37 protein-coding genes and 1 tRNA gene are annotated in these 42910 nt (G+C 66.9%); 21 read left to right on the top strand and 17 right to left on the bottom strand.

The features are described from left to right. Positions 1 to 126 precede the first annotated feature (126 nt). From argH to Q1K70_RS03765, 5 genes are all read left to right on the top strand, one after another. Positions 127 to 1509 carry an argininosuccinate lyase gene (argH, locus tag Q1K70_RS03785; protein WP_300155967.1) on the top strand — a complete coding sequence of 461 codons (1383 nt, stop codon included), beginning with the start codon at positions 127 to 129 and terminating at the stop codon, positions 1507 to 1509. After that, entirely contained in the window at positions 1491 to 3047 is a 1557-nt protein-coding gene (locus Q1K70_RS03780) for a sigma 54-interacting transcriptional regulator (RefSeq protein ID WP_300155965.1), read from the top strand. The genes argH and Q1K70_RS03780 overlap by 19 nt, the downstream gene beginning before the upstream one ends. Before the next feature lie 190 nt (positions 3048 to 3237). After that, a complete protein-coding gene (gene carB / locus Q1K70_RS03775; protein ID WP_300155963.1) occupies positions 3238 to 6474 on the top strand; it encodes a carbamoyl-phosphate synthase large subunit in 3237 nt (1078 codons plus the stop codon). A 116-nt stretch (positions 6475 to 6590) separates the two neighbouring features. Continuing rightward, positions 6591 to 8006, top strand: coding sequence for an amidophosphoribosyltransferase (gene purF / locus Q1K70_RS03770; protein WP_300155959.1), 1416 nt, complete (start codon positions 6591 to 6593; stop codon positions 8004 to 8006). 9 nt (positions 8007 to 8015) lie between these two features. After that, the gene (locus Q1K70_RS03765; protein WP_300155956.1) at positions 8016 to 8375 is read left to right on the top strand and encodes a hypothetical protein; all 360 of its coding nucleotides are present in this window, start codon (positions 8016 to 8018) and stop codon (positions 8373 to 8375) included. Positions 8376 to 8434: 59 nt separating this feature from the next. Here Q1K70_RS03765 and Q1K70_RS03760 read toward each other — a convergent pair whose 3' ends face one another. After that, positions 8435 to 8695, bottom strand: coding sequence for a hypothetical protein (locus tag Q1K70_RS03760; RefSeq protein WP_300155953.1), 261 nt, complete (start codon positions 8693 to 8695; stop codon positions 8435 to 8437). 76 nt (positions 8696 to 8771) lie between these two features. Between Q1K70_RS03760 and Q1K70_RS03755 the strand changes: the two genes are divergently transcribed. From Q1K70_RS03755 to Q1K70_RS03735, 5 genes are all read left to right on the top strand, one after another. Then, on the top strand, positions 8772 to 9113 hold the full coding sequence (locus Q1K70_RS03755; protein ID WP_300155950.1) for a metalloregulator ArsR/SmtB family transcription factor: 342 nt from the start codon (positions 8772 to 8774) through the stop codon (positions 9111 to 9113). Positions 9114 to 9305: 192 nt separating this feature from the next. Then, positions 9306 to 10427: a putative sulfate/molybdate transporter gene (locus Q1K70_RS03750; RefSeq protein ID WP_300155947.1), complete on the top strand. Its 1122-nt coding sequence runs from the start codon at positions 9306 to 9308 to the stop codon at positions 10425 to 10427. Positions 10428 to 10611: 184 nt separating this feature from the next. Continuing rightward, positions 10612 to 11697 carry a permease gene (locus tag Q1K70_RS03745; RefSeq protein ID WP_300155945.1) on the top strand — a complete coding sequence of 362 codons (1086 nt, stop codon included), beginning with the start codon at positions 10612 to 10614 and terminating at the stop codon, positions 11695 to 11697. A gap of 11 nt (positions 11698 to 11708) precedes the next feature. Beyond that, positions 11709 to 12032 carry a carboxymuconolactone decarboxylase family protein gene (locus Q1K70_RS03740; protein ID WP_300155942.1) on the top strand — a complete coding sequence of 108 codons (324 nt, stop codon included), beginning with the start codon at positions 11709 to 11711 and terminating at the stop codon, positions 12030 to 12032. 12 nt (positions 12033 to 12044) lie between these two features. After that, positions 12045 to 12275, top strand: coding sequence for a thioredoxin family protein (locus Q1K70_RS03735; protein WP_300155940.1), 231 nt, complete (start codon positions 12045 to 12047; stop codon positions 12273 to 12275). 88 nt (positions 12276 to 12363) lie between these two features. On the opposite strand, the gene ftsY is transcribed toward Q1K70_RS03735, so the two are convergent. After that, a complete protein-coding gene (gene ftsY / locus Q1K70_RS03730; RefSeq protein ID WP_300155937.1) occupies positions 12364 to 14025 on the bottom strand; it encodes a signal recognition particle-docking protein FtsY in 1662 nt (553 codons plus the stop codon). A 208-nt stretch (positions 14026 to 14233) separates the two neighbouring features. Here ftsY and Q1K70_RS03725 point away from each other — a divergent pair, with 208 nt between their 5' ends. After that, entirely contained in the window at positions 14234 to 14695 is a 462-nt protein-coding gene (locus Q1K70_RS03725; protein WP_300155934.1) for an L-2-amino-thiazoline-4-carboxylic acid hydrolase, read from the top strand. Beyond that, a complete protein-coding gene (gene asnS / locus Q1K70_RS03720; protein WP_300155932.1) occupies positions 14692 to 16077 on the top strand; it encodes an asparagine--tRNA ligase in 1386 nt (461 codons plus the stop codon). The genes Q1K70_RS03725 and asnS overlap by 4 nt, the downstream gene beginning before the upstream one ends. A 73-nt stretch (positions 16078 to 16150) precedes the next feature. On the opposite strand, the gene Q1K70_RS03715 is transcribed toward asnS, so the two are convergent. The 6 genes from Q1K70_RS03715 to Q1K70_RS03690 all read right to left on the bottom strand — a co-directional run bounded on the left by Q1K70_RS03715 (position 16151) and on the right by Q1K70_RS03690 (position 25198). After that, positions 16151 to 18088 (bottom strand): PocR ligand-binding domain-containing protein, encoded by a 1938-nt coding sequence (locus tag Q1K70_RS03715; RefSeq protein ID WP_300155929.1) that lies wholly within the window; start codon positions 18086 to 18088, stop codon positions 16151 to 16153. A 191-nt stretch (positions 18089 to 18279) separates the two neighbouring features. Beyond that, on the bottom strand, positions 18280 to 21057 hold the full coding sequence (gene mgtA / locus Q1K70_RS03710; protein ID WP_300155925.1) for a magnesium-translocating P-type ATPase: 2778 nt from the start codon (positions 21055 to 21057) through the stop codon (positions 18280 to 18282). A gap of 168 nt (positions 21058 to 21225) precedes the next feature. Further along, the gene (locus tag Q1K70_RS03705) at positions 21226 to 22311 is read right to left on the bottom strand and encodes an HprK-related kinase B (RefSeq protein WP_300155922.1); all 1086 of its coding nucleotides are present in this window, start codon (positions 22309 to 22311) and stop codon (positions 21226 to 21228) included. Next, positions 22311 to 23192: a GAK system ATP-grasp enzyme gene (locus Q1K70_RS03700; RefSeq protein WP_300155920.1), complete on the bottom strand. Its 882-nt coding sequence runs from the start codon at positions 23190 to 23192 to the stop codon at positions 22311 to 22313. Before Q1K70_RS03700 ends, Q1K70_RS03705 begins: the two co-directional genes overlap by 1 nt. 100 nt (positions 23193 to 23292) lie before the next feature. Continuing rightward, positions 23293 to 24924 (bottom strand): PhoU domain-containing protein, encoded by a 1632-nt coding sequence (locus tag Q1K70_RS03695; protein WP_300155917.1) that lies wholly within the window; start codon positions 24922 to 24924, stop codon positions 23293 to 23295. After that, positions 24917 to 25198 carry an amphi-Trp domain-containing protein gene (locus tag Q1K70_RS03690; RefSeq protein WP_300155914.1) on the bottom strand — a complete coding sequence of 94 codons (282 nt, stop codon included), beginning with the start codon at positions 25196 to 25198 and terminating at the stop codon, positions 24917 to 24919. Before Q1K70_RS03690 ends, Q1K70_RS03695 begins: the two co-directional genes overlap by 8 nt. A gap of 223 nt (positions 25199 to 25421) precedes the next feature. On the opposite strand from Q1K70_RS03690, the gene Q1K70_RS03685 reads away from it, so the two are divergent. Both Q1K70_RS03685 and Q1K70_RS03680 read left to right on the top strand, forming a co-directional pair. Then, entirely contained in the window at positions 25422 to 25604 is a 183-nt protein-coding gene (locus Q1K70_RS03685) for a Nif11-like leader peptide family natural product precursor (protein ID WP_300155912.1), read from the top strand. A 142-nt stretch (positions 25605 to 25746) separates the two neighbouring features. Continuing rightward, complete coding sequence (locus Q1K70_RS03680; RefSeq protein WP_300155909.1) at positions 25747 to 27195, top strand: inorganic phosphate transporter; 1449 nt, start codon at positions 25747 to 25749, stop codon at positions 27193 to 27195. 55 nt (positions 27196 to 27250) lie between these two features. On the opposite strand, the gene Q1K70_RS03675 is transcribed toward Q1K70_RS03680, so the two are convergent. Beyond that, positions 27251 to 30637 carry a PAS domain S-box protein gene (locus Q1K70_RS03675; protein ID WP_300155906.1) on the bottom strand — a complete coding sequence of 1129 codons (3387 nt, stop codon included), beginning with the start codon at positions 30635 to 30637 and terminating at the stop codon, positions 27251 to 27253. Between the two features lie 107 nt (positions 30638 to 30744). Next, positions 30745 to 31758, bottom strand: a complete 1014-nt coding sequence (locus Q1K70_RS03670; protein WP_300155903.1) for a glycosyltransferase — start codon at positions 31756 to 31758, stop codon at positions 30745 to 30747. A gap of 138 nt (positions 31759 to 31896) precedes the next feature. Between Q1K70_RS03670 and Q1K70_RS03665 the strand changes: the two genes are divergently transcribed. Continuing rightward, positions 31897 to 33381, top strand: coding sequence for a hybrid sensor histidine kinase/response regulator (locus Q1K70_RS03665; protein WP_300155970.1), 1485 nt, complete (start codon positions 31897 to 31899; stop codon positions 33379 to 33381). Here the strand turns inward: Q1K70_RS03665 and rfbD are convergent. Further along, positions 33354 to 34238: a dTDP-4-dehydrorhamnose reductase gene (gene rfbD / locus Q1K70_RS03660; protein ID WP_300155900.1), complete on the bottom strand. Its 885-nt coding sequence runs from the start codon at positions 34236 to 34238 to the stop codon at positions 33354 to 33356. The two genes, Q1K70_RS03665 and rfbD, sit on opposite strands and share 28 nt — an antisense overlap. Beyond that, the gene (rfbB, locus tag Q1K70_RS03655; RefSeq protein ID WP_300155898.1) at positions 34235 to 35254 is read right to left on the bottom strand and encodes a dTDP-glucose 4,6-dehydratase; all 1020 of its coding nucleotides are present in this window, start codon (positions 35252 to 35254) and stop codon (positions 34235 to 34237) included. Before rfbB ends, rfbD begins: the two co-directional genes overlap by 4 nt. Positions 35255 to 35376: 122 nt before the next feature. Between rfbB and Q1K70_RS03650 the strand changes: the two genes are divergently transcribed. Further along, positions 35377 to 35452, top strand: a tRNA-Val gene (locus Q1K70_RS03650). A gap of 59 nt (positions 35453 to 35511) precedes the next feature. Here Q1K70_RS03650 and Q1K70_RS03645 read toward each other — a convergent pair. Beyond that, on the bottom strand, positions 35512 to 35838 hold the full coding sequence (locus Q1K70_RS03645) for a hypothetical protein (RefSeq protein ID WP_300155895.1): 327 nt from the start codon (positions 35836 to 35838) through the stop codon (positions 35512 to 35514). Between the two features lie 120 nt (positions 35839 to 35958). Between Q1K70_RS03645 and Q1K70_RS03640 the strand changes: the two genes are divergently transcribed. Next, on the top strand, positions 35959 to 36363 hold the full coding sequence (locus Q1K70_RS03640) for a hotdog fold thioesterase (RefSeq protein WP_300155893.1): 405 nt from the start codon (positions 35959 to 35961) through the stop codon (positions 36361 to 36363). Next, positions 36360 to 36830 carry a tRNA (cytidine(34)-2'-O)-methyltransferase gene (locus tag Q1K70_RS03635; protein WP_300155890.1) on the top strand — a complete coding sequence of 157 codons (471 nt, stop codon included), beginning with the start codon at positions 36360 to 36362 and terminating at the stop codon, positions 36828 to 36830. Before Q1K70_RS03640 ends, Q1K70_RS03635 begins: the two co-directional genes overlap by 4 nt. A 168-nt stretch (positions 36831 to 36998) precedes the next feature. On the opposite strand, the gene Q1K70_RS03630 is transcribed toward Q1K70_RS03635, so the two are convergent. The 4 genes from Q1K70_RS03630 to Q1K70_RS03615 all read right to left on the bottom strand — a co-directional run bounded on the left by Q1K70_RS03630 (position 36999) and on the right by Q1K70_RS03615 (position 40616). Further along, positions 36999 to 37739, bottom strand: a complete 741-nt coding sequence (locus Q1K70_RS03630; RefSeq protein ID WP_300155887.1) for an amino acid ABC transporter ATP-binding protein — start codon at positions 37737 to 37739, stop codon at positions 36999 to 37001. Continuing rightward, entirely contained in the window at positions 37726 to 38535 is an 810-nt protein-coding gene (locus tag Q1K70_RS03625; RefSeq protein WP_300155885.1) for an amino acid ABC transporter permease, read from the bottom strand. The genes Q1K70_RS03630 and Q1K70_RS03625 overlap by 14 nt, the downstream gene beginning before the upstream one ends. Before the next feature lie 72 nt (positions 38536 to 38607). Beyond that, positions 38608 to 39348: a basic amino acid ABC transporter substrate-binding protein gene (locus Q1K70_RS03620; RefSeq protein WP_300155882.1), complete on the bottom strand. Its 741-nt coding sequence runs from the start codon at positions 39346 to 39348 to the stop codon at positions 38608 to 38610. A 140-nt stretch (positions 39349 to 39488) separates the two neighbouring features. Then, a complete protein-coding gene (locus tag Q1K70_RS03615) occupies positions 39489 to 40616 on the bottom strand; it encodes a pyridoxal phosphate-dependent aminotransferase (RefSeq protein WP_300155879.1) in 1128 nt (375 codons plus the stop codon). A 60-nt stretch (positions 40617 to 40676) separates the two neighbouring features. Here Q1K70_RS03615 and Q1K70_RS03610 point away from each other — a divergent pair, with 60 nt between their 5' ends. The 3 genes from Q1K70_RS03610 (at position 40677) to Q1K70_RS03600 (ending at position 42724) form a co-directional block, all read left to right on the top strand. Beyond that, positions 40677 to 40919 (top strand): DUF2905 domain-containing protein, encoded by a 243-nt coding sequence (locus Q1K70_RS03610; RefSeq protein ID WP_300155876.1) that lies wholly within the window; start codon positions 40677 to 40679, stop codon positions 40917 to 40919. 65 nt (positions 40920 to 40984) lie between these two features. Beyond that, positions 40985 to 42100 carry an AI-2E family transporter gene (locus Q1K70_RS03605; RefSeq protein ID WP_300155874.1) on the top strand — a complete coding sequence of 372 codons (1116 nt, stop codon included), beginning with the start codon at positions 40985 to 40987 and terminating at the stop codon, positions 42098 to 42100. A gap of 3 nt (positions 42101 to 42103) precedes the next feature. Then, positions 42104 to 42724: a tetratricopeptide repeat protein gene (locus tag Q1K70_RS03600; protein ID WP_300155871.1), complete on the top strand. Its 621-nt coding sequence runs from the start codon at positions 42104 to 42106 to the stop codon at positions 42722 to 42724. The last annotated feature ends 186 nt before the right edge of the window (positions 42725 to 42910 follow it).

Below are 42910 nucleotides of genomic sequence, written 5' to 3'. Positions count from 1 at the left end.
ACATTTTACTGGACATGTCTGTTCCCTCCGGGAAGGCAGGAGGAAGACCGGGGGAGGGAACCCCTTTTTTGCAAAAAAGGGGTTCCCTCCCCCGGTCTTCCTCCTGCCTTCCCGGAGGGAACAGACATGTCCAGTAAAATGTGGGGCGGGCGGTTTGGCGAGGGGACCGGGGCCTTGATGGAGGCCTACAGCGAGTCCGTGTCCTACGACCGCCGCATGTACCGCCAGGATATCGCCGGCTCCAAGGCCCACGCCCGGATGCTGGCCAAGCGCGGCGTGTTGGCCGGCGACGAGGCCGATCGCATCGTGGCCGGGCTTGACCAGGTGCTCGACGAGATCGAATCCGGCGCGTTCCCCTGGCGTGCGGAATACGAAGACGTCCACATGAACGTGGAGCAGCGCCTGACCGAACTCATCGGCCCCCTGGGCGGCAAGCTCCACACTGGCCGCAGCCGCAATGACCAGGTGGCGCTCGATTTCCGCCTCTACGTGGCCGAGAGCCTGGAGACCTGGGGGAAGCTGGCCCGCGAGCTCATCGAGGTCTTCGTCAAACGGGCCGACGAGCACAAGGCGACGCTTTTGCCCGGCTGCACGCATCTCCAGCCGGCCCAGCCGGTGAGCCTGGCCCAGCATCTGCTCGCCTACGCCTGGATGCTCAAGCGCGACTGCGAGCGCATGGACGACGCGCTGCGGCGCGTGCGCGTCTCGCCCCTTGGCGCGGCGGCCCTGGCCGGCACCACCTATCCGCTCGATCCGGGCATGGTGGCGCGCTCCGTGGGTTTTTCCCACGCCTTCGCCAACAGCATGGACGCCGTGTCCGACCGGGACTTCGTGCTGGAATCGCTTTTCGTCGCGTCCCTGGTCATGGCCCACCTGAGCCGCTTTTGCGAGGAGATCATCCTCTGGGCCAACCCGCGCTTCGGCTTCGTGGCCCTGCCGGACGCCTACGCCACCGGGTCGAGCATCATGCCGCAAAAGAAGAACCCCGACGCGGCCGAGCTCATGCGCGGCCGGGTGGGGCGGGTCTACGGCGACCTCGTGAGCCTGCTCACGGTGATCAAGGGCCTGCCGCTGACCTACAACCGCGACTTGCAGGAAGACAAGGAGCCCTTCTTCGACGCCGACGACACGGTGCGGGCCAGCCTACGGGTCATGGCCGGCATGCTCGGCGGGCTGGGCTTTCGGACCGAGCGCATGCGCGAGGCCCTGGGCCAGGGGTTTCTCAACGCCACGGAGCTGGCCGATTACCTGGCGGCCAAGGGCGTGCCCTTCCGCGAGGCGCACCACATCACCGGCCGGGCGGTGGCCTACGCCGAATCGGCGGGCAAGGCCCTCGAGCAATTGACGCTGGAGGAATTGCGTGTATTTTCCCCGGCGATGGAGCAAGATGTTTTCGAGGCCCTGCGGTATGAAACCGCGGTGGCCCGGCGCAGCGGACCCGGCGGCACGGGTCCGGAATCCGTGACTTCCCAGATGGCGGAACTCTCCCGATGGCTTCAAAAACGGTAAATCTCCAGCTCGCCTGCCTGTCGGCCATCAGCGGCGTCATCGACAAGGCCCTGGACCTTGAGCAGTCGCTCCAGGATATCCTGCGCATCCTGGCCGAAAAGCTCTCCATGAAGCGGGCCACCATCACCCTGGTGGACCGCTCCACGGGCAAGCTCGTGATCAGCGTGTCCCAGGGCCTGTCCGCCGAGGAAAAAAGCCGGGGCGTCTACGGCCTGGACGAAGGCGTCACCGGGCTCATCTTCCAGACCGCCCAGCCCTACGTCGTGCCGGACATCCGCAAGGAGCCGCTTTTCCTCGACAAGACCCAGTCGCGCAAGATCGAGCGCGACCGCATCTCCTTCGTCGGCGTGCCCATCCTGCTCCACGGCCAGGCCATCGGCGTGCTCAACGTGGACCGGCTTTTCGGCGACGAGGTGGACTACGAGGAGGATGTGGCCTTTCTCACCGTCGTGGCCACGCTGATCGCCCAGTTCATGAGCCTCAACCAGAAGTTCGAGGCCAAGGTCGAGAACCTGCGCCGAGAGAACGTCTCCCTCAAGTACAAGCTCTCCCAGGAGACCCAGGGGCTTTACATCGTCGGCAAGAGCCTGGCCATGGCCGAGGTCCAGCGGCAGATCGAGAAGGTCGCCCCGACAAGGGCCACGGTGCTGCTCCTTGGCGAATCCGGCACCGGCAAGACGCTCATCGGCCGCATCATCCACGACCTGTCCGAGCGCAAGGATTTTCCCTTCATCAAGGTCAACTGCGCCTCGATTCCGGAAAACCTGCTGGAATCGGAGCTTTTCGGCTACGAGAAGGGGGCCTTCACCGGCGCGGACCAGACCAAGCCCGGCCGGTTCGAGGAGGCCAACAAGGGCACCTTGTTCCTCGACGAGATCGGCGAGCTGCCGCTGGGCCTGCAAGCCAAGCTCCTGCGCGTGCTTCAGGACAAGGAATTCGAGCGGCTGGGCAGCAACAAGACCCGTCAGGCCGACGTGCGCATCATCGCCGCCACCAACAAGGATCTGGCCACCCTGGCCGAGGAGGGGGCGTTTCGGCCCGACCTCTACTACCGGCTCAACGTCTTTCCGCTCAACGCGCCGCCCCTTCGCGAACGCAAGGAAGACATTCCCTCCCTCATCATCCATTTTCTCAACAAGGTTTCCAAGGAATACGCGCGCAAGCTCACCTTTTCCACCGAGGCCCTGGCCGTGCTCAAGGAGTACGACTGGCCGGGCAACGTGCGTGAGATGGAAAACCTGGTCGAGCGCCTGGTCATCCTGGCCGAAAACGAGCGCATCGACGCCGACCTCATCCGGCCCTACCTGACCATCCCCTCCCGGGAGGACGCCCTGTCCGGCGAAGGCGGGGAAGGGGAGGGCGCGCCGTCGCTCAAGAGCCTGGAAAAATCCGTCATCATGGACGCCCTGCGCCGCAGCGGCGGCATCCAGCACCGGGCGGCCAAGGAACTGGGCATCACCCCCCGCCAGATGGGCTACCGGGTCAAGAAGTTCAATCTCGAATCCCTGGTCGCGGTGCAGCGGGTGAAAAACCGCTGACCGGCCGACGCGTTGCTTTCGATCCTTTAAGGAAATCCGCCAGGGCCTGCGCGTCCCGGGCCCGGCCCGGGGGGCCGTGCGGCGCGTCCTGGCCGGCCCCGGCCAAAGCCCTTGCGATCAGGGGCGAAACGGCTTATTCCTTCCGGGTTCGAGACCTTTCCACGCCACCTTTTACCACCAGACGCACGCCATGCCCAAACGGACGGACATCAAGAAAATCATGATCATCGGCTCGGGGCCCATCGTCATCGGTCAGGCCTGCGAGTTCGACTATTCCGGCTCCCAGGCCGCCAAGGCCCTCAAGGAAGAAGGTTACGAGGTGGTCCTGGTCAATTCCAACCCGGCCACCATCATGACCGATCCGGGCCTGGCCGACCGCACCTACATCGAGCCCATCGAGCCGGGCACCGTGGCCCGCATCATCGCCAGGGAAAAGCCCGACGCCATCCTGCCCACGCTGGGCGGCCAGACCGGGCTCAACACCGCCGTGGCCCTGGCCGAGTCCGGCGTTTTGGCCGAGCACGGCGTGGAGCTCATCGGCGCGTCGCTGGCCGTCATCAAGAAGGCCGAATCCCGCGAGCTCTTCCGCCGGGCCATGGAGAACATCGGCCTGAGCATCCCCCAGAGCGGCATCTGCCACACCATGGACGACGTGCGGGAGTGGGGCAAGCGCATCGCCTTCCCCATCATCGTGCGCCCGGCCTACACGCTGGGCGGCACGGGCGGCGGCGTGGCCTACAACATGGAGGACTTGGAGAAGATTTCCGCCGTGGGCCTGGCCGCCAGCATGAAAAGCGAGATCATGCTCGAACGCTCGGTCCTGGGCTGGAAGGAATTCGAACTCGAGGTCATGCGCGACCGGGCCGACAACTGCGTCATCATCTGCTCCATCGAGAACATCGACCCCATGGGCGTGCACACCGGCGACTCGGCCACGGTGGCCCCGGCCCAGACGCTGACCGACGACGAATACCAGAAGATGCGAAACGCGTCGCTTGCCATCATGCGCGAGATCGGCGTCGAGACCGGCGGCTCCAACGTGCAGTTCGCGGTCAACCCCGAAAACGGCGAGATGGTGGTCATCGAGATGAACCCGCGCGTGTCGCGGTCTTCGGCCTTGGCTTCCAAGGCCACGGGCTTCCCCATCGCCAAGATCGCGGCCAAGCTGGCCGTGGGCTACACCCTGGACGAGATTCCCAACGACATCACCCGCGAGACCATGGCCTCCTTCGAGCCCACCATCGACTACTGCGTGGTCAAGATCCCGCGCTTCACCTTCGAGAAGTTCCCGGGCTCCGAGGACTACCTGACCACGGCCATGAAGAGCGTGGGCGAGGCCATGAGCATCGGCCGCAATTTCAAGGAAGCCTTGCAAAAGGGCCTGCGCTCCCTGGAGATCGGGGCCGCGGGCCTGGGCCCGGACGGCCCGGCCTGCGACCCGGACCGGGAACAGCTCCTGGCCGACATGCGCAAGCCCAATTCCCGGCGGCTGTTCCAGATCCGCCAGGCCATGCGCTGCGGCGTGAGCCTGGAGGAGATCTTCGACGCCACCTGGGTCGATCCCTGGTTCCTGCGCCAGATCAAGGAAATCGTGGACATGGAGGGGGCCTTGGCCGCCTTCCCCAAGGAGAAGGTCGCGCCTTCCGACGCCCAGTGCAAGGAACTGCTCCTGGCCGCCAAGAAGAACGGCTTCTCCGATCCGCAGATCGCCACGCTCCTGCGGCTGCCCTCGGCGCTCGACGCCAGGAAGCTCCGCCAGGCCATGGGCGTCAACCCGACCTACTACCTGGTCGACACCTGCGCCGCCGAATTCGAGGCCTACACCCCGTACTACTATTCGACCTACGAGACCGGCCGGGAAGTGGCCGTGCGCCCGGCGCGCAAGGTGGTGATCCTGGGCGGCGGCCCCAACCGCATCGGCCAGGGCATCGAGTTCGACTACTGCTGCTGCCACGCCTCCTACGCCCTGCGCGAAATGGGGGTCGAGTCCATCATGGTCAACTCCAACCCCGAGACCGTGTCCACGGACTACGACACCTCCGACCGCCTCTATTTCGAGCCGCTCACCTTCGAGGACGTGCTGTCCATCATCGAGCACGAGAAGCCCGAGGGCGTCATCGTTCAGTTCGGCGGCCAGACGCCGCTGAACCTGGCCGTGCCGCTTCTAAACGCCGGAGTGCGCATCCTCGGCACCTCGCCGGACAGCATCGACCGGGCCGAGGACCGCGAACGCTTCCAGGCCATGCTGCACAAGCTCGGCCTGCGCCAGCCGGCCAACGGCACGGCCTTCGCCGTGGAAGAGGCGGCCGAGATCGCGGACAAGATCGGCTATCCCGTGGTGGTGCGCCCCTCCTACGTGCTCGGCGGCCGGGCCATGGAGATCGTCTACGATCGCAAGGACCTCGAGAACTACTTCAAGGTCGCCGTGGTCGCCTCGGGCAAGCATCCGATCCTCATCGACAAGTTCCTGGTCAACGCCATCGAGGTGGACGTGGACGCCGTGTCCGACGGCACGGACACCTACGTGGCCGGCGTCATGGAGCACATCGAGGAGGCCGGCATCCATTCCGGCGACTCGGCCTGCGTGCTGCCGCCCCACAGCCTCTCGCCCGAACTCATCGCCGAGATCGAGCGCCAGACCAAGGCCCTGGCCGCGGAACTGGGCGTCATCGGCCTCATGAACATCCAGTTCGCGGTGAAAGACGGCGACATCTACATCCTCGAGGTCAACCCGCGGGCCTCGCGCACCTCGCCTTTCGTGTCCAAGGCCACGGGCGTGCCCCTGGCCAAGCTGGCCACCAAGGTCATCATGGGCCAGAAGCTGGTCGATTTGCAGCCCTGGGCCGAGCGAAAGTCCGGGTACTACTCCGTCAAGGAGTCGGTCTTCCCGTTCAACCGCTTCCCGGGCGTGGACGTGCTGCTCGGACCGGAAATGCGCTCCACGGGCGAGGTCATGGGCATCGACGAATCCGTCGGCCTGGCCTTCATGAAAAGCCAGCTCGGCGCGGGCCAGAACCTGCCGCTTAAGGGCACCGTCTTCATCTCCGTGGCCGACGGGGCCAAGGACGACGTGCTGCCGGCGGCGAAGATCCTGAGCGAAGTGGGCTTCCGCATCATGGCCACCAAGGGCACGGCCGCCTATCTCGAAGAGAAGGGCATCGCCGTGACCCGGGTCATGAAGGTCTTCGAGGGCCGTCCCCACGTGGTGGATCACATGAAGAACCGCGAGATCGACCTGGTGGTCAACCTCGTCTCGGACAAGCGCACGGTGCGCGACTCCCTGGTCATCCGTCAGACGGCGCTTCTCTACGGCATCCCCTACACCACCACCGCCGCCGGGGCCAAGGCCATGGCCCAAGCCATCCGCGAGATGTCCGGCCAGGGACTGACCGTCAAGAGTCTTCAGGAGTATTACGGGGCGAACTAGTTCGCCTCCCTCGAAAATACGCAAGTATCGTCGAGGGAAAAGGTTTCAGCAATGGCGGCCCCGCGCGTTCGTCTGGACGGAGCGCCGGGCCGCGACACGAGTTCGGGCGGCGCGTCATGAAAAAGGAATATTGCGGTCTGTTCGGCATCTACGGCCACCCCGAGGCGGCGAGGATGGCCTATTTCGGCCTCTACGCCCTGCAGCACCGGGGCCAGGAATCGGCCGGCATCGTCACCTGGGACGGCGGGCGCATCCGCGAGCAGCGCGGCATGGGCTTGGTGGCCGACGTTTTCTCCGAACGCCACCTGGGCAAGGAGCTCAAGGGCTCGGTGGCTGTGGGGCACATCCGCTATTCCACCACCGGGGCATCGCTTCTGCGCAACTGCCAGCCCTTCCTGGTGCGCTTCGGCGACTACCATCTGGCCATTGCCCACAATGGCAACCTGGTCAACACCATGGAGTTGCGGGCGGAACTGGAGGCCACGGGCTCCATCTTCCAGACCACCATCGACTCCGAGGTGTTCGTCCACCTCATCGCCAAGTTCCTGAACGGCAATTCCCTGGAAGAAGCCGTCATCAAGGCCTGCAACAAGGTCAAGGGCGCCTATTCCATCCTGCTTCTGGCCAACGACAAGATCATCGCCGTGCGCGACCCCCACGGCATCCGGCCGCTCATGCTCGGCCGCATGGGCGACGCCTACGTGCTGGCTTCCGAGACCTGCGCCTTCGACCTCATGGAGGCCGAGGCCATCCGCTCCGTGGCCCCGGGCGAGATGCTGGTCATCCAGGACCGCCGGCTCCAGTCCTACCGCATCTGCGACCCTCAGCCCGTGCGCCAGTGCATCTTCGAGCTCATCTATTTCGCCCGGCCCGATTCCGAAGTCTTCGGCGAGGTGGTCTACGAACGGCGCAAGCAGATGGGCGCGACGCTGGCCGCCGAAGCCCCGGTGGACGCGGACTACGTCATGCCTTTCCCCGATTCCGGCTTCTACGCCGCCATCGGCTATTCCCAGGCCTCGGGCCTGCCCTTCGAGATGAGCATGGTGCGCAACCACTACGTGGGCCGCACCTTCATCCAGCCCTCCCAGGACATGCGCGACTTCAGCGTCCGGGTGAAGCTCAACCCGGTCAAGAGCATGATCAAGGGCAAGCGCATCCTCATCGTGGAGGACTCCATCGTGCGCGGCACCACCATCCGCACCCGGGTCAAACGGCTGCGGGAGCTCGGCGCGCGGGAGATCCACATGCGGGTGTCCTGTCCGCCCATCCGTTATCCTTGCTTCTACGGCATCGACTTCTCGTCCAAGGGCGAGCTCATCGCCGCCCACCAGAGCGTGGACGAGATCGCCAAGTTCATCGGCCTGGACAGCCTGCACTACCTGTCCGTCGAGGGGCTGCTCGAATCCGTGCGCGGCGCGGGCGAGGCCCCGCCGTACTGTCTGGCCTGCTTCGACGGCGAGTATGTCATCCAGCCCTGCGGCGAGGGGCTCAAGAACTGCCTGGACGACGTCACGCTGGCCCTTTCCTGGTAGGAGGCCGCCATGGGCTTGAATTTCAACATCGACGTGACCGGGGCCAAGGACAAGTCGCTGTCCAAGCTGCTGCTGTCCTCGGCCCGGCAGTTCCTGCGCGAATACGGCGAGGTGCTCGACCTCGTGCTCGATTCCTCGGCCCGCAGCCTCAGCGTCGAGGTGCTGCCCGTGGGCGAGGACGACCCCATCCGGGTCACGGTGACCGGCTACGGCCTGTCCACGGACGGCTCCGGCCGGGGCTACCTGACCTTCGAGAAGATGACCTTCTCGCGCCAGTGGCTGACCCTGCTGGCCCAGCGCATCCTCTCCGACAAGCGCCTGCCCCTGCCGTCCGGCACGCCCATGGGGCTGTTGCAGACGCTGCTTTAGCCTCTCCCGCGAATCTGCGTCGCTACACGAGCTTGAGATCGAGGCAGGCGACCCCAATTTCACCACGGCGCATTGTGGTCTCCCCATCCTTTCAGGTCGACGGCTTCGAACACCTGCGTAAGTTGAGCGCCCTCATCTCGGCGTGCGGCATATCCCCCTTGCAATTCCGCATTCAAAGAGCGCTTTTCACGTCGTTCCAGACAATCGCGTACGGCTTCGGCGATGAAAACGCTTTTGCCGCGCGGGCCGACGGCGTCGGCCAGCTCGGCCACCAAGCCGGCGGGCAGGGCGACGTTTACACGTGCCACTTGTGATGGCATGGTGAATCCTCTCTGATTGATCGGCACAAGGCCTCTCATGCGCATGGTCAATGCGCAAAGGGCCACAAGGAGTCCCATGCAACCCCATCCCATGGACCTTGCCCGGCGGGCCAAGGTGTTCAAGGCCCTGGGCCACCCCAGCCGGCTGCTCATGGTCGAGGCCCTGGGGGCCGGCGAGAAATGCGTGTGCGAGCTGCGCGAGCTGGTCGGCTCGGACATCTCCACGATCTCCAAGCACCTGAGCGTCCTCAAGGAAGCCGGCATCGTCCAGGACGACCGGCGCGGCACGAACATCTACTATTCCCTGCGCATGCAGTGCGTCACGGGTTTTTTGTCCTGCGTGCGACGGTTCTTCGACCAGCAACTTGAGGAACAATTCATGTATCTCGAAGACTTGCGAAAAAGCGTCAAGTCCTAGGCGGATTTTTCCGCTTGCCTTGCTCACACGGATTTTATAAATTCCGTGTGAACGAATGGCCCCAGGAACCGGCCGCGGCGGCATACCTCCGCCCCGGCGGCGGGGGAAACCGGACAACAAGGCAGGCGACCCATGCAAGACGCGACGCAAGGGGCAACAGCCCCGGCTTCCGAGGCGAGGCCGGAGACGTCCGTGAAGACGAAGAACCGCTACGACGCCATGGAGTGGGCCGGCGCGTTCGGCGACATCGGCACGCTCATCCCCTTCGTCGTGGCCTACATCACCATTCTGGGCGTCGATCCCCTGGGGCTGCTCTTCATGTTCGGCATCTCCAAGATCGCCGCCGGGCTCTACTACAAGACGCCCATCCCCATACAGCCCATGAAGGCCATCGGCGCGGCGGCCGTGGCCGGCGGCATAACGCCCGCCGCGCTTTTCGCCTCGGGCCTGACCACCGGCCTGTTCTGGCTCCTCATCGGGCTGACCGGCACCATCAAGTACGTGGCCGCCCTGGCCACCAAGCCGGTGGTGCGCGGCATCATGCTCGGCCTGGGCATGTCCTTCGTGGTGGAAGGCATCCACCGCATGGTGGCCTCGCCGACCCTGGCCGCCATCTGCCTGACCACCACCTTCCTGCTGCTGTCCAACCCGAAAATTCCCGCCATGTTCGTGCTGCTGCTCATCGGCGTCGTGGCGGCGCTGATCGGCAACCCGGAATTGCTCGGCGAACTGGCCCAGGTCAGCGTCGGCTTCCGGCTGCCGGAGTTCGGGCTGCACCAGATCAAGTGGGACGACATCGTCACCGGCACGCTTCTTTTCACCCTGCCGCAGATACCGCTGACACTTGGCAACGCCGTGGTGGCCATCGCCGCCGAGAACAACGATCTTTTCCCGGACCGGCCCGTGACGGAAAAGACCATGTGCATAAGCCAGGGCATCATGAACCTCGTTGCCCCGATGTTCGGCGGCGTGCCCATGTGCCACGGCGCGGGCGGCATGGCCGGCCACGTGCGCTTCGGGGCGCGCACCGGCGGTTCGCTGGTCATCCTCGGCAGCATCGTCATCGTCATCGCGCTTTTCTTCAGCCAGTCCGTGGCCGTGATCTTCAAGATGTTTCCGCCGGCGGTGCTCGGCGTCATCCTCTTCCTGGCCGGGGCCGAACTCGCCGTGACCGTGCGCGACATCGGCACCAAGAAGTCCGAGTTCTACGTCATGGTGGTGGTGGCCGGCTTCGCCATGTGGCACATGGGCGTGGCCTTCCTGGTCGGCGTCATCCTGGACAACGCCCTGCGCCGGGGCTGGATCAAGATCTAGCGCCGCCCGAACCTTCCCGATTCCCCTTGCCGGGAGACGCGCGAAAGCCGTCTCCCGGTTTTTTATGGCGTTCACATTCCGCGCCGGTGGAGCTTTGGAATGCCTTGCCAGGCATCGGGAAAAAGCATATTTGGCTTTTTGACCAAACAAGAAATTCCGAGCGTGCCGGAATCGAGGGGAAACGATGGAAAACATTTCCGACGTCAAGGGAGAAGGTTGCGCCTGCGGCCGGGTAGCCATCGCGGGCAAGGGGCTCGGGCCGGGCCGCATCGGTCTGTTGCTGGCGGGGCTTGTCGCCTGGTTCGTGGTGTACGGCCGGCTGTTGCCGTTCTCGAAATTCCTGACCTACGACCTTTTCGGCCTGGCGGCCGGGTCACGCCTGGCCGACGCCGTGGAGTTCTTCCTCTACGACGCGCCCAAGGTGCTCATGTTGTTGACGCTCGTCGTCTTCGGCGTGGGCATCGTCCGTTCGTTCTTCACGCCCGAGCGCACCCGCCGCCTGCTGGCCGGGCGGCGGGAGAGCGCCGGCAACGTTCTGGCCGCGCTGCTCGGCATCGTCACGCCCTTTTGCTCGTGCTCGGCCGTGCCGCTTTTCATCGGCTTCGTGGCGGCCGGCGTGCCCCTTGGCGTCACCTTCTCGTTTCTCGTTTCCGCGCCCATGGTCAACGAGATCGCCGTGGTGTTGCTCTACGGGCTGCTCGGCTGGAAGGTGGCGGCGCTGTACATGGTCATGGGCCTCGCCGTCGCCGTGGTTTCCGGCTGGGTGCTTGGGCGGCTGCGTCTGGAGCGCTGGGTCGAGGACTGGGTGCTGGCCGTGCGCGACGCCCAGGGCGGGGAGGCGGACGCCCCCATGACGGCGCGGGACCGCGTCGACTACGGCCTGGCCGCCGTGCGGGAGATCCTCGGGCGCACCTGGAAGTGGGTGCTGCTCGGCATCGCCGTGGGCGCGGGCATCCACGGCTACGTGCCCCAGGGCTTCATGGCCCAGGTCATGGGCTCGGGGAGCTGGTGGTCCGTGCCCCTGGCCGTGGCCATCGGCATACCCATGTATTCCAACGCCGCCGGCATCGTGCCCGTGGTCGAGGCGCTTCTGGCCAAGGGCGCGGCGCTTGGCACCGTGCTGGCCTTCATGATGGCGGTCATCGCCCTGTCGTTGCCCGAGATGGTGATTTTGCGCAAAGTGCTCAAGGTGCCTTTGTTGCTGGCTTTTGCCGGCATCGTCGGTTGCGGCATCCTGCTTGTGGGGTACGTGTTCAACCTTCTCTTGTAATGGAGGCTCGCATGCGCTTTCTTGCCCAGCTTTTTCCCGAGTTCGCGTCCCAGCTCGACGCCATGGACGCGCTGTACGCCGAGAAACGGCTCATCGACGAGAAGACCTACCAGTTCATCTGCTTCGCCGTGTCCATCAAGGCGCGGTCGAAACCCTGCGTGCTCAAGCATTTCAAGGGGGCGCTCGACGCCGGGGCGAGCCTGCAGGAGCTGGCCTACATCCTGGCCCTGGTCATGCGCGAGGCGGCCGGGGCGGACGACTGCTGGACCCACGACGTCCTCGGCGACGTCGGCGACATCATCGCCGGCAAGGTCGATTGCGGCTGCAAGAAATAACGGGAGGCCGACATGCTGATTCAGGTCTGCGGCACGGGCTGCGCCAAGTGCAACGAACTGGAAAAACTGGTGAAGGAAGTGGTGGCCGAGAAGGGCCTGGCGGCCGAGGTGGAAAAGGTTTCGGACCTGCAAGCCATCGTGAAGCTGGGAGTGTTCACCACGCCGGCCCTGCTGGTGGACGGTGTGATCAAGTCCGCCGGCAGCGTGCCGTCAAAAAAAGACCTCGCCGCCTGGATCGCCTGATATCTCCACCCATCGAGGGGGACCGGGGGGCATCATGCCCCCCGGCGGGTCCAGGGCAGAGCCCTGGCCGCCGGAGGCATCTTTATTCTTATCCGACGCCCAGCAGCGCCTGGGCGAAATCCTGGCCCACGAAGGGCCGCAAATCTTCCATCTTCTCACCCAGTCCCACGTAGGTGATGGGCACGCCGAACGACAGCGCGATCCCGACCACCACGCCGCCCTTGGCCGTGCCGTCGAGCTTGGTCAGGATGATCTCGTCCACGCCCGCCGCTTCGTTGAAAAGCTTGGTCTGGGACAGGGCATTCTGGCCGGTGGTGGCGTCGAGGACGAGCACCGAGCGGTGCGGCGCGCCGGGGTGCTTCTTGCTCACGACCCGGCGAATTTTTTTCAGCTCTTCCATGAGGTTGGCCTTGGTGTGCAGCCGCCCGGCGGTGTCCAGGTAGAGCACGTCGTAGCCGCCGGCCAGCACCTTGTCCATGGCCTCGAAGGCCACGGCCGCCGGGTCCGCCCCCTCGCCCTTGCTGTAGAAATCCGCGCCCACGCGCCTGGCCCAGATCTGCAGCTGTTCGATGGCCGCCGCCCGGAAGGTGTCGCCGGCGGCGATGAGCACCTTTTTGCCGCGCATGATGTCGCGGTAGGCCAGCTTGGCGATGGTGGTGGTCTTGCCCACGCCGTTGACGCCGATCATCATGACCACTTCCGGCGGATTGATGGCCTTGATGGTCTTGCCGGTCCGGAAGATTTCGGCCAGCTCCTCGCGCAGGATGTCCTTGAAGGCCGCCGGGTCGGTGACGCCGCCCTTGCGCACCCGCTCGCGCAGGCCCTCCATGAGCTTGGCCGCCGGCTCGAAGCCCACGTCGGCCATGAGCAGGATTTCCTCCAGCTCCTCCCAGAAGGCCTCGTCGATGACCTTGTGGCTGCCGAGCAGCCCGTCGATGCGCTTGACGATCTGTTCCTTGGTCTTGGCCAGGCCCTCGGAGAGCTTGAGGAAAAGCCGGTTGCGCTCGTCCTCCTCGTCCTCCAGGTCCAGCGCCAGGGCCAGGCGGTATTGCAGTTCCGAGCGGAACAGCTCCACCTCGTCGTATTCCATGACCGCGATCCAGTCCGCGAACTTCGCCACGAAGGCGTCGGCCTCGCCGGCCGGGGCCTCCAGGCTGGCGAACAGGAAGCGCAGCCGGTCCCACAGGTCCGGCCCGGCGGTGGTCACGTCCGCGAGCAGGATGTCGAGCCAGACCGAAAGTTTGGGTTCGGCCTGACGCAGCTCCAGAATGAGCGCGTTGCGCCAGGGGGCCTGCCCGGCCTCGGGAGCGGGGGCCGGCGCGACGGCAGGGGAGGGGGAGGCGGCGACCTCGGGTTCGGGCGTCGCCACGGGGGCGGGTTCGGGTTCCCTGGCGACGGGCGCGGCGACGGCCTGGTGAACGGGTTCGGGCGCGGCGGCCGTTTTCGGAGCTGTTGCGACGGGCGGTTCAGTCTGGTCTTCCGGAGCGGGCGCCGCGGCGGGCGTGGGATGGGGCGCGGCCACCTCGGCCATGGCCGTCGGGGAGGGCTGCTCCTGGCCCGGTTGCTCCGGCGCGGGAGTGGCGGCCGGAATCTCGGGGGAAGAAGCGGCCGGCGTCGCCTCGTCCGCCGGGACGGGAGCGGCCTCGACCCCTTGCTCCGGGGCTTCGTCTTCCCGTTCAGGCGCGGCGGCAGTTTCGGAAGGGGCGTCTTCGGCTTTCCAGAATTTCTTCAGCTTGGAAAAAAAACCCATGGGGGCGTGACCTCGTCTGCGGCAGGGGATTTCGGGTACGGCGCGCCGAGCGGCGCGGCGAAACACCATAGCCGGCCCGGCCTCGCGGCGCAACCGCCAAGCCGGTCGTGCCCGGGGCCGTTCCCGTGTTGTGGTCGCCGGGTTTGTTGTGGCACAAGGAGGGGGCCGCGCCGGGCGCGGCCGTTTTGCAAAGCCTTGGAGGACAAACGTGACGCTTCTGGAACAACGCCGCATCGAAGCGGCCGTGCTGGCCCAGACCTACGCCGTCCTCGCGGCGCGCCTGGGCCGCGAGGACGCCCTGGCCGTCATCGAGGATGTGGTGCGCGGCGCGGCCCTCGCGGCCGGCAAGGCCTTCGCCGCCAGCGCGCCCCACGGGCCTGGGCTCGAGCATTTCGCCGCCGTGGCCGGGACCTGGCAGGCCGGCGGGGCGCTCGTCATCGAAAACGTGCGCCGCGACGGCAATACGTTTTCCTTCGACGTGACCCGCTGCCGTTACGCCGAGGCCTACCGCGAGATGGGCCTGCCCGAGGAGCTGGCCACACGGATTTCCTGCCTGCGCGACGGCGCGTTCGTGGCCGGCTACAGCGAAAAATTGAAGTTATCCCGTCCCGAGACCATCGCTTCCGGGGCCAGTTGCTGCCCCTTCACCTTTACCTGGAACGAAGCATGAGCATACGGCGAACCACCGTCAAGGCGGCCCTGGCGGGCGAGGGCGCGGGGGACATCCGCGTCATGGGCTGGGTCCGCACCCGCCGCGACGCCAAGGGTTTTTCTTTCCTGGAAATAAACGACGGCTCCTGCCTGACCAACCTGCAGGTCATCGTGGAGGAAGGCACGCCTGGCGGCGAGCTGCTGAAGGAACTCGGCACGGGCGCGTCCGTGGCCGTGGCCGGCGAACTCGTGGCCTCGCCGGGCAAGGGCCAGCGCTTCGAGGTCCGGGCCAAGGAACTCGCGCTCCTCGGTCAGGCCGACCCCGAGACCTACCCGCTGCAAAAAAAGCGGCATTCCGACGAGTTCTTGCGCACCATCGCCCACCTGCGGCCGCGCACCAACAAGTACGGGGCCATGCTGCGCCTGCGCTCGGCCCTGTCCCAGGCCATCCACGCCTATTTCGCCGCGAACGGCTTCGCCTGGGTGCACACGCCCATCATCACGGGCTCGGACTGCGAGGGCGCGGGCGAGATGTTCCGGGTCACGGCCCTGACCGACGCCGAGGCGGCGCTGCCGGCGGCCGCCCGGGCCGAGAAGGACTTCTTCGGCAAGGACGCCTTCCTGACCGTCTCCGGCCAGCTGACGGCCGAGCCGCTGGCCCTGGCGCTCGGCAAGGTCTACACCTTCGGCCCCACCTTCCGGGCCGAACATTCCGACACCTCGCGCCACGCCGCCGAATTCTGGATGGTGGAGCCCGAGATGGCCTTCGCCGACCTCGAGGACAACATGGACCTGGCCGAGGACCTGCTCAAGTCCCTCGTGCGCACGGCCATGGTGGACTGCGCCGAGGATTTCGGGCTTTTCGCCAAATACGTGGACCCGACCCTGACCGAGACCTTGTCCACGTTTCTGGCCGAGCCCTTCGTGCGCCTGCCTTACCGGGAGGCCGTGTCCATCCTGGCCGCCGCGAAAAAGGACTTCGCCTATCCGGTGGGCCCGGGGCTCGACCTGCAAAGCGAGCACGAACGCTACCTCGCCGAGGAGCACTTCCGCCGCCCGGTCATCGTCTACGACTACCCGCGCGCCATCAAGGCCTTCTACATGCGCCAAAACGACGACGGCGAGACGGTGGGGGCCATGGACGTGCTGGTGCCGGGCATCGGCGAGGTGGTGGGAGGGAGCGCCCGCGAGGAACGCCTGGACGTGCTCGAGGCGCGCATCCGCGAACTGCGCCTGCCGCTCGAGGCCTACTGGTGGTACCTGGAGACGCGCCGTTTCGGCACCGTGCCCCATGCCGGCTTCGGCCTCGGCTTCGAGCGGCTGCTCATGCTCGTCACGGGCATCGGCAACATCCGCGACGTCATGCCCTTTGCCCGCACCTGGCGTCATCTGGAGTTCTAGACGGATATGAGAGAACGATTCCGCGGGCGTTCGTCCCCGGGGTCCGCGGCAGCGGGTTCCGGGGACGCGTTTTTTAGTCCGGCGCGGTCACGTCGCGTTCACCCGCCGCCGGCAGGCGCACCGTGAAGACGCTGCCGCCCCCGAGCGACGATTCGGCCCAGATGCGCCCGCCGTAGCGGCGCACGATCTGGCGGCAGATGGCCAGTCCCAGGCCCGTGCCCTTGGCCGCGCCCTGGATGGTGTCGCCGCGCCCCACCTGGTGGAATTTGTCGAAGATCGATTCCAACTCGTCCATGGGGATGCCGACGCCGGTGTCGGCCACGGCGACGCGCACCGCTTCGCCGTCGCGGCAGACCTCCAGGCGCACCGATCCGGCCTGGGTGAATTTCACGGCGTTTTGCAGCAGGTTGGAGACGACCTGCATGAACTGGTCCGGGTCCATGACCACGTCCGGCACATCGTCGTCGATGCGCGCGCGGAAGGCGATCTCCGGCCGCTGGGTGAGCAGCCCCTCGATGCTCTTGGCCGCCTTGGCCGCCATGGCCCCCGGAGAAAAGCGCACGTCGCGCCAGACCATGTTGCCCGACTCGATGCGGCTTAAGTCCAGCACGTCGTTGATGAGCCGCGTCAGGCGCTCGGCCTCGCCGAAGACCACGGCCAGGTTGTCGGCGATACGGCGTCCCTTGGCGGCCAGAGCCGGGTCGCTTCCGGCAAGGGGCAGGAACTGCTCGGAAAAGTCCCGGCCGATAAGCTTGGCGAATCCCAGGATCGAGGTCAGGGGGGTGCGCAGCTCGTGGGACACCGTGGACAGGAACACGGATTTCATCCGGTCCAGTTCGCTCAGGCGTATGTTGGCCTCGGCCAGCTCCATGGCCTGCAGGCGCAGGTCGCGGGTGCGTTCCTCCACCTCGGCCTCCAGGCGCTGCCGGTGGTCGGCCAGGGCCTCCTCGGCCCGGCGGCGGTCCGTGATGTCGCGGATGGCCTCGATGCCGCCCACGACGCGGCCGGCCACGTCCCGCAGGGCCACGGCCTTGGCCCAGACATGGCGGGGCCCCCCGGGCAGGGCGGCCACCGTGACCTCGGCGATGACCGCGTCCCCGTTGCGCTCGGCCACGGTATAGCGAGGGTCGGGGGCGTCCACGGCTCCCCGGGCGTAATCCACCAGCAGCGGCGTGGCGAAGCCGTAAAAGGGCACGGCGTAGGCGAAGTCCCCCTTGCCGAGCATGTCCTCGGCCCCCACGCCCGTGAGCTTCTCCATGGCCCGGTTCCAGAAGATCACCGCGCCGTTGGCGTCCACCACCATGGTGGGATCGGGCAGGAAGTCGATCATGTCGGCCAGCCTGCGATCCCTGGCCTTGACCCGGTCCTGGACCCGGCGCAACTCCCCGATGAGTCCGGACTGGCGATGGTTGGTCAGGGCCATGGAGGACAGCAATTTGGCGAACCGGTCCAGGGCCTGGCAGATCTTGCCGAAGCGCTCCCGGGACATGCGCGGCACACGGGAGATCGCCTCAAGGCAGATCGCCTCGTCGGCTCCGATGTCGCGGCAAAAGGCCAGGACGCGCTCCATGTCCACGGATTCGTCGATCACCTGACCGACGAGCCAGGTGGCGATGTGGCGTCCGTCGAAGAAGATGCAGGTCGCGCCGTCGAGGAGTCCGGCGCTCAGGCACGTGGCGATGGTCGGTCCCTGGTCCGTGGTCCGTCCCAGCACGGCGTCGGAACGGCGGCAGGCGGCGCGGCCTTTTTCCGTGCCCCTGACGATGTCGCGGCAAAACGCGGTGAAGTTGCTCGGGCGCGTGACCGGCCGACCCGATGGGTCGGTGATGAGGGAGGCCACGTTCGCCGCCTCGGCGAAGGCGTCCTGGATGCCCTGGAGGTCTTCCAGGGAAAAGATGTCCTCGAACCTGGGCGTACCCGCGGAGGAGACAGGGGCATCCGCGGCTGGAGGTCCGCCTTCCGTTTCGGGGCTGGACCGGGGTTTGGGTCCCTTCTCCTTGCGGCTGCTCATGTCCCCCCCTCGCCTGGATGTCCGCCTGCCTTTCCAGCTCTCTACTCCCAAAACGGCTTCATTTCCAAGAACTATTTCCGTAGTGGAGCTTCCGGCAGGACGGATCGCCCGACCGAATGGAAACGGCCGGCTCTTCCCGGAGGAAGAAGCCGGCCGTGCGTCGTCGAAGGAGGCCGCGGAAGGATCGGCGACTAGGCAGGGGTGGTCGCCTGGATGCGGCGCACCACCCAGGACTTCACCACCTGGGCCAGGCACATGTAGCAGAAGATCACCAGCGCCATGAGGCCCCAGTAGCCGGCCGGCGGCACGACCAGTCCGAAGGTTCCGGCCAGGGGCGAAAACGGCAACCAGACGCCGAAGATGCAGATGAGGATGGTCGTCATGCCGAGCGGCAGGCTGGACCAGCTCTGCAGGAAGGGGATGTTGTCCGTGCGGATGACGTGCACGATGATGGTCTGGGACAGCAGCGACTCGATGAACCAGCCGGTCTGGAACAGGGCGGCGTTGTTCCAGGCCCCGAAGAAGTGGATCATGATGAAGAAGGTCACGTAGTCGAAGATGGAGCTCACCGGGCCGAGGTAGAGGATGTAGCGGCGGATGTCGTCGATGCGCCAGCGCCGCGGCTTGCTCAGGATGTCGGCGTCCACATTGTCCGTGGGGATGGCCGTCTGGGAGAAGTCGTACATGAGGTTGTTGACCAGGATCTGGATGGGCAGCATGGGCAGGAAGGGCAGGAAGGCGCTGGCCCCGAGCACGCTGAACATGTTGCCGAAGTTGGAGCTGGCCCCCATGCGGATGTACTTGGTGATGTTGAAGAAGATCTTGCGGCCTTCCAGCACGCCGTGTTCCAGCACGTGCAGGCTCTTTTCGAGCAGGATGATGTCCGCCGATTCCTTGGCCACGTCCACGGCCGAGTCCACGGAGATGCCGACGTCGGCGGCGCGAAGGGCCGGCGCGTCGTTGATGCCGTCGCCCATGAAGCCGACCACGTGGCCCTTGCGGCGCAGGGCCGCGACGATCTGCTCCTTCTGCATGGGGTCGAGCTTGGCGAAGACATGGCACACGCCCACGGCCTCGCCGAGCTCCGCCTCGGACATGGCCGCCACCTGGTCGCCGGTGATGATGTGGTCGCCGGCGTCGAAGCGGACCTCGCGGCAGATTTTCGCCGTGATGACGGCGTTGTCGCCGGTGACGATCTTGGGCTGGATGCCGTGGGCGATCATGGTGGCCAGGGCGTCGGCGGCGGTGTCCTTGGGCGGGTCGAGGAAGGCCAGGTAGCCCATCAGCGTCAGGTCGCGCTCGTCGGCCACGGCGAAGTCGTGGCGCGCCCCGTCCACTTCCTTGAAGGCCAGGGCCACCACGCGGAAGCCGTCGTCGTTGAGGTCGTGCACCACCTCCTGCATGGTCTCGCGGTGGATCTCGTCCAGGGGGGAGATTACGCCGTCGTGGAGGCAGTCGCGGCTTTGGGAGAAGACTTCCTCGGCCGCGCCCTTGCAGATGAGGATGGCCTTGTCCGTCTTTTTGTCGCGCACGATGACGCTCAGACGCCGGCGCATGAAGTCGAAGGGGATCTCGTCGAGGAGTTCGTAGCGGTCCGGGTCGATGGACGAGCCGGCCCCGTCGCCGGAGGTGATGACGGCCACGTCCAGGGCGTTGCGAAGGCCCGTCTGGAGCTTGCTGTTGACGTAGGCGTATTCCAGGACCGAGCAGTCCTCCTCGCCCGTGACGTCGAGGTATTTCTCCAGGATGATCTTGTCCTGGGTCAGCGTGCCGGTCTTGTCCGTGCACAGGACGTCGATGGCCCCGAAGTTCTGGATGGCGTCCAGGCGCTTGACGATGACCTTGTGCTTGGACATGGCCAGCGCGCCCTTGGACAGGCAGACCGTGACCACCATGGGCAGCATTTCCGGGGTGAGCCCCACGGCCACGGCCAGGGCGAACATGAACGCGCCCATCCAGTCGTGACTGGTCGCGCCGTTGACGATGAAAACGAAGGGCACCATGACCAGCATGAAGCGCAGCATGAGCCCGGTGAAGCTCTTGATGCCCTTGTCGAAGTCGGTCTCGACGCGCTTTTCCGACAGCTTGGCCGCGATGCCGCCGAAATAGGTCCTGGCCCCGGTGGCCGTGACCACGGCGGCGGCGGAGCCGGACACCACGTTGGTGCCCATGAAGCACATGGCCGGGTCGCCAAGGCCAGTCTCGCCCTCGCGCGGGGCCTCGCCGGCCGGCCGGGTCGTCTTTTCCACGGGCAGGGCTTCGCCCGTGAGCATGGCCTGGTTGATGTGCAGGTCCTTGGCCCGCACGAGCTGCACGTCGGCCGGCACCATGTCGCCGGCGGCCAGCAGCACGATGTCGCCCGGCACCACCCGGGCCAGGGGAATCTCGCGCTGGCTGCCGTCGCGCAGCACCGTGGCCGTGGTGTGGACCATCTTTTTGAGTTCCGCCGCAGCGGTGTCGGCCTTGGCCTCCTGGATGACCTTGAGCACCACGCCCATGACGGCCATGCCGATGATGACCACGGCCGAGCGGATGTCGTCCGTGGCGTAGGAGATGCCGCCGAGCACGAAGAGCAGCAGCACCAGGGGGTTTTTCACCGAATCCCACAGCCGGTCCAGGAGGGTCACGGCCTTGGCCGTGGTGGCCTGGTTGGGGCCGTACTGCCTGAGGCGTTCCTTGGCCTCCTGGGAGGTCAGGCCGGCCATGGCCGGCTTGACTTCGGGCTGGGGTTCACTCAGCCACTGCCCGGAAACGGCCACCTGCTCCCACAGGCCGGCCAGGTGCTTGTAGACGTCGTAGGCCGGGATCTTGCGCTGGTGGGCCAGGGCGTCGAAAGCGTTGGCCTTCTGGACGAAATGTTCGAGGTTCTTGAGGAATTCTTCCTCCGGGGCCAGGCGCAGGGCATCCTGTCCGGCATCGCCCGGGGCGTTTTCCGGCTTGGTCGCGGCCGGGGACTTGGGATCGGTCATGGGGGACTCCGGTCGGGGATGGGATTTCGCAGGCGCGAGCCGGCGGCGGCCGCCGCGCCGCGACGACCGCCGCCCATGTCCCGATTACGTCATTTCCGCGCGCATGTGCTCGTAGATCCGGTTACGATTCGCAGCATTGCGTTTTTTTCAGGTCGCCTCGCGCCAAGCCTAGCGCCGGACTTGGCGCAGGAAGTCCAGGCAGGCCTCGGCCGCCTTGTGGAAGTCCACGCCGCCGTCGATCTCCAGGACCGGCAGGTCGCCGAGCAGGTCGAGGTAGGCGTTCTGGCTGGCCGTGGAGGGCTCGGACGGGTCCTCGAATTCGTAGAAAAGGCCCACGTCCTTCATGAAGGCGGCCATGAGGTCGCGCCGCTGGCGCAGATCCACGCGGCTGGCCGTCATGGGCGAGGCGTCGCGCTTCCAGCGCAGCACCACGAGCCCGGCCATGGGGCAGGACAGCTTGAAGCGGCCCTTGCCGAAGCACTCGTCGATGAAGGCGTCGTACTTGTGCTCCAGGTCCCACAGCTCGGCGGCGGGCAGGGCGGAGAACCTGCGGCGGTCCTCCTCGCTCATGACCGGGGCCAGGCTCGGGTTGTGGAGCACCGTGCCGGGGTTGACCCGCGGCATCTTGGCCACGCCGGTCATGACGAGCCCGTCGCCGCCCCGGGAGACCATCACCCGGTCGTTGCTGACGAAATCCGTGCCGTGGCGCATGATCTCCAGGGCCAGGGTGGATTTGCCGGCCCCGGAAAAGCCGGAGACGACCAGGCCCGCGCCCCCTTCGGCCACGCCGGCGGCGTGGAAGAGCAGGGCGCCGCGCTTGAGGCACAGCTCGATGAAGCGGTTGTTGATGAAGTTGACGACCTGGTTGTCGTTGTCGATGCAGGGCCCTACGGCGTAGTTGTCGCCGTGGCCGAAGAGAAAGACCAGGCCCGTGAGGAGTTTTTTGACCACGCGGCCGTCGGGCAGGTCGTGGTAGGCCTCCTTGAGCTTGGTCTTGCCGGGCTCGCGCTCCTTGACGGCGAACGGCAGGTCGAAGTCCGGCGGCCCGGCCTCGATGGCCGTGACCGGGACCACGGTCGCCCCGCCGCCGCCGACGAAGTCGCGGTAATAATTAGCGAGCTTCTCGATGAGGCCTTTCGAGTTGGAGGAGACTACCACCGTCACGTCGCCGAAGGTGACGTCGAGGCGGTGGGTGATGGGCGACGTTTCGAGGATAGGGGCCATGAGCCCGGCGATGGTGGGAGCATGCGGCATCAGATGTTCTCCAGCACGTGGTCGGCGTAGGCGGCCGCGGCGTCGATGCCGCAGGCGTCGAGGAGCCCCCGGAACCCGCCGAAGGCCGAGACTTCGTAGATGGCCGCGCCTTCGGGGGTTTCCACCACGTCGACGCAGGTGAAGGCCATGTCCGGGAACAGGGCCTGAGCCTTGTGGGCCAGGGCGATGATCTCCTCTGACGGTTCGTGGGGCACGTAGCGGCCGCCGGTGCGGGTGGTGGTGTCCCAGGATGCGCCGCTGCCCTGGCGAGCGTAGGTGGCCAGGTACTTGCCGCCCAGAAACGACACGCCGAGGTCCAGGTGTCCCCCGGCGTGGGAGACCATCTTCTGGATGTACATGACCTGGTTGCCGGCCGCCTTGTAGTCGGCGATCTCCTCGCGGGAATCGGGCGTGTCCTCGATGACGGTCATGCCCCGGGCCTTGGAGGAAAAAAGGGGCTTGAACACGGCCTTGCCGTATGCGGCCACCGTGGCCGCCGCCTCCTCGATGTCCTCGGTGACCACGGTCGGCGGCATGGGGATGCCGCCCAGGCGCAGCACGGTGGTGCCGCTGAGTCTGTCGATCAGGCGCAGCATGCTGTCCGGATTGGAGAAAACCGGCACGCCCTTGGCCTGGAGAAAGCGCAGCATCTCCATGCGGTCCAGGGCGTCGGGCGTGTAGGACGGGGCGATCTTCTTGACGATGACGGCGTCGAGGCCGGTGAGGTCGGTCCCCTGGCAGAAGAGCTTGCCCGTGTCCAGGTCGAGCCGGACTTCGGCCATGTCGATGCACAGGCGAAAGCCCGTCCGTGCTTCCAGGGCGTCCAGGAGCCGCAGGGTGGACCATCCCTTGGGGATGCCCACCACGCCGATCTTCTTCATGATTCCTCCCATGGTCTTGATGACGTCGCGCCGGTCGTCCAAGGCCCGGTGGCCTCGCCCCGCCGGCCGTTGCCGCTTATCGTGTTTCGCGGGCGTGCAGCTAGTAGCACACGCTGGCCAGGGGCAGCCGGAAGGCGGCCGCCTCGCCCTTGTGCCCGGCCGCGCGGCCGAGCAGGAACATGCCCCGGGAAAACATCAGCCGGGAAAAGCGCTCGGACAGTTCGAAGCGCGTCGAGGTGATAAACGAGCGGGCCAGGCCCAGAGCCACACGCAGCTCGAAGGTCGCGTCGCCGTTTCGGGCGGCGAAGCCCCGGGCGAAGCCGAAGAACTCGGTGATGATGGCGTTGAGCACTCTGCGTCTGGCCGCGTCGAAGACCGGCAGGCGGAAGTTGGACACCATGAACACCGAGGTGTCCTGGGCCAGGTCGCCTTCGCCGGAGCGGTGCAGGTCGATGTAGTGTAGCCGGTCCGCGGCCGGGTCGTAGAGGATGTTGTTGCTGTTGTAGTCGCCGTGGAGCAGCACGCCAAACGGCGCGGCCAGCGTCGCCTCCACGGCCTCGGCCTCGGCCAGGGCTCCGTCGAGGTCGGGCAGGGCGCAGCCGCCGATGGCCCGTTTGACGCTCCTGAATTCCGGGTGGACCGTCAGCACCTCGCCGAGCCGGGAGCGCAGCTGGCGCAAGGCCCCGGCCGGGATCGTTCCGTCCGACCGGGTCCTGGACCAGATCTCGCCGGCCACCCGGCACTGGGCGGCCAGGGCCCGGCGCAGAAGCGGCAGGTCGCCGCCCACGGCGATGTCCTGGATGGTCTGGCCGGGCAGCAGTTCGACGAGCATGGAGCTCGACTTCCTGCCTTCCCGGAAGGCCTGCACCTTGGGGGCGAGCCCGGGCATGAGCCGCTCCCATCGGTCGATGTTGGCCGCTTCCTTGCGCAGCTTGTCCGTGTCGCCGTCCTTGAAGATGACTTCGCGTCCGGCCTGGCCGTTCTCGTCGCGGTCGGCCACCCGGCCGATGCGGCAGCCCGAGCGCGTGCCCCAGATGGATTCGAAGTCGATCTCGGTCAGGGGCAGCTCGTGGCCGCCTTCGGCCAGGATGTCCTTCAGGGCCGTGAACTGGTGGATCTTGAACTTGTCGCCGGTGATGGCGAAGATGGCCGCCTCGCCCACGTTGAGCAGGGCGTCGCCCATGCGCTCCAGGTAGCGGAAGATGAACAGCGTGGTCAGCAGGTCGCCGGTCTGGAAGCCCGAGCGCAGCTCGTCGCGGATGCGGTCGAACTGCTCCTTGTAGAGCCGGTCGAGGTGCAGCTCGCAGCGGCAGATCTTGAGCGCCGCCGCCATGTCGCGCTCGAGCACGGCCTTGGGCGTCCAGTCCAGGGCCTTTTTGACCTCGGCGAAAAAGGGCTTGTAATCGTAGCGCTTGATGCACTCCGGCTCGTCGTAGTGCCTGGTCTGGCGCACCACGTTGACGAGGTGGTCGCCCACGCGCTCGAGGTTGTTGCCGATGATGTTGAGCGCCCGCACCCGGGCCATCTCGGGCGCGCTGAGCTTCTCGTCGCCGTGCAGGGTGGCGAAGCAGGCGTTCTCGATGACGCTTTTGAGATTGTCGATGTAGTCGTCTCGGGCCTCGATCTTGGCGATGGCCCGTTCGTCGCGCTTCTCCACTACGGCCATGGTCGCTTCGAGCTGGCGCTCGATCTCCACGAGCAGGAATTGGAAGTTCGTTACGATCTCATGCATCGTCCGCATCCCCTGGCGCGATGAGCAGGGGGGCGTCGGGCAGGGCGCAGTCCCGCTCCTTCCAGCGAAAGGTCAGCTTGAGCTTGCGGTCCTCGCTTTTCTGCTTCCCCTCGATGGTCACGGATACCAGCCCCTTGGGCGAAAGCTCCAGGGTCTGCTCGCCCTGGCGCAGGGTCAGCGTCCCCCGGGCGAAACCGTCGCGCACGGCCTCCAGATATTCGGCGACGGCGGCGCGGTCCTGCTGGCCGTCATATTTGAACAGCTTGTTCGTCACATTGCCTCCTTATGCCCGGTCGCGGGGAAACGCTTCCGGCCACGCCGTGGGTGACTAGCACCGAATTATGAAGATAAGATGAAAACCGGGCCGCAAATTGAGCGCGGCGCATTTTTCGCCTCACCCGGGTCTACACCGAATCGCCACTGTTTGTTGACGGTTTCACAACGCCCGCGGGAGTACCACTGCATCCGCAGGCAAGCCGCATCGCCAGGAGGCGTCCATGGGCCAGGAAGAAATCGACCGTTTCCTCGACTATCTGCGCGAAAACAAGGACAGGCTGCTCCTGGTCGGCGGCATGCCCCTGTCCGAACTCATCGAATACGCCGGGAGCCTGGGCTTCCATTTCACGGCCGAGGAACTCAAGGCCCGCCAAGCCCTGGTGCACCTCATGGAAGGGACCTGAGGCCCGCCCGGGCCCTGTCGCGGCCCGAAGCGCCCAGGCCGGGCCGCGGCTTCCCGCCGCCCGGCGAGACGATGCGAACCGAACGACCCGTCGGCCGGACCTGCCCGGCCGACATCCCAAGACCTTCCCCACGGAGCACGGCATGGACTTCCTTTGGGGCCTGGACGGCCATACCCTCCTTCTCCTGTTGGCTTCCCTCGGAATCGCCCTCTCCTTCGAATTCGTCAACGGCTTTCACGACACGGCCAATGCCGTGGCCACAGTCATCTACACCAAGTCTCTGCGGGCGCGGACGGCCGTGGTGCTGTCGGGCGTGTGCAACTTCCTCGGCGTGCACCTGGGCGGCATCGCCGTGGCCTACTCCATCGTGCACCTGCTGCCCGTGGATCTGCTGGTATCGGTCAACACCAACCTGGGCCTGGCCATGGTCTTTTCGCTTTTGGTCTCGGCCATCCTGTGGAATTTCGGCACCTGGTACCTGGGGCTGCCGGCCTCGAGCTCCCACACCCTCATCGGGGCCATCCTGGGAGTCGGGCTGGCCAACGCCGTGCGCGAGGGCCTGCCGGCCGGGTCGGGCGTCAACTGGCACAAGGCCATGGAAGTGGGGTTGTCGCTTTTGATCTCCCCGGTCATGGGCTTCGTCCTGGCCGGAGGCCTGCTCCTGCTGCTGCGCCGCTACCTGAAAAACGCCGCCCTGCATTCCCCGCCGGTGGGCGACGCGCCGCCGCCGGCCAGCATGCGCCTGGCGCTCATCGTCTCCGGGCTCGGCGTGAGCCTGGCGCATGGCTCCAACGACGGCCAGAAGGGCGTGGGGCTGATCATGCTCATCCTCATAGGCATCCTGCCCGGGGCCTACGCCCTGGACGTGGACACGCCCAGCCGGGACGTGCTGGCCGTGCGGGAGGCGGCGGCCCGGTTCACGGACTATTTCGACGCGCACCGGCTCGAGATCGAGAAGGCCTACGCCGCCGGCGCATTGGCCGAGCGGCCGGCCGACGGCCTGGCCCCGCGCTGCGACGTGCGCGGGGCGGTGGCCGCGGCCGAGGCCATCCAGGTGCGCCTGGCCCAGGCCGACACCATCGCCGCTCTGCCGGAAAAGGACCGCTGGGACGTGCGCACGGACATCCTGTGCCTGGACGACGCCTCGCGTCTTATGGAAGGCATGGCCGCCTCCGCCGGGGAGCGGGAGATGATCGAGGGCTGGCGGGAGGCGCTGCGCCGGCCCACGGAGTACGCCCCGGACTGGGTGCTCCTGGCCGTGTCCCTGGCCCTTGGCGTCGGCACCATGGTCGGCTGGAAGCGCATCGTGGTGACCATCGGCGAAAAGATCGGCAAGTCCAGGCTGTCCTATTCCCAGGGCGCGGCGGCGCAGGTGGTGGCCATGGCCACCATCGGCCTGGCCGACGGGCTGGGCCTGCCCGTGTCCACCACCCACGTGCTGTCCTCGGGCGTGGCCGGCGCCATGGCCGCGGGCAAAAGCGGGCTCCAGGCGAGCACCCTGCGCTCCATCGCCATGGCCTGGGCGTTCACCCTGCCGGTGGCCATGTTCCTGGGGGCGGGGCTCTTTTTCCTCTTCGCGCTCCTGGCCTGAGGGCGGTCCGTTCCGGCCAAGGGCCGGCGGCGGCGCGTGGCGCGGCCCCGGAGCGTCATGCGCCGGGAGGCGTTGGCGGGGCCGGCCGGCTGCCGATGGTCTTTCCGGCCCGGCGCAGGCTTTCCGTGAGTCGGTCCATGAGTTGGTCGGCCTGATCGTTGTCCGCCTGGCGCAGGCTTTCCTCCAGCCGGCCGGCGAGCTGCCTGGCCGATTCCGCCCCCACCGCGCCGGCGACGTTTTTGAGCGAATGGGCGGTCAGGGCGGCCTCGTCCCAGTTCTCGCTGTCGAGACAGAGCTTGATGCGGCGCAGCTTGCGCGGATACTGCCGCAGAAAATCCGTTTCCAGCTCCGCCAGCAGTTCCCAGTCCCCACCCAGGCGATTGAGGGCGCTTTCCGTATCCAGGCCCGGCACCTCGTCGGCCGACGCGGCCGCCGCCGGCAAGGGCGCGCCCGCGCCGGCGATGTCGCCGAGCAGGGCGTCGAGAGCCTGGAAATCCAGGGGCTTGGAAAGATAGTCGGTCATGCCCGCTTCCAGGCACTGCTGGCGCACGCCGCTTAAGGCATGGGCGGTCATGGCGATGACCGGGCAGCTTCGGTTGACGGGTCCGGCCTGACCGGAACGCAGTCTCCTGGTGGCTTCCAGGCCATCGCATTCCGGCATTTCCAGGTCCATGAGAATGACGTCGAACGGGCGGCTGGCCAGGACGTCCAGGGCCTCGAGGCCGTTTTGGGCCACGACGAAGGCATGGCCGCGCCGGCCGAGGTAAGCGGCGGCCACCTTGACGTTGACCGGGTTGTCCTCGGCCAGCAGGATGCGCAACGTCCGAAGTTGCGCAGCGGGCCGCATGGGGGGCGTCTCCGGAGCGGCCGGGCGCTCGCCGGGCAGGGCCGGGCCTTCGGTCAGGGGAATGGTGAAGCGGAAGACGCTGCCGCGCCCCGGCGCGCTTTCGGCGGTGATGTCGCCGCCCATGAGCCGCACCAATTCCCGACAGATGGCCAGTCCCAGCCCGGTGCCGCCGTAGCGCCGGGACACCGTGGCGTCGGCCTGGGTGAACATCTCGAAAATGCGGCCGAGCCGGTCGCCGGGGATGCCGATCCCGGTGTCGGCCACGACGAAGGCGAGGCACGCCGCGTTCCCATTCGCCTTGGCCAGGCCCAGGGACACGGTCACGCCGCCTTTCTCGGTGAACTTGACGGCGTTGCCGATGAGGTTGACCAGGATCTGGCGCAGCCGCACCTGGTCGCCGACCACCTGATGGGGCGTTTGCGGGGCGATGGCCAGGCGCAGGAAAAGGCCCTTACGCGCGGCTTGGGGCCGTATGGCCCGAACGACCCCGGCCAGGGTGCGGCGCAGGTCGTAGGGGTCGCGCCCCATTTCCAGCTTGCGGGCCTCGATCCGGGAGATGTCGAGGATGTCGTTTATCAGGTCGAGCAGGATACCGGCGGATTCCCGGGCGGTTTCCAGGGCGTCGCGCTGGGAGAGGGTGAGCTCGGTGCCGAGCGTCAGGTCGGTCATGCCGATGACGGCGTTGAGCGGCGTGCGGATGTCGTGGCTCATCTTGGCCAGAAAATCGCTCTTGGCCCGGTTGGCCTTTTCCGCCTCCTCCTTGGCCAGGCGCAGGTCGGCCTCGATGGCCTTGGTCGCGGTGACGTCGCGCACCACCGCGAAATAGCGGCGGCCGTCCCCGGGCCTGCCCGGATAACGGTGCATGCGCATGGCCACGGACAGGATCGTGCCGTCCTTGCGGCGATACTCCTTCTCGAAGATCGGCGAAAAGCCGAGCACGTCCACGGACTCGCGCAGGATCCGTTCTTCCGGGGCGTGCCATTTCTCGGGCGTGATATCCTTGTAGGTCATGCCGGAGAGCTCTTCGGCGGCGTAGCCGGTCATCTCGCAAAAGGCCGGATTCGTCTCCACCAGGCGGTCCCGGTCGTCCACCACGACGAAACCGTCGCGCATGGAGGTCACGAGCGAGCGGTAGCGCTTTTCCGAGGCGGCCAGGGCCTGCTCGGACTGATTGCGGGTGGTGATGTCCAGGCATACGCCGACGATGCCGGCCGGAGAGCCCGAGGCGTTGTAGTAAAGCGACTTGAAGACCAGCAGTTCGTGCGTCGAGCCGTCGCGGAAGACAATGGCCGTCTCGAATTGGACGGTATGGAACGGGGAGGTCAGCGCTTCCCGGTCGGTCACCCGGCAGTGGGCGGCCATCTCCGCCGCATCCACCTCGGCCGAGGTCTTTCCTTTGACCGTGGCCAGAGGGCGTATGAGCTCCTCGTAGGTCTTGTTGACCCCGACGTAGCGGCCTTCCAGGTCCTTGTAGAACAGCGGGGCCGGAATGGCGTCCATGATTTCCTGGGTGAAGCGGATGCGCTCGCACAGCGCGTTGGCCATGGCGTCCAGGGCCGTGCCCAGTTCGGACAGTTCGCCGTGCCCGGCGCCCAGGCCGCAGCGGCGGTCCAGGTCGCCCACGGCCATGGCCTTGGCCATGCGGGCCAGCTTGCGGGCCGGCAGCAGGAGCATGGTCCGGCTGAAAAGATAGGCCGCCAAAAGCGCCAGGGCGGCGCTTATGGCGAAAAGCAGCATGTCCTGGCGCAGCAGTGCGTCCAGGGGGGCGTCCACCATGCGCTTGGGTTGGCCCAGGCGCAGGTGGAGCGGCTCGTGGTCGCCGAACTGCACCGTGGCGATGGAAAAGAAGTAGTCCGTACCGTCCGGGCCCTTGGCGGTCAGGTTCGCCTGCGGCGAGACGGCCTGGCCGGCCAGGACCTCGATGGCGTCCGGCAGGGGGCGGCCGACGGCCTGCAGGTCGTCCGGCCAGGCGGCCAGCACCATGCCCCGGTCATCGAAAAGAACGGCCATGCTCCGGGGCGGCATGTGCTGGTTGGCCATGATGCGCGTGAGCCAAGCCGGACGCACGGCGATGGCGCATGCGCCGACGACCTCGCCGGAAGCGCCGCGCACCGGGCAGGCCAGGGCCATGCCCGGCAGACCGCTGCGCTTGCCCTTGGCGTAGGCGCCGAGCGTGAGGGGCTGCCCGACCAGGGCGTCGCGGACCCAGGGCCGGTCGGTGTAGTCGGCCGACGCCTCCTCGGGTTCCGTCGAGGCCACGATGTTTCCCGCCGGGTCGACCAGCGTGATGTTGGCGAAGCTGGGGAACACCTCTTTGGCTTTGTGCAGGGCGGCGCGAGCGGCCTCGGGCTGCATGGCCTTGATTTCAGGAAGGTAAGTCACTCCGGAAAGGGCTTCGCCGGCATACTGCAACATCGCGCCGATGTTGAAGGCGGTCAGTTCCGTCAGGATACGGAGGTTTTGGGCGGCGGTGTCGCGGGCCATGGAGCGCTTTTCCATGGCGGAGGTCACATGAAGCATGACGGCGGGAGTCAGGACGAGGAGAACCAGCAGAAGAATGCGCGTTTGCAGGCTTTGCATTCGAGGCCGTCTCATGATCGTCTCCGCGTGTCCCGACAGCACTCATTGAGAAGGGATTTTTTGTACAATAACATTGTTGTGCAGATGATGGCAAGCGGCATGCATGGTGGTTCGGAGCAACGTCAGGCCGCCGGCAGATAGGAGCGTCCGAGGAGGAAACCCCGGCTTTCCAGAAAGGCGGACCAAGAGTCGGCCGCTCCCCGGCTGGCCACGTAGGGCAGCACGAAGCAGTCCCCGGGATCGGGGACCGCCTCCGGGGCCAGCACCGGACGCCCGTCGAGGACGGCGCCCACCTTGCGGGGGTCGATGTCCAGCCAGGCGGCGATGGCGATGCCGTGGGCCAGGAGGTGTTCGGCTCGTCGTCTGGTGATCCGGCCGGCCCCGGCCACGAGGACACGGGGATGGTGGGGATTGAGCCGGGCCAGGGCCCGGGCCAGGTAGCCGGCCTTGACGCGGAAGAACGCCTCCGGGGCGTAGCGGGGGTCGGTGCGGGAAAGCCGGCCCGGCGGGTCGTTCCACACCACCAGTTCCTCGGGCAGCTTGGCCATGGCCACGCCGGCGTCGAGCCAGCGCAGCCACAGTTCGTAGTCTTCCGGGAAGGGGCCCTGGCGGTAGCCGCCGTGGCGCGCGACGAGCTCGGCCCGAAACATCACCGTGGGATGCGGCAGGGGCGATTCCCGAAACGCCCCCAGCCGGATGGACTCGGGGTCGCGCAGCCCGTTGGCCCATTCGATATGGGCGAGGTAGCCCCGGGCCCGGTCGGGATCGCCGCCGAAGACAGCCAGGCAGGAGACCAGGCCGATTTCGGGGTGGGCGTCGAGATAGGCGGCCTGCCGGGCCAGGCGGCCGGGGCGGCAGAGGTCGTCGGCATCCATGCGGGCGATGTAGCGCCCCCGGGCGGCGGCCAGGCCGGCGCAAAGGGCGGCGGCGACGCCGCCGTGGGCGAGGCGAAGCGGGCGCAGCCGGGCGTCCCGGGCGGCGAAGGCGGCGAGCACGCCCCATGTCGCGCCGTCGTCGTCGGAGCCGTCGTCCACGGCCACGACCTCGAAGTCGGCTCCGGTCTGGGCAAGAAGGCTCTCAAGGGCGGCGGGGAGCGTGACGGAGGCGTTCCTGGCCGGCATGACCACGGAAATCATGCGCCCATTCTACAGCCGGAAAGGCCCTGCGGCAAGGACTGCGGCCGCAGGGCCCCGCTGCGCGGCGGATGAGCATTGCCTTGGGGGTGCGGCTCTGGTAGCTTCCCGGAATTCCAACGGGGAGACGCCGTGCCGCCCATGTCTGACCCGCGCATCATTCTCGCCTCGGACAGCGCCGCCCTCGCCGCCGCGCTGGTCCGCCACTGCGGCGGACCGCCCGTGCCCGGGGCCGTCCGTTCCGGAGATCCCGACGCCGTGATCGAGCTGCTTTCCCGGACCGCGAGGCCCGGCGGGGCGCTGTGCGTGGTGGACATGGACCTGCCCCAGGCCACGGTGACGCGGCTGGCTGAGGCGGCCGCTGCCGCCAGGGTTCCCTGGCTGGCGGCCGGCAGCGTGTACACGTCCGCCCTTCGCGAACGGGCCGAGGCCCTGGACGCCATCGACTTCGTGGTGGCCGACGCCCAGGAGCCCGAGCGCGTGGCCGAGTATGCCTGTCGGCTGCTGAAAAACCGCCACAGCCGCATCCTGGTCGTGGAGGATTCCGCCTTCATGCGGATGCACCTGCGCGTGCTGCTGCGGCGCTACCAGTTCCGGGTGCACACCGCCGCCGGCGCGGAAATGGCCCTGCGCATTCTCGAGCAGCGTCCGGACATCGCCGCCGTCATCGTGGACTACGACATGCCGGGCCAAAACGGCGTGGAGCTGACCCGGGCCATACGGCGGTGCTTTCGCAGCCGCGAGGTCTGCCTCATCGGCATCTCGGGCAAGGCCCCGAGATCCATCTCGGCGGAATTTCTCAAAAACGGCGGCGACGACTACCTCCACAAGCCCTTCGAGCGCGAGGAGCTTTACTGCCGGGTGCTGCACGGCGTGGAAGCCGTGGAACGCATGCTCGAGATCAAACGCCTGGAGCGGCTGCGCCGCATGTTCCTGTCCATGCTGGCCCATGACCTCAAAAGCCCGGCCGGCGGCATCGTGGGCGCGGCCAACCTCATCCTCGACGGCATCTGCGGCCACGTGGGCGGCGAGGTGCGGGAAATGGCGGCCGTCATCAGCCAGGCCGGCCGGCGGCTGTGTTCCCTGGCTTCCAACATGCAGGACCTCACCCGCCTGGAGACCGGCCGGCTGGAGCCGGTGCTGGCCATTTCCCGCCTGGACGGGCTGGTGATGGAGCGGGTGCGGCTGGCCGAGGCCACGGCCTCGGGCAAGGGTATCCGCATCGAGGCCGAAGTGGAGCAGACGCCGCCCATGTCCTTCGACCCCGACCTTCTGGCCCGGCTGCTCGACAATCTGCTCTCCAACGCGGTCAAGTTCTCGCCGCCCCGGTCCCTGGTCAAGGTGGAGCTGCGTCTTATGGGCGCGGAGACCGTGGTTCGGGTGCGCGATCAGGGGCCGGGCATCCTGCCGGAAGAGCGCATGCGGCTTTTCAAGCCCTTCGAGCGCCTGTCGGCCCGGCCCACGGCCGGGGAGAAGAGCCTGGGACTGGGCCTGGCCATCGCCGAGGGCATCGCCCTGGCCCACGGCGGGCGCATCTGGGTGGAAAGCGAGCCCGGGCAGGGCGCCGCCTTCTGCTTCGCCCTGCCCATGCAGCCCGATCAGTCGCTGCTTTGCACCTGCGAATAGGCGTATTCCCGAACGCTCTGGATCCAGGGCCGGGGAATCCGGCCGATGGCCTCGGCCAGCTTGGCGTTGGACAGCACCGAGTAGCGCGGCCGCCAGGCCTTTTGCGGGTAGTCCGACGAGGGGATGGGCAGCACGCGACAGGGCAGCCCGGCCGCCATCACGGCCTCGGCGGCCAGCTCGCACCAGCTGGCCTGGCCCGAGCCCACGGCATGGTAGATGCCGGGGCGGCCCACGGCGGCCAGGTCGGCCGACCAGCCGGCCAGGTCCAGGGTGGAGGTGGGGGAGCCCACCTGGTCGGCCACCACCTTGAGTTCCTCGCGGGTCCTGGCCAGGTTCAGGATCGTGTCCACGAAATTCTTCTTTCCCGGCCCGAAGAGCCAGGCCGTGCGCAGGATCTGGCAGCGCAGGATCCCGGTCTCCAGGATGGCCGTCTCCCCGGCCAGCTTGCTCGCCCCGTAGACCGAGCGCGGATCGGTCGGGTCCTCTTCCGTGTAGGGCCTGTCCGCGTCGCCGCCGAAGACGAAGTCCGTGCTGTAGTGCACGAACGTCGCCCCGGCCGCGTCGCAGGCCCGGGCCAGCAGGGCCGGCAGGTCGCGGTTGAGCCGATAGGCCGCGTCCGCGTCGTCCTCGGCCGTGTCCACGGCGGTGTAGGCCACGGTGTTGAAGAGGTGCGTGGCCTCGAAGGTCTCGATGGCCCGGGCCACGGCTGCGGCGTCGAAGGGGTCGAGTTCGGTGCGGGTGGTGGGCGAGACCGCGAACCCGGCCGCCTCCAGGGCGGCGGTCAGGGGCCGGCCCAGCAGCCCCGTCCTGCCGCCGAGCACGATGGCGCGGCCTTTGGCCGCCGCGGGCGCACTCATGCCCGGGCTCCATACCAGTTGTCCATGAACTGGCGGTAGGCCCCGGACTTGACGCTTTCCAGCCACTCCCCGTTGTCGCGGTACCACTGCATGGTTTCGGCGATGCCGCGGGCGAAGTCGTACTCGGGCGCGAAGCCGAGCTCCCGGGCGGCCTTGGTGAAGTCCATGGCGTAGCGGCGGTCGTGGCCGGGCCGGTCGGTCACGAAGCGGACGAGGCTTTCGGGCTTGCCCAGGGCGGCCAGGATCGTGCGCACCACCTCGATGTTGGGCTTTTCCGCGTCGCCGCCGAAATTGTAGACCTCGCCGGCGCGCCCTTTGCGCAGCGCCAGCTCCACGCCCCGGCAGTGGTCCGTGACGTAGATCCAGTCGCGCACGTTCTGGCCGTCGCCGTAGACGGGCAGGGGCTCGTCGGCCATGGCCCGGGAGAACATGAGCGGGATGAGCTTCTCCGGGAACTGGCAGGGGCCGTAGTTGTTGGAGCAGCGGGTGACGACCGTGTCGTAGCCGTAGGTCTCGTGGGCGGCGCGCACGAGCATGTCCGCCCCGGCCTTGCTGGCGGAATAGGGGCTGTTGGGGGCCAGGGGCGTGTCCTCGCTGAATTTCCCGTCGGGTCCCAGGGTGCCGTAGACCTCGTCGGTGGACACGTGGACGAAGCGGCGCACGCGGCAGGCCCGGGCCGCGTCGAGCAGCACCTGGGTGCCGACCACGTTGGTGTGAATAAACGGCGAGGCGTCGCTGATGGAGCGGTCCACGTGGGTCTCGGCCGCGAAGTTGACCACGGCCTCGATGTCGTGGGCCGCGAACAGGTGGCAGGCGAGCTCGGCGTTGCCGATGTCGCCCCGCACGAAGACGTAGCGGCCGGCGTAGTCGGCCTCGACGTCGGCCAGACTCTGGCGGTTGCCGGCGTAGGTGAGGGCGTCGAGGTTGACGATGGCCAAGTCGTCGTGGCGGGCCAGCATGTCGCGGATGAAGTTGGAGCCGATGAAGCCGCATCCGCCGGTCACGAGCAGTCGCATCAGTGGTTTATCCTTTTATTCTTGTTAGTTGCATTTTGTCGTTGGTGCCGACGGGCATCTTTTTACCCGTTTGCCTCAAAAAAGTCTTGCCAAATCAAGGCGACCCACATACATTCTTCGACGGGCGATTAACTCAGCGGTTAGAGTGCCATCTTCACACGGTGGAAGTCCGGGGTTCAAATCCCCGATCGCCCACCACCGAACCCAAAAAAAACGCTCCGCTTGGCGGGGCGTTTTCATTTTGGGCCGCCCGGGGCTCATTGGACGCCGCGGGCGCGCATCTCCTGGATCTGCCGGTAGTCGTCCGCGATCCTGGCCTTGAGGTTCTCGATCTCCCGCACATAGTGCTGCTTGAGGATGCGGATCTCCTCCCGCCGGCGGGCCGAGGCCGGGTCGTTGGCCACGGTGGCCCGCATCTCGTTGTCATAGGCCCCGAGGATGCGCTCGTCGTCCGCGATGGTCTTGCGTGACGTCTCGATGGAGCGGGTGAGGTCGCCCGGGCCGGGCGGCAGGGCCAGACCGGGCGCGGCCGCGAGGGCCAGGAAGGCCCAGACGAGCAGGGCGAGGCAGGGACGTTCGAGCATGGCGTTCCCCCGGGGGCCGATGGCGGTTCCCCCCCATACCGACAATCCCACCGCTTGACAAATCCGCTCCCCGGGCGTTTCCATCCCCCGTTTCGCAACCTCTCGCCCAAAGGACTCGCCATGGACATGCAGTGGTTTCTCGATCGCGACCCCTTCGCCAGGATGCTGGGCATCCGCCTGATCGAGGCCGGGCCGGGCTACGCCAAGACGGCCATGGACATCGCGGACAATCTGAAAAACGGGGCCGGCATCGCCCATGGCGGGGCCGTGTTCACCCTGGCCGACCTGGCCTTCGCCGTCGCCTCCAACAGCCACGGCAAGCTGAGCCTGGCCGTGGCCGCCGCCATCTCCTACGTCAAGGCCGGCACGGGCGGGACGCTCTACGCCGAGGCCAAGGAGGTCTCCCTGGGCGCGCGCATGGGCACCTACGCCATCGCCATCACCAACGACGCCGGCGAGGCCGTGGCCGCCTTCCAGGGCACGGTCTACCGCAAGGACACGCCCTACACCCGGGAGACGGCGTGATCGAAGTCGTGCTCTACGAGCCCGAGATTCCGCAAAATACGGGCAGCGTCGCCCGGCTCTGCGCCGCGACCAAGACCCCGCTGCATCTCATCAAGCCCCTGGGGTTCTCCCTGGAGGACCGCTACCTCAAGCGCGCGGGCCTGGACTACTGGCCCCACGTGAACCTGACGGTCTGGGAGGACTTCGCGGCCTTCCGGGCGGCCCGGCCGGGGGCGCGCCTGGTGGCCGCCACCGCCGGCAATCGGGGCCACGACAGCGCTCCCTACCACCTGCTCGACTACGGCCCGGACGATGCCCTGGTCTTCGGCACGGAGAGCCGGGGCCTGCCCGAAGCCCTGCTTGAGGCGGCCGACGCCCGCGTGCGCATCCCCATATGGGGCCAGGTGCGCAGCCTCAACCTGGCCAACGCCGCCTCGATCGTGCTCTACGAGGCCCTGCGCCACGTGGGCGAACTGGACAGAAAATAGAACGGGCAGGGAGAACCTGCCCGTTTCGTGCCGCCCCGCCGTCCCCGCACCGGAACCCCGGCTGCCGGCGGGTCGCGAAATCACACTCGCACGCCACCCCGGCAAGGGAGTCCAGAGGGCGAAAGCCCTTTGACCGCCGGAGGCTTCTCCCATTTCCTCCAGCTCCCGCTAAAGAATCTGCTCCAAAAACTTCTGCGTCCGCGGGTGCTTGGGGCTCACGAAAAATTCCGCCGGCGTGGCCACCTCAAGGATCTGCCCCTCGTCCATGAACACGATGCGGTCCGCTACTTCCCGGGCGAAGCCCATCTCGTGGGTGACGCACACCATGGTCATGCCTTCCCTGGCCAGGCGCACCATGACGTCGAGCACCTCGCCGATCATCTCCGGGTCGAGCGCCGAGGTCGGCTCGTCGAAGAGCATGATCTTTGGGTTCATGGCCAGGGCCCGGGCGATGGCCACGCGCTGCTGCTGGCCGCCCGAGAGCTTGGCCGGAAACACGTCGGCCTTTTCCAGGATGCCGACCTTGTCCAGGAGCTTTTGGGCCATGGCATCGGCGTCGGCTTTGGTCATGCCCTTGAGCTTGATGGGAGCCAGCGTCACGTTTTGCAGCACGGTCTTGTGCGGGAAGAGGTTGAAGCTCTGGAAGACCATGCCCACTTCCATGCGCACCTTGTTGATGTCCACGGTCGCGTCGTCGAGGTCGAAGCCGTCCACCACGATCTTGCCCCGGCTGATGTCCTCCAGGCGGTTGATCGTGCGCAGGAGCGTGGACTTGCCCGAGCCGCTCGGCCCGATGATGACGACCTTCTCCCCGGCGGCCACGTCGAGGCTGACGCTCTGCAGGGCCGCCACTTGGTCGAAGTACTTGCTGACGTCCGTGATGCGGATGATGGGATTATCGTTTGACATGGTGGGACAACCGCTCCTCCATGATGCTGACCAGCTTGGACAGGATCAGGGTGATGATCAGGTAGATCACGGCGACCATGGTGAACGTCTCGAAGTACTGGAACGACTCCGAGGCGTACTCCCGGCCCCGGCGCAGCAGGTCGGCCACGCCCAGGATGGACACCAGGGAGGTGTCCTTCAAAAGCGCGATGAACTCGTTGCCGACCGGCGGCAGGATGGTGCGCCAGGCCTGGGGCAGGATGACGTGGTACATGGTCTGGGTCCGGTTGAACCCGAGGGATCTGGCCGCCTCGGTCTGGCCCACCGGAACGGCGGTGATGCCGGCCCGGAACACCTCGCCCATGTAGGCCCCGTAGCACACGCTCATGGACAGGACGGCCGCCAGCAGGTCCGGCACGTGCACGAGCCGGCCCAGGGCGTAGTAGATGTAGAAGAGCTGCACGAGCAGGGGCACGCCGCGCACGATCTCCACATAGGTGGAGGCGACGAGGTTGACGTACTTGTTGCGGGAAATGCGGCCGAGCCCGGTGATGAGGCCGAACACCAGGGCCAGGGCGATGGAGTAGACCGTGACCTGGAAGGTGACCAGGATGCCGTCGGGCACGAACTTGAAGATGCGCAGGTAGGGGTCCGGCTTGAAATAGAGCAGGCAGGCCAGGACGATCAGCGCTCCGGCGAAGGACAGACGCCAGGCCGAGACGAGCCCCTTGTCGGACGGCTTGGGTATGGCCGCACCGTCGCCGACGTCGATGACGACGTGGCCGGGATCAACGGAAGTCTTGCATTGCTTGGTCATGAGGCGGTTCCACCAAACGACGTCCGCCGGCTGCGGAGCCGGCGGACGGTGCGATGTCGAAATGACGCGGGGTTACTTGCCGCCGCCGATCCACTTGGCCAGCAGCTGCTTGTCGATGCCCTTTTCCTGGACGGCCTTGATGCCCTTGTCGATGAGCTCCAGGTCTTCCTTGTTTCCCTTCTGCAGGGCGATGCCGTAGTACTCGTCGCCGGCCTCGATGATGCAGGCGATCTTGAGCGCGCCCTTGTACTTGTCGTTTTGCAGGGCGTACTGGGCGGCGACCGGGTCGTCGCAGACCACGCCGTCGATGCGGCCGTTGTACAGATCCTCGAAGGCCAGGCCGACTTCGTCGTAGGACTTGTCCTTGACGCCTTCGGCCTTCTTGACGGCGAAGTGGCCGGTGGTGCTGATCTGCGCGCCGAGCGTCTTGCCCTTCATGTCCTCGATGCACTTGGCCTCGGACTTGACCGGCACGACCAGGGCCTGGCGCACCTTGAAATAAGGAGTGGAGAAATCCATGGTGTTCTTGCGTTCGTCCGTGATGGACACCGAGGAGCAGATGGCGTTGTACTTGCCGGCGGCCAGGCCCGCGAAGATGCCGTCCCAGGCCACGGCCTTGAATTCGGGGGTGAAGCCCGCCTCCTTGCCGGCGGCCTTCATGTAGTCGATGGCGTAGCCGGTGATCTGCTTGTCGGCGTTGACGAATTCCATCGGCGGCCAGGTGGCGTCCGTGGCGAAGACGATGGTCTTGGCCAGGGTGGGGGACGCCGTCATGGCGACGAGGGCCAGGGACAGGACGAGTTTTTTGACCATGGAGGACTCCTTTGTGGGTGTGCCGGATACTGCTGGGGACATCCCCTTGCGCGCCCGTGAGCTTTCCTTGCACTTGTGGCCGAAACGTCACCAAAATTCAAGATCGCCGACCGGCAAAACCCGCAATCGCGACGATTTCCCTAGGCTTTGCCGCAATGCCAGTTTTGGCAAAACGCGGCCAGCGCTTCCAGGTTCTCCGCGAAATCCGCCCGCCCGAAACCGATGCGGAACCGGTCCGGCCACTCCTTGCCGTAGAGCCGTCCGGGCAAAAGCAAGAGCCCGGCCCTGTCGAGGGCGGCTTGGCAGAAGTCGTCCGCGTCGCCGGAGAGCAGCCCCGGAAAGGTGGTCAGCCCGCCGCGCGGCGGCACGAAATGGAACAGGTCCGACCGGGCCAGGAAAAATTCCCTGAGCAGCGCGTGGTTTTTGGCCAAAAGGTCCCGCATCCGGCCGAGGATGGCCTCGCGGGCGGCCAGGGCGCACACGGCCAGATATTCGGAAACGGCCGAGCCGCAGATGGACAGGTAATCCTTCACCTGGGCCATGCGGGCCAGCTGCTCCCGGTCGCGGCAGGCCACCCAGCCCACGCGCAGCCCGGCCAGGCCGAAGGACTTGGACATGACGCCAAGCGACACCGCCCGCTCGTCGAGGTCGCAGGCCGCCGGCAGCCTGGGCACGCCCTCGGCCTCGGAAAACCGGTAGACCTCGTCGGAAAAGACCCTGGCCCCTCGCTCCCGGGCCATCCCGATCATGGCCGCGAAAGCCTCGGGCGAAGGCATCCAGCCGGTGGGGTTGTGGGGATAGTTGAGGACCAGCGCCTTGGCCCGGGCGCCGAGCAGGGCCCCGAGCTCGCCCATGTCCGGGGCGAAGCCCCAGGCCGGATCGCACCGCCAGGCGGACACGCGTGCCCCGAAGCCCGTGGCCGCGTCCGACAGGGACTGGTAGCAGGGCGTGGGCGCGACGATCTCGTCGCCTGACGCGAGCGTGGCCGCCATGAAAGTGTAGATGGCCTCCTCGGCCCCGACATGGACGAGCACATCGTCCGGGCCGATGGTGTCGTAGAGGCCGGCGATGGCCTGGCGCAGCTCCGGCGCGCCCCGGGAGTCGGTGTAGCCCAGCCGCAGCCGGGCGAGCCCGGCCTCGGCCCCGGGCACGAGATCGAAAAGTTCGGCCACGGACAAGGTCTCCCCGTCCGAGGCGCACAAGAGCCGCGGCGCGGTGAACTCGTGCCGGGCGAAGAACCGTTCCAGGCGGAAAGGGGGCAGATGCACGACGTTGCCTTCCTTTGACGATGCGGATACCAATGCCGACGAAAACAAGCGGACATACCGATGAATCCTTCTCCCGGCAAGCTGCTTTTGCTCCTTGGACTCGCACTGGCCTGCATCGGCGCGCTCATGCTCCTGGCGGACCGGCCGGGATTTTTGCGCGACCTGTGGCAGCGCCTGCCTTTGGGTCGCCTGCCCGGCGACCTGCACCTCGAACGCGAAGGATTCTCGGTCTATTTCCCCTGGGTCACGTGCCTCGTGATCAGCATCATCCTGTCGTTGCTGGTTTCCCTTTTTCGCAAGTGAGCGCGCGCATCCGTCACCGTACCGACATTGTCGCCCCGGGCGATTTGTGCTAGCCCTGCCTCCCTATGGCATGCGACATCACCCAGGTTTTCCGCACCAACAAGACGTTGGCCATCTGGGCCGCCTTTTTCGGGCTGGTCTGGCTGATCAATTATTACGGCTTGTTCGGACTGGTTTTCATCACCTACATCCTGTGCTTCCTCTTCAACGGCCCCATCGAGGCCCTGGCCGCCAGGACCCGGCTGCCGCGAACCCTGTGGGCCGCCGTGGTCTACATCGTTTTCATGGCCGTCGTGCTCTCGCTGCTCTCCTCGGTGCTGCCCAAGCTCGGGTCCGAATCCACGTCCTTCCTCAAGAAATTGCCCGACACCCTGGAAACCCTGCGCCGGCACCTCGACCAGTGGGCCTGGCTGGCCCCGGACATGGCCGCGCCCATCTCCAAGGTCAAGGACTACCTCACCCTGGAAGCCCTGGTCGGAGTCAAGACCGAGACGCTGTTCAGCCTGGCCGTCAATTCCTTCAACCAGATCTCCACCTACGTCTCCACCTTCCTCCTGGGCACGCTCTTCAGCTTCCTCATCATGCTCGACTTCCCCAAGCTGCGGGCCAAGACCATCGCCCTGCGCGAGTCCCGGCTGCGCGACATCTACGACGTCACCGCCCGCAGCGTGGTGCGCTTCGCCATCGTCGTGGGCATGGGCTTCCGGGCCCAGATGATGATCGCCGGGGTCAACACCGTGTTCACCGCCATAGGCATGTACATCCTCGGCATCGAGCCGGTCATGCTGCTGTCCACGGTAGTCTTCTTCTGCGGGCTCATCCCGGTGCTCGGCACCTTCATCTCCTCGGCCCCCATCGTGCTGGTGGCGGTCAACACCGTCGGTCCCAGCCACGCCCTGTGGGCCATCGTCATGATCATCATCGTGCACACCATCGAAACCTACGTGCTCAACCCCCGCATCGTGGCCGCCATGTTCAAGATCAGCCCCCTGATCACGCTCATGATCCTCTACGTCGGACACAAGCTGTTCGGTCTGTGGGGCATGGTGCTCGGGGTGCCGATTTCGGTGTTCCTCTACCGCCACGTCATCATGGGCACGGACTTCCAACTGCCCTCGCTCGGCATCCGGAAAACGGACGACACGCCGCCGCCGGCAACCCCTGACGCAACAAAGGATTGAGGTTTGGGACGCGCAGTGCATATCGTCGCGGCCGCGCTGGCGGTCACGTGTCTTCTGGCCGTGGTTCCCACGGCGCACGCAGGCATGGAAGAAGGCGTCAAGGCCTACCGCGAAGGCGACTACGCCAAGGCCCTGGAAGAATTCCTGCCCCTGGCCGCCGGCGGCGACGCCACCGTGCAAAACCAGGTGGCGGCCATGTACTACACCGGCCAAGGCGCGCCCCAGGACTTCGCCAAGGCGGCGGAATGGTTCAAACGGTCGGCTGCCGCCGGCAACCCCGACGGCCAGTACTGCCTGGGCAAGCTCTTCTACTACGGCCAGGGCGTACCCCAGAACTTCGTCGACGCCGCCAAACTGCTCACCGAAGCGGGACTGGCCGGCAAGGGCGGCGCGCAATACCTCCTGGCCACCCTTTACCTCTACGGCAAGGGCGTCTCCAAAAACACCGTCAAGGCCTACTTTTGGTCCGTCCTCGCCGTGGCCGCGCCGGACTTGCCGGCCGAAGACAAATCCGGCGCGACTTCCCTGCGCGACCAGATCGAAGCCATGCTCACCCCGCGACAAGTAGAATCCATCCAGACCATGGCCCGCAACTGGTCGCCGCGCAAGAAGAAGGTGGGATGAGGGGGAGAGAAGCGTTGCAAAGAGGGAAGATGCCTCCGGCGGCAAGGAGGGGGTGACCCCCACCTTGGCCTCCCCGATGGGTGGGGGTGGGAAGGCGGTCGGAATGGTGGGTGGCGGGGCGTCGGCAGTGGTGGTCGCGGAAATGGGCCGGGCGACGCAGGCCGCAAAGCCGGCCAGCACCGCCCG

Origin of the sequence: Solidesulfovibrio sp. (assembly GCF_029978005.1) — a bacterium.
In the GTDB taxonomy this organism is placed as follows: Bacteria; Desulfobacterota; Desulfovibrionia; order Desulfovibrionales; family Desulfovibrionaceae; genus Solidesulfovibrio.
This window is presented reverse-complemented; position numbering and strand designations above follow the sequence as displayed.

What these genes read in the sequence shown, in the direction of transcription:
- argH (WP_300155967.1), top strand. Translation starts at nt 127, where the DNA reads ATGTCCAGTAAAATGTGGGGCGGGCGGTTTGGCGAGGGGACCGGGGCC.
- Q1K70_RS03780 (WP_300155965.1), top strand. Translation starts at nt 1,491, where the DNA reads ATGGCTTCAAAAACGGTAAATCTCCAGCTCGCCTGCCTGTCGGCCATC.
- carB (WP_300155963.1), top strand. Translation starts at nt 3,238, where the DNA reads ATGCCCAAACGGACGGACATCAAGAAAATCATGATCATCGGCTCGGGG.
- purF (WP_300155959.1), top strand. Translation starts at nt 6,591, where the DNA reads ATGAAAAAGGAATATTGCGGTCTGTTCGGCATCTACGGCCACCCCGAG.
- Q1K70_RS03765 (WP_300155956.1), top strand. Translation starts at nt 8,016, where the DNA reads ATGGGCTTGAATTTCAACATCGACGTGACCGGGGCCAAGGACAAGTCG.
- Q1K70_RS03760 (WP_300155953.1), bottom strand. Translation starts at nt 8,695, where the DNA reads ATGCCATCACAAGTGGCACGTGTAAACGTCGCCCTGCCCGCCGGCTTG.
- Q1K70_RS03755 (WP_300155950.1), top strand. Translation starts at nt 8,772, where the DNA reads ATGCAACCCCATCCCATGGACCTTGCCCGGCGGGCCAAGGTGTTCAAG.
- Q1K70_RS03745 (WP_300155945.1), top strand. Translation starts at nt 10,612, where the DNA reads ATGGAAAACATTTCCGACGTCAAGGGAGAAGGTTGCGCCTGCGGCCGG.
- Q1K70_RS03740 (WP_300155942.1), top strand. Translation starts at nt 11,709, where the DNA reads ATGCGCTTTCTTGCCCAGCTTTTTCCCGAGTTCGCGTCCCAGCTCGAC.
- Q1K70_RS03735 (WP_300155940.1), top strand. Translation starts at nt 12,045, where the DNA reads ATGCTGATTCAGGTCTGCGGCACGGGCTGCGCCAAGTGCAACGAACTG.
- ftsY (WP_300155937.1), bottom strand. Translation starts at nt 14,025, where the DNA reads ATGGGTTTTTTTTCCAAGCTGAAGAAATTCTGGAAAGCCGAAGACGCC.
- asnS (WP_300155932.1), top strand. Translation starts at nt 14,692, where the DNA reads ATGAGCATACGGCGAACCACCGTCAAGGCGGCCCTGGCGGGCGAGGGC.
- Q1K70_RS03715 (WP_300155929.1), bottom strand. Translation starts at nt 18,088, where the DNA reads ATGAGCAGCCGCAAGGAGAAGGGACCCAAACCCCGGTCCAGCCCCGAA.
- mgtA (WP_300155925.1), bottom strand. Translation starts at nt 21,057, where the DNA reads ATGACCGATCCCAAGTCCCCGGCCGCGACCAAGCCGGAAAACGCCCCG.
- Q1K70_RS03705 (WP_300155922.1), bottom strand. Translation starts at nt 22,311, where the DNA reads ATGCCGCATGCTCCCACCATCGCCGGGCTCATGGCCCCTATCCTCGAA.
- Q1K70_RS03700 (WP_300155920.1), bottom strand. Translation starts at nt 23,192, where the DNA reads ATGAAGAAGATCGGCGTGGTGGGCATCCCCAAGGGATGGTCCACCCTG.
- Q1K70_RS03695 (WP_300155917.1), bottom strand. Translation starts at nt 24,924, where the DNA reads ATGCATGAGATCGTAACGAACTTCCAATTCCTGCTCGTGGAGATCGAG.
- Q1K70_RS03685 (WP_300155912.1), top strand. Translation starts at nt 25,422, where the DNA reads ATGGGCCAGGAAGAAATCGACCGTTTCCTCGACTATCTGCGCGAAAAC.
- Q1K70_RS03680 (WP_300155909.1), top strand. Translation starts at nt 25,747, where the DNA reads ATGGACTTCCTTTGGGGCCTGGACGGCCATACCCTCCTTCTCCTGTTG.
- Q1K70_RS03675 (WP_300155906.1), bottom strand. Translation starts at nt 30,637, where the DNA reads ATGAGACGGCCTCGAATGCAAAGCCTGCAAACGCGCATTCTTCTGCTG.
- Q1K70_RS03670 (WP_300155903.1), bottom strand. Translation starts at nt 31,758, where the DNA reads ATGATTTCCGTGGTCATGCCGGCCAGGAACGCCTCCGTCACGCTCCCC.
- Q1K70_RS03665 (WP_300155970.1), top strand. Translation starts at nt 31,897, where the DNA reads ATGTCTGACCCGCGCATCATTCTCGCCTCGGACAGCGCCGCCCTCGCC.
- rfbD (WP_300155900.1), bottom strand. Translation starts at nt 34,238, where the DNA reads ATGAGTGCGCCCGCGGCGGCCAAAGGCCGCGCCATCGTGCTCGGCGGC.
- rfbB (WP_300155898.1), bottom strand. Translation starts at nt 35,254, where the DNA reads ATGCGACTGCTCGTGACCGGCGGATGCGGCTTCATCGGCTCCAACTTC.
- Q1K70_RS03645 (WP_300155895.1), bottom strand. Translation starts at nt 35,838, where the DNA reads ATGCTCGAACGTCCCTGCCTCGCCCTGCTCGTCTGGGCCTTCCTGGCC.
- Q1K70_RS03640 (WP_300155893.1), top strand. Translation starts at nt 35,959, where the DNA reads ATGGACATGCAGTGGTTTCTCGATCGCGACCCCTTCGCCAGGATGCTG.
- Q1K70_RS03630 (WP_300155887.1), bottom strand. Translation starts at nt 37,739, where the DNA reads ATGTCAAACGATAATCCCATCATCCGCATCACGGACGTCAGCAAGTAC.
- Q1K70_RS03625 (WP_300155885.1), bottom strand. Translation starts at nt 38,535, where the DNA reads ATGACCAAGCAATGCAAGACTTCCGTTGATCCCGGCCACGTCGTCATC.
- Q1K70_RS03620 (WP_300155882.1), bottom strand. Translation starts at nt 39,348, where the DNA reads ATGGTCAAAAAACTCGTCCTGTCCCTGGCCCTCGTCGCCATGACGGCG.
- Q1K70_RS03610 (WP_300155876.1), top strand. Translation starts at nt 40,677, where the DNA reads ATGAATCCTTCTCCCGGCAAGCTGCTTTTGCTCCTTGGACTCGCACTG.
- Q1K70_RS03605 (WP_300155874.1), top strand. Translation starts at nt 40,985, where the DNA reads ATGGCATGCGACATCACCCAGGTTTTCCGCACCAACAAGACGTTGGCC.